Raw genomic sequence first — 55,764 nt, forward strand, 5'->3', positions numbered from 1 at the left:
CTTCCCAATCCAGGGTTTTCAGCCAGGTGCGCACGGTGGCTTCGTCCAGCCCCTGTTTTTTGAAGTCGTGGAAGGTGAAGTCGTGCTGCTGGCCAGCCAGCCATACGCGGGCTTTCTTGACGGTGTCGCAGTTGGGGATGCCGTAGAGGGTAATCATTCGGAAAAATATTGTTGTGCTGGGGCCGCGCCGCGGCCGGAGGACGACATTATATCGTGGCAGCGGGGGTGACAAGCCGTGTATGTTTTGCTAATGTTTCCGCACGCCATCAAAGAGCCAGCGAAATGACTACCACCAATCGGACCGAAGCTAAGATCGACATTTCGCTCGCCAATTACTTGGAGAAGCGCGCACTGGAGATCGCGTTGTCGCGCGCCGCGCCAGGGGCTGAACGCACGGCGATAGAACGGCTGGCAGCATTGCGCGCCGAGCTGATGACCCAAAGGGCGGCACACCACGAGCGAATAGTAGCCCGCCGCCACGCGCGCGGCGACTTTTACAGTGATGCCAAGGTCAAGTCCATCAATGCGCTGGGCCCCAGCCGAAATGAGTTGGACATGACGGTTGACGATCACTACGCGAAGCAGGACGGCGCCAAGGGCGTCCTGCAAGCGCATGGCTTGGCCAGCTTTGCATACAGGCTGGTGTCGGAGCGTAGCAATCTCGGACTGATGACCCCAGACATTGCCGACGACGCGGGGGGCATGCTGGCGCTCGAGGAAGCCTTCGCCAACGAGTGGGCCGCCACAATCGCCGACCCGGCATATAACGCCCAACTGGCGCAGCGCCGGCGCGAGGCTGCCAAGCTATTCCGTACTTCAAATTCGCCGATGTGGCTGGTGGCGCAGCCGGCTTGCCCATCGCAGAAAGGCATGGATGCGGAAGCCCTTGGCCGCGCCTGGAGCAAGCTCGAATCGATCAGCGGGGAGGTTGGGCTGGCGTCGCTTTCAAACTACGTCGGCATCGATGGCCAGGCGGCAGAAGATGGCGCGCCGGCGACAGAGGTGCTGGCGGCAGTAGAAGGGCTGTTGGCCGCAATCGACACTCCGGGCAAAAAGCTTCCCGCGAAAAAGGCGACGCTGGCTGTGTTGGAAGAAGTGCGCGCCATCCTGCAATGGGCGGTCCAGCACCAGGCGCGCGTTTATTTCGATGTTGAATTCTGAACTGTGATATCAGGCCGCGCTGAAGGCCGGGACGTACACTTCGCTGAATTCCGGCGGCAGCCGTTTCGGACGGCCGCTGGAAAGCTCGATGCAGACCAGGTCCCAGCGGGCGCGCAGTACCGTAGTGTTGTCGCGCTGGCGAACCAGCTGGAAGCAACGCTGCATCGAAAGCGGGCCGTCGCCAGGCAGCAGCCAGGTTGCAAGCAGCAGTGCTTCACCTTCGTTGGTGGCGAAGATGTAATCGAACTCGCTGCGACGGATCGCCATGCCGCGATCCAGGCGCTTGTAGTCGGCCAGCGTCAGGCCAAGGGCGTTGGAATGCGCCCAGCCGGCTTCCTCGCACCAACGCACGTAGACCGCGTTATTGGTGTGATCGAGGCCATCGATGTCGGCGGCTTGCGGCGTAACCGGGAGGATGAAGGGACTTGGCCGGTCCCAATCAACATGAGAGCGCAAGATCAACGCTTCTTCAGGATCGAGCCGAGCACGCCCCGGATGATTTCGCGGCCCACTTGCGAGCCGATGCTGCGGGCGGCAGACTTGACCATCGCTTGCACGGCGGTGTCGCGCTTGCTGCTGCCACCGAACAGGCCGCCCAGCACATCGCCGAAGATGGAGCCACCACCGCTATCGGCAGGGGCTTCGGCTGGTGCCTGTGCGTTGCCGCGGCCGGCCGGGGCCGGGGCTGTGGCGCTACCGGGATTTGCCACGCGTCCGGTGAGTTTTTCGTAAGCCGACTCGCGGTCGACAGTTTTCTCGTACACGCCGGCCACCACGGAGCTGGCGCGCGCGGCTTGGCGCTCGGCAGGCGTGATCGGGCCGAGTTGGGATGCCGGCGGCAGTACGAAAGCACGTTGTACGATCTGCGGCGTGCCTTTCTCGTCGAGGAAGGACACCAGCGCTTCGCCCACGCCAAGCTCAGTAATCACCTGCGCCACGTCGATCGCTGGATTCGGGCGGAAGGTTTCGGCAGCCGATTTGACGGCCTTCTGGTCGCGTGGAGTGTAGGCGCGCAGCGCATGCTGCACGCGATTGCCCAACTGGCCCAGCACGGTCTCCGGAATATCGAGTGGATTCTGCGTGATGAAGAACACGCCGACGCCTTTGGAGCGGATCAGGCGCACCACCTGTTCGATCTTTTGCAGCAGGGCTTTCGGCGCTTCGGCAAACAGCAGGTGGGCTTCATCGAAGAAGAACACCAGCTTCGGTTTATCGAGGTCGCCCACCTCCGGCAGGTTCTCGAACAGCTCCGACAGCATCCACAACAGAAACACGGCGTAAATGCGTGGCGCGTTCATCAGCTTGTCGGCAGCAAGAATGTTCACCACGCCCTTGCCGGCCGCATCGGTCTGGATCAGGTCGTCGATGTTCAGCATCGGCTCGCCGAAGAATTGCTCGCCGCCTTGCTCTTCAATCGTCAGCAGGCCGCGCTGGATGGCGCCGATGCTGGCTGCGCTGACATTGCCATAGCTGGTTTTGTAGTCGGCCGCATTGTCCCCCACGTGCTGCAGCATGGCGCGCAAGTCTTTGGTGTCGAGCAGCAGCATGCCGTTGTCGTCGGCGATCTTGAACACCAGTTGCAGCACGCCTTCCTGGGTATCGTTCAGGTTCAGCATGCGCGCCAGCAGGGTAGGGCCGAGGTCGGAAATGGTGGCGCGCACCGGGTGGCCCTGTTCGCCGAACACATCCCAGAAGGTGACGGGGCAGCCGGCCCACTGCGGGGTTTCCAGCTTGAGCGCTTCCAGGCGCTTGGCCATTTTCTCGCCCAGCACGCCGGGTTTCGCCATGCCGGACAGGTCGCCCTTGATGTCGGCCATGAAGACCGGCACGCCAATGTCGGACAGCGACTGCGCAATGCGCTGCAGCGTGACCGTTTTGCCGGTGCCGGTGGCGCCGGTAATGCAACCATGGCGGTTCACCAGGCTGGACAGCAAGTCGAGGGAAAGGGCGTCGGTTTTGGCGATCGGCAGGGCGGTGCTCATAGGGACAGAATTTCTTGTTGATATGAAATTCTGATCATACCATCAGGCATGCCGATATCGATTCCGTGTCGCGGACAGGGCCGCGAGGCCAAGCACCAGCAGCGCAAACGTCGCCGGTTCAGGGATCGCTACCGCCGTGGCCAGGTATTCCGCCCCTGCGCCGGACAGTATGGTGGTGCCTTCAGGGACCAGGAATTCCAGCGTTGCCGTATTGCCGAAATGGGCAAAGCCGCCGAACGTGCCGCTCACTTGCAACAGGGCTTCGAGTGAAATCGGAACCCCATAATCCAGCGTGAAGGTGGCGCTCAGTGCGGGACCGTCCGCGCTGGCCTGAAGCTCCGGAAGGTTGCCGAAAAAGTCGGCGATCAGGGCGGTATTGTGTCCGTCGACGGTCAGGGAAACCGTCATGCTGGCCGAAGTGCCTTGCGTTTCTTCTCCGGCCGCTCCCAGCGTGCCTTCGAAATGCAGGACAACAGTGATCTCGTGTGGGCCGCCAAGTCCGCCCAGAGTGACCGTATCGCTGAACTGGGCCAGCGACGAGCCGGTACTCATGCTGATAAAACCGCCACCAGGCGCACCGATAAATGAGCTGTCAACGCTGGCTTTCAGTACGCCGTAGCCGGCTTGCGCAAAGATGGACCCGTACTGGTCGCTGAAGCCTAACGCCGATGTGTCCTGGGCGCTGGAATTGACGACGGTGGGGCACGGCGTGCCGCAGGAGAAGTAGGAAATACTCGACAGTAACGAGGCCCGGACCGAGGATCCGCTCAACAGCAAGATGGCCAGCAGGAACAGGCGTGGTAAGGATTTCACGATCCCTCCGGTCATGCGACAAAGTCGGTTGCTGTCTGGAGGTGACGCAAGAAATGCACCCGAATAACTAAATTCCATGAATTCAGTTACTTATGGTTGCAGCTTTGCTGGAGCAGGGGGGTGGGTGTAAAGATTGGCGACACGGCGGGCAAACAATGCCCGCCGCATGCACCGGTCAAGCTCAGGAGCTCAGGAGTTCAGGGTGAACTCGGTGAACGAGGCGTCGGTCGGGGATTTCAGTTCTTCTTCCTCGACTGGTGGCGGCGCTTCCATGCCGTGGTTCAGCAGCCACAACAGGTTGGTGGCGGAATCGGCATTGGCCAGCGCCTCATCCTTGGTGATGGCGCCTTCCATCACCAGCTTGTACAGCGCCTGCTCGAACGATTGCGAACCCGGCGACAGGGATTTTTCCAGCGCTTCCTTGATCTGGCCGATCTCGCCTTTTTCGATCAGGTCGGAGATGTAGCGGGTGTTGACCATGATTTCGACCGCTGGCGTGCGGGTGCCGCCGCCGGCCGACCGGATCAGGCGCTGCGACACCACCGCCTTGATGGTCGAGGACAAGTCCTGCAGCAGGGCCGGGCGGTTCTCGATCGGATAGAAGGAAATGATACGGTTCAGCGCGTTGTACGAGTTGTTCGCGTGCAGGGTCGCCAGCACCAGGTGGCCCGACTGCGCGTACGCCATCGCCGACGCCATGGTCTCGCGGTCGCGGATCTCGCCGATCAGGATGCAGTCCGGCGCCTGGCGCATCGAATTGCGCAGCGCGGTGTAGAAGTCCTTGGCATCGCTGCCGATTTCGCGCTGGTTGACGATCGACTTCTTGTTGCGGAACAGGTACTCGATCGGGTCTTCCAAGGTCAGGATGTGGCCCGAACGCAGTTCATTGCGGTGGTCCAGCATGGAGGCGATGGTGGTCGACTTGCCGGAGCCGGTGGCGCCGACCAGCAGCACCAGGCCGCGTTTTTCCATGATCAGGTCGGCCAGGACCGGCGGCAGGCCCAGTTCGCCCAGCGGCGGAATGCTGGCCGGAACGAAGCGGAAGACGGCGGAAATGCTGCCGCGCTGGCGGAAAGCCGACAGGCGGAAGCGGCCCAGGTTGGGCACGGAGATACCCATGTTCAGCTCATTGGACGTGGCCAGTTCCTCAACCTGCTCGGGCGAACAGACTTCGGCCAGCAGGGCCTCCAGGTTCTCGGGCTCGAGCTTTTGCTGGTTGATCGGGATCAGAAGACCGTTGATCTTCAGATGCACCGGCGAGCCTACGGCAAAAAACATGTCCGAGGCGTTTTTTTCCTTCATTAGCTGGAACAGGCGGTCCATAGCCATTTTGGGGGTATCTCCTTGTTACGGTTAAACGCCGCGCAGCAATTCGTTAATGCCTGTTTTGGCGCGGGTTTGCGCATCGACGCGCTTGACGATCACGGCGCAGTACAGGCTGTACTTGCCGTCAGCCGACGGCAACGAGCCCGAAACTACCACGGAGCCGGCCGGCACACGGCCGTAGAATACCTCGCCAGTGGTGCGGTCGTAAATCTTGGTGGACTGGCCGATGTACACGCCCATCGAAATCACCGAGTTTTCTTCCACGATCACGCCTTCCACGATCTCGGAACGGGCGCCGATGAAGCAGTTGTCTTCGATGATGGTCGGATTGGCCTGCATTGGCTCCAGCACGCCGCCGATGCCCACGCCGCCGGACAGGTGCACGTTCTTGCCGATCTGCGCGCAGGAACCCACGGTGGCCCAGGTATCGACCATCGCGCCTTCGTCAACGTAGGCGCCGATGTTCACGTAGGAAGGCATCAGCACCACGTTCTTGCCGATGAAGGAGCCGCGGCGCGCCACGGCTGGCGGCACCACGCGGAAGCCGCCCTTGGCGAAATCTTCGGCCGAGTAGTTGGCGAACTTGGTAGGAACCTTGTCGTAGAACTGCATGGTGCCGTCGGAAGGCATGACCACGTTGTTCTCCAGGCGGAACGACAGCAGCACGGCTTTTTTGATCCACTGGTTGACCACCCAGGCGCCGTTTTCCTTCTGGGCCACGCGCAGCGAGCCATTGTCCAGGCCTGCCAGCACGTGATTGACGGCGTCGCGCACTTCGGCAGTGGCGTTGGACGGGTTGATTTCAGCGCGGTTGTCCCACGCGGTTTCAATAATTTGCTGGATGCTCATTTTTACTGGCTTTTCAGTTGATGACAGAATTGGACGATACGGCGCGCCGCTTCCAGGCCTTCCTCGGTCTCGGCAACCAGCGCCATGCGGATGCGGTTGCGGCCCGGGTTGCTGCCATGGGCGTCGCGCGCCAGGTAACTACCCGGCAGCACGGTGACATTGTACTCGGCGTGCAGGCGGCGGGCGAATTCGGTGTCGGACAGGCCGCTGCGGGTCACATCGGCCCACAGGTAGAAGCCGGCGTCCGGCATTTGCACGTCCAGCACCTCCTGGATAAGGGGCGTGATGGCGGCGAATTTGGCGCGGTATTGCGCGCGGTTTTCCTCGACATGGGTCTCGTCGGCCCAGGCGGCGACAGAAGCGGCCTGCACATGCGGGCCCATGGCGCTGCCGTGGTAGGTGCGGTACAGCAGGAATTTCTTCAGTACTTGCGCGTCGCCGGCCACGAAGCCGGAGCGCATGCCCGGTACGTTGGAGCGCTTGGACAGGCTGGAAAACACCACCAGGCGGGCATAAGGTTCGCCTTCCTTGGTCAGGCCGAGGAGATTGGCGGCCTGCATGGCGCCCAGCGGCGGCGCGTCGCCATGGTAGATCTCCGAATAGCACTCGTCGGCGGCGATGATGAAGTTATAACGTTCCGACAGCGCGAACAAGTGCTCCCAGTCGGTCAGCGTCAGCACGGCGCCGGTCGGATTGCCCGGCGAGCAGAGAAACAGCAGGCGCACGCGCTGCCAGACTGCTTCCGGCACGCTGTCGTAATCCGGGGAGAAGTTGCGGGCCGGGTCGGAATTGACGAAATACGGCTCGGCGCCGGCCAGGAAAGCCGCGCCTTCATAGATCTGGTAGAACGGGTTGGGGCACATCACCAGCGCGCCGGTATCGGGCGCGATCACCGTCTGGGCGAATGAGAACAGCGCCTCGCGCGAGCCGTTCACCGGCAGCACCTGGGTGGCGCGATCCAGCGTCGGCAGGCCGTAGCGGCGCTCCAGCCACGAAGCGATCGCATTGCGCAGCGCCTCGCTACCGGCGGTCACCGGGTAGTTGGCCAGGCCGTCCAGGTTGTCGATCAGCGCCTGGCGGATGAAGGCCGGGGTAGGGTGCTTCGGCTCGCCCATGCCCAGGCTGATCGGCTTGAAAGCGGGGTTGGGCGTGCTGCCGGCGAAGAGCTGGCGCAGTTTTTCGAACGGGTAGGACTGCAGCTTGTCGAGATGTGGATTCATGGCGCATACGGCTGGTTGAACCATTGATTATAGCCGTACTGGGCAACAGTGGCGTTGCTGCAAAATTGACAAGAGGATATGATCGATACATGGAAGCCACAACACAAGACACCGGGCTGTTCGCGCAGGAGCCCGTCCGCGATGCCGCCGTAACGCGGCGCGTGGGTCAACTGCGCCTGATCGCCGGCCTGCTGCAGGGTGGTCTGTTGTATTTCTTATATCGCTCGCAGCAATCGGGCGCTTGGCCGGCCAACCATCCCATGCTGTATGTACCGTTGCTGATGGCCGGGATCGTGCTGCCGGTCCTGCTGATTTCCAGCCTGGGCCATCTGGAACGGCGCCCATTGGCCTGGTGGCTGGGGGCGGCCGCCGCCGTGCTTGCCGCCGTGGGCATGCACGACGCGTGGCGCAACGCATTCGACCATGCGCCCGTGCTGCGCCCAAGCTTCCTGTTGTTCCCGTTTTGCATAGGCTTTTTCTTTGTCGCCCACAGCCTGGTGATGGCCGGCGCGCACGACAGGCGCTGGGTCGCTCAATACGCCACCTGCTTTGAAAGCGCCTGGAAGCTCGCCATCCAGCTCTTGTTTTCCGCCCTGTTTGTGCTTGGCATATGGCTGGTAATGTGGATGGGCGCCGCGCTGTTCGGTCTCTTGAAGCTGGATTTCCTTGAGCGGCTGCTGCTGAAGCCATGGTTCTCGGTGCCGCTGGTGTGCCTGGCCTTCTCGAGCGCCATGCATACGACCGACGTACGGCCGGCCATCGTGCGCGGCATCCGCAGCCTGCTGTTGGTGCTGATGGCCTGGATCTTGCCGATCGCGGTGCTGCTGGTCGGCGGCTTCCTGGCCTCGCTGACGTTCACCGGGCTGGAGGTGCTGTGGCAGACGCGCCACGCGACGGCGGTGCTGCTGGCAAGTTGCGCGGTGCTGGTCGTGCTGGTGAATGCAGCCTTCCAGGCTGGCGACGCGGCGGCAGGGCTGGCGCGCGTCGTGCGCTTCGCCGCACGCGTGGCCTGTTTCCTGCTGCCACCGCTGACAGTATTGGGCGTTTATGCACTTGGCCTGCGGGTGGCCGATTACGGTTGGACCGCGGACCGGGTGATCGCGGCGGCCTGCCTGGTGGTGGCTTTGTTTTATGCCGGCGGCTACCTGCTGGCGGCCGTGCGCCGCGGCGGCTCCTGGCTGGACGGCCTGCGCCAGGTGAATATTGCGGCAGCTTTCCTTGCACTTGCGGTGTCACTGGCCATGTTTACGCCATTCGCCGATCCGGCGCGCATTTCGGTGGCCGACCAGGTGGCGCGCCTGGCGCGCGGCACCACGCCGGCCGAGAAGTTCGATTACGGCTTCCTGCGTTACCACGGTGCGCGGTATGGCATGGATGCCCTGCAGGCACTGGCTGCGCACGGCACCGGTCCGCAGGCCGAGGCCGTGCGCACGCGCGCGGCGGATGCCCTGAACGAAGGGTATGAAGACCGGACGGCAAAGCGCGCGCCGGTTCCCGCCGCCGGCCCGCCCAACCTGGACGTGTGGCCGAAGGGCGCGCAATTGCCCGCTGGCTTCCTCAAGCAGGATTGGATGAGGACGTGGCAACCGTACCCGCCGCCAGCTTGCATGCGCGGCGCGGGAACCCGCTGCGATGCCATCGTGCTTGACGGTGATGGCGATGGCCGGCCGGACGTGCTGGTGCTTGGCGTGGAACGTGGCGACGGCGCCGCGCTGCTATCGGAAAGAAATGGCAGGTGGGAGGTTATCGGCCGCCCATCGCAAGGACTTGCCGGCTGCCCGCGCTTGCAGGAACGCCTGCGTGCCGGCCAGTTCAAGTTCAGCACCACGCCATTGCGCGACATCGAGGTGGGCGGCCAACGGATCGTCCTGGTACCGCCGGAGCCCGAGCTGCCGGATTGCGACGGGCGCTAGCCGGCGGCGACGCCCTGGCTCTCCAGCAGTGCTTTCATCCGGCGCCAGTGCGAGCCGCGCCAGAACACCCCCTGGCACACATCGCAAGTCAGGAATTCTTCATGCGATGCCCTGACAGCAGGCGGCAACTGCGGTGCCACCTCAGCCTTTGCCACCGTCCGCAATGGCGCATTGCAGGCCAGGCACAGCGTGAACGGCCGTGCACTGGCCGCCAGGTCCAGGCGCTGGAAGATCTCCGCAAACTGCGCCGCAGGCTTCAAGGCCCGTATATAACAGCCGTGCGTGATGCCGCGCCGCTTTAACAGGTCCCGGTCGCGGGTGAGGGCAACGCGGCCCTCGTCCTCCGACAGCGCAGCGACCGTTGGATCGTCAATCCGGTTGTCGTAGAGCGTATCGAAGCCTGCCATGCGTAGCAGTCGCGCCAGGCCACCCAGGTGGGCATCGGCCACGAATCGCATCACGCGCAAGGGCTCGGCGCGCACCCGCAACAGCGGCCGCACATCGAACGCCTCGAATTTGGGATAGACCGCCACCCGGTCGCCATCGCACAGCATGCGCTCGAAGCCGCAGGATTCGCCATTGACCAGGATCAGTTCGACCTCAGTATGCGGCACGCCGAGCGCCTCGATCATGTGCTTGGTGGTGGCGGCGCGCGCGCACGGCACAGTGAACTCAACTTTGCGACGCGCGCGCGGCAGGAAGTCGTTTAGTTCTTCGTAGAAACGGAAAGTGGCGCTGACCATACCGCAGTATAATTATTTGGCGCCGGCTGTCGAATTCCGGATGTGCTGGCACAACGGCTAAGCCGCTGCCGCGCCGGCGCGCAGCGGGCATTCCTCCATCTGCGCGCTGAGGCGGCGCGCCAGCTCGCCGCGCAGTTCCTGCAGGCCGCCGATACGGCGGTCGATCTCGGCCAGCTTGGCCTGCAGGGCCGTGCGCAGCGCCGCCATAGTGGCGGCACTGTCGCGGGCCGGCGCCGCCAGCAGCGGCAGGTCGGCCTCGATTTCCTGCAAGGTAAAGCCCAGCGCCTGGGCCATGCGGATATAGCGCAGCCAATCCGCCGCTTGCTCCGGATAGTCGCGGTAGCCGTTGCCGCTGCGGCGCGCCGCCAGCAAGCCGCGCTTCTCGTAATAACGCAAGGTATCGCGGCTGAGGCCCGTGGCCTCGGCCAGTTCGCCGATCTGCATCGCGTTGCTCCCAAAAAGTGCTTGACCATGGAGTGTACTCCAAGGTTTAAGCTGCGCAGCATGAATACTTCAAACATCCGCAAACTGGTGCGCGCCAGCGCCGCCTACGACCTGCTGCTCACCGCACCTTTCGCCACCCCTTGGACTTTCGCCGTCGCCCACGGCCACCTGTCCGCGCTCAACCAGGCACTCGGCGGCCCGCCGCTGCCGGCGTTCGGCACCCTGCATCTACTATTTGCCTGCCTGATGGGCAGCATCGTGCTGGTATGGTCCTGGTTGCGCCTGCGCGACCCGCAAGCGCAATTTGCCACCTATGACGGCGCCGCGCGCTTCATGTTCAGCACCTGGTTTGCGTGGACCTTGGCCGGCGGCGGCCTGCCGCTGGCCTGGCTGTTCATCGTGCCCGAATTCGCATGGGGCGTCGCCCAGTGGTATGCTGTTCCTCCGTTGAGCAAAAGGGGAGGGTGATATGCAAGCGCAACCTTTAATTGCTGTCAGTAACGTCGAGGCGACTAGCCGCTGGTACCAGAAAACCCTGGGCTTGCAGAGCGGCCATGGCGGCAACGAGTACGAGCAATTGCTGCATGACGGCCGCATGGTGCTGCAATTGCACCGTTGGGACGCCCACCACCATCCGCATATCGGCAACCCTGAACAGCGCCCCTACGGCAACGGTGCGCTGCTGTGGTTCTGGACCGACGATTTCGACGACGCGGTCGACCGCGCCAGCGCAGCCGGCGCAACGGTGCTGGAAGGGCCGAAAGAAAACAGCAACGCGCAGCACCGGGAATTATGGCTGCGCGATCCGGAAGGTTATGTGGTCGTGCTGGCGGGGCCGTATGGCGACGTCGGCATGTAGTTAATGCCAGGTATCCCGCGCCACGCGCAACATATTACGGCCCAGGACCTGTTCGATCTCGTTGGGCGCCATGCCCAGCTTGCGCAATTCCAGCGGCAGCGAGCGCCAGGCATAGATCGGCACGAAAGAAGGCGCACGGCCGGCGCGATAGCCGGCCGACTCAGGCCACCACCACGCCGGGTTGAAGCCGCCCGGCGGCGTATCGTCCAGGTCTTTCTCCTTGAAGCAGATATCCAGGCCGACGCCGGCGTGCGCCACGCCCACCAGGTCCGCCACGTACGCCACATGGCGCGCCACATCCGCCGCAGTCGGCTGCTCGGTACCCAGGAACCAGGACAGTCCCGATACGCACACCACGCCGCCGGTGGCAGCGCAGGCATGGATCTGTTCATCGGTTACATTGCGCCCATGCGGCACCAGCGTGAAAGGATTGGCATGGCTGAACACCACGGGCTTGCTGGAAGCTTCCATGATCTCCAGGCTGCACAGGCGGCCGGTGTGCGCGCAATCGACGATGATGCCGGCGTCGTTCACCGCCTTCAGTACCCGGTGGCCAAGGCGCGTCAGGCCGCGCGCGGTGTCGTGACAGCCGTCGGCGACGTTGTTGTTACGGTTGTAGGAGAACAGCATCTGCCGCACGCCCAGGCGGGCATACACTTCGGCCATTTCCGGCTGCTCCATCAGCGGCATCGCCCCTTCAAGATCGAAACCAATCGCCAGCACGCCATCGGCGGCGGCCCGGATCACTTCATCCACGCCCGATACCAGGCGATAGCGGTCCGGATTGGCGGCGATCGTGGCGCGATAGCCGGCGATCACCGACATCACCTGCGATACCGGATTCATGTCGGCGCCCACATTGACCGACACGTAGTTCAAGCCAGCGGAATGCAGCTGGCTAAGGGGTGAAAAGTCGGCCTGCGGATGCTGCGGCAGGCAGAGGTGGGCGTCCCAATTGATCATTCTTCTGTAAATGTTGGTAGTTTGATAGCAAACGTATAGTCGCATGAAATCCGGCGCAAGGTATACTGCCGGCTTATCCAAACCAAGCACACCATGACATTTACCCCCCTGGGCCTCGCGCCCGCACTGCTCAACGCCATCACCGAGACCGGCTACAGCACGCCCACCGCCATCCAGTCCGCCGCCATTCCGCCCGCCTTGCGCGGCGCCGACGTGCTGGGGCAGGCGCAAACCGGTTCCGGCAAGACGGCCGCTTTCGCGCTGCCGTTGCTGAACGCCTTGCTGGCGGCGGACCGCCAGGGCGTTGGGCCGCGCAAGCTGTACGCGCTGGTACTGGCGCCGACGCGGGAGCTGGCCGCGCAGGTTGGCGAGACATTGCGCGGGCTGGCGTCCCACCTGCCGTCGCCGGTCAAGGTCTCGGTAGCCTTTGGCGGGGTATCGATCAACCCGCAGATGATGGCGCTGCGCGGCGGCACCGACATCATGGTCGCCACGCCTGGCCGCCTGCTCGACTTGGCCGAACATAACGCCATCAAACTGGACGGCACCTCGGTGCTGGTGCTGGATGAAGCGGACAAGCTGCTGGACATGGGCTTCGCCGACGAAATCGCCCGCATCATGGCGCTGCTGCCGGCGCGCCGCCAGAACCTGTTCTTCTCCGCCACCTTCCCGCCGGCGGTGCAGGCGCTGGCCGACAAGCTGCTGCACGATCCGGTACGCGTCGCCACGCACGATGAAGCGGCAGACGCCCCCGACATTACCCAGCGCGCGATTGAAGTCGACCAGTCGCAGCGCACCTCGCTGCTGCGCATCCTGATGAAAGAACAGGGCTGGCGCCAGGTACTGGTGTTTGTCGCCACCAAATACGCCTCCGAGCACGTCGCCGACAAGCTGCGGCGAGGCGGCGTGGCGGCGGAAGCCTTCCACGGCGATTTCAGCCAGGGCGCCCGCACCTCGGTGCTGAACGACTTCCGCGAAGGCAAACTGAAGGTGCTGGTCGCAACCGACGTCGCCGCGCGCGGCATCGACATCGCCCAGTTGCCGGTCGTGGTCAACTACGACCTGCCGCGCTCACCGGCCGACTATACCCACCGCATCGGCCGTACCGGCCGCGCCGGCGCCAGCGGCCTGGCGGTCAGCTTCATCACCCCCGACGCCGAGCAGCACTTCCGCCTGATCGAAAAGCGCCAGGATGTCCGCGTCCCACGCGAACGCCTGGCCGGGTTCGAGCCCAGCGCGGAAGCCAAGCCGCTGCCCCCCGGCGCCGACGACGGCACCGGCGGCATCAAGGGCAAGCGCAAGAGCAAGAAAGACAAGCTGCGCGAAGCCGCCGCCAAAGCCGCCAGCTAACAACAGTCGCGCCCGTGTCCCACCATGGGGTCACACCCGAATCGAGACACGGCCTCGGCTGTTATGGGGTAGTGGCGAGCTTGATGCGGCGGCGCAGGCGCTCGGCTTCGGCGCTGTCGCCGGCTTGTTCGGCCCTCTGGAGCTGGACGTTCAGCCACGCCAGCACCGCCCGGCGCCAGCCTTGTGCCGAGGCAGTATTGATGGCCGTTGTCACCAGTTCCGGCGTGGCGCGGTTGGCGCGCATCAGGGCGCCGGCGGCAACCATGCGCGATAGCGGGTCGCCGATGGCCGCCGCGGCAGAAGCGGCAGCGGCGTCGCTTGCCGCTGCGGCAACCGCGCGTTGCGGCTCGGGCAACAGGGCGGCATCGGATGGCGCGGCGCGTCCGGCCAGGTAGCGCGCATAGGCCTGGTCGGCCGCCGAAGCGTCCGGCAGCAGCGGCGTAAAGCCGGAACATTCCTCGAACGCCAGCGCCGCCACCTGCACCGCGCAACGCAGCAACTCGATCCGGATCGCCAGCGCGGGCTGCGCGGTGCTGCCGACCTGGTTGCGCGCCAGCCCGAATTCGCGCTCGGCGACGGCTGTCTTGCCTTCCATGTAGGCCGAAGTGGCGCGCTCGCTCGCGACGGCGGCGTTCAACTGCCAGTCCGGTACGCGCGGCCCGCTGCTGCATGCGGTCACCAAAACGGCAGCCAGTGCCGCGGCGAATGTGCTCATTCTCATGGAAGCTTGATCTCCGGTTCGCTGCGCTTGAACGGCCATTTGCGGTTCAGCTCATTGATCATCTGTTCGACCTTGCGCAGGTTGGCGTCGACTTCTGCGCGCAGGGAGCTCAGATCCTGCGTTGCCTCGCGCGTGTTGGCGCCGACGGCCTGCGCTTCCACCAGCACCGCATCGAGCTTCTTCAGCGAATTGCGCGCATCTGCCAGCAGCGCATTCAACTGCTGCACCGCCGCCTGCGTATCGTTGGCCAGGCCTTTGTCGCCGAACACGCGCCTGTCGGCATTGCCCACCAGGCTATCGGCCTTGACCACCAGCGAATTGGCATTGCGCAGCAGCTCGCGCGCTTTCTGGTCTTCGCCTGCCAGCACGCCGAGTGCGCCGCCGGGGCCATTCAGTTTCTCGGTCACGCCTTGCACATTGCGCAGGCTGCTGCCGAGGGCGGATTCTTCCGCCGTCAACGCCGCCAGGTTGTTCAGCAAATCCTTGGCCGATTGCAGCAGGCGCGGAATTTCGGCCGCCATATCGCCCACCAGCAGCGCGCGTTCGGCGTTGGGGGGCAGGGGCGGATCGGCCGGGATACCGGTGAATGCGCGCAGCTTGGCGCCGCCCACCAGGCTCTTTTCCAGCGTGAAGATACTGGTGGTGCGCAGCCAGTGCGCGTCCTTGCTCGGCACGTCGACCAGGATGCGCGCCTTGCCGTCCTGCGCCAGTTCGATGCGCTGCACACGGCCGATCGGGAAGCCGGCGAAGGTGACGTCCATGCCGACCGTCACGCCTTCGGAATCGTCGGCGGTCAACACCAGCCTTTGCGTCGGCTCGAAAGCGCCGCGCGCGTACATCAGGTAAATGATCGCACCCAGCACCAGGCCAACCAGCAGCACCAGCAGGGCCACCGCCTTGGCTTCCGCGTTGTGGATCGGCGCCGTTTCGGGGCCGGAAACAGGGGGAGTCGTTTCGCTCATATCGTCAATAATAATTACCCATCAGGGATGCCGCTTCCACCAGCAGGATCACGGAGAACATGCGCACCATGTCGGCCAGTCCGTGCGCCACGCCGATGCGCCGCAGCGGGCTGGAAGCACCGGTGTAGTAGGAAGAAGCCAGCGGGATCACAGATACGGCAAGGCTGAAAAATACCACCTTCAGCACCAGGATCAGGCAAACGGCCGGATTGAAGATCTGCCCCACCACGCGCGTATAACCGGGCAAGGCCCATGGCGTGAAGCCATACATCACCAGGTAGGTCAGCACCAGGGTCACCAGGCAGCTGACGGCAGCCAGCATCCACACCGCAAACACGCCGGCGGCGGCGCGCGGATAGAACTGGGTGCGTAGTGCGGCGCGGGCATCCGGTGCCTGGCCGGTCAGCCTTTGCTGCGCGAATTCGACGCCGGCGGGAAGGGTGGTGCGCAGCGCCACAAACAGCGCCGCGGTCAACGGCACCAGTTCCAGCACCAGCACCCGCACCACCATTTCCAGCGCATAGCGCGACAGGCCGTAGCTGGCCGAGGTGACCACTACGATGCGGATGATGACAAGGCTGATCAGCGCGCAGAGCACGGAAAACCAGGCCAGGTTGACGGTGGTGGCGACGACGATCTGCTCGGACAGCATGCGCCGGTTATCGCGCCGGTAGCTGGAGGGCGCCATGGCGCGCGTCAGCAGCAGTGCGGCGAACTGCAGTAGCTGCCACCAACTGGTCAGCCATGCGATTGCAGAGCGGTGAGCGTTCATTTCGGCATACTAGCACTAAGGATGACCTATGGTGTATCGTACTATGTTATGAAACTACTAAAACTGCTGCTGGCAGCGACCCTGGTGTGCTGCACTTTTGTGACTTCCGCCGCGCCCGATCCCAATACGCCGCTGCCGCTTGATCCCCAGATCAAGACCGGCAAGCTGGCGAACGGCCTGACTTACTATATCCAGCAGAACCGGCGCCCGGAAAAGCGCGTGGAACTGCGCCTGGTGGTGAAGGCGGGTTCGGTGCTGGAAGACGAGGACCAGCTTGGCCTGGCCCACTTTACCGAGCACATGGCCTTCAACGGTTCCGCCCATTTCAAGCGCCACGAACTGATTTCCTGGCTGCAGTCGGTGGGCGTGAAATTCGGCGCCGACCTGAATGCCTACACCAGCTTTGACGAAACGGTGTATATGCTGCCGATTCCGGTCGAGAAAAAGGAAAACCTGGACAAGGGCCTGTTGGTACTGGAAGACTGGGCGCAGGGTGTGACGTTCAACGATGCCGACGTCGAAAGCGAGCGCGGCATCGTGCTGGAAGAACTGCGCCTGGGGAAAGGCGCGACCGACCGCATGAACAAGGTGCTGCTGCCGAATATCTTCAACGGTTCGCTGTATGCGCGCCGGCTGCCGATCGGCAAGGAGGAGGTACTGAAGTCCTTCAAGCCGGACGCGATCCGGCGCTTCTATAAGGACTGGTACCGCCCGGATCTCATGGCGGTGATCGTAGTGGGCGACGTCGATCCGAGCGAGGCGGAGCGCCTGGTTATCAGCCATTTCTCGAAGCTGGTCAATCCGGCCAAACCGCGCCAGCGCATTTATCCGCCAATCCCGGAGCGCAAGAAGTCGGAAGCCATCGTGGTGACCGACCGCGAAGCGCCGTCCAACCTGGTGACGATCCGCTACCCCTTCATGGAGCGCACGGAGTCGAAGACAGTCGGCGAATACCGCACCCGCATGGTGGAATTGCTGTCGGCCGCCATGCTGAGCCAGCGCATCGCCGAACTGTCGCAGCAATCCAATCCGCCTTTCCTGCAAGGCTATAGCAATATGTCCAAGGCGGTGCACGGCTACCAGGCGTTCGTATCGAGCGCCGTGGTGGGCAAGGCCGGCGCGTTGCCGGCCATCCGCGCCGTGGTGGAGGAGGGCGAACGCGCCCGCCAGCTTGGCTTCAGCGCGGCGGAGCTGGAGCGCGCCAAGAAGAACATGATGCGCTTCATGGAAAACCTGTACAACGAGCGTGACAAGTCCGATTCCTCGACCTATGTGAGCGAGTTCACCCGTCATTTCCTCGATGGCGAATCGATGCCGGGCATCGAGAACGAATACGGCTATTACAAGGACTTGCTGCCGGGCGTAACGCTGGAGGAGGTCAACGCCCAGGTGCGCAGCGCGATCCCGGTCGGCCAGAAGAAGCTTGTCATCTTCATGGGCAACGACAAGTCGGGCACCGTGGTGCCGCAGGCGGCGCAGATGCTGGCCACCGTGGAGGAAGCCGAAAAGGCCACCGTGTCGGCGCACCAGGAAAAGGCGCTGGCTGCCAGCCTGATGGCGCAGCCGCCCAAGGCCGGCCGCATCGTCAAGGAAACGGCCGACAAGCTGCTGGGCACCACCGAGCTGCTGCTGTCGAACGGCGTGAAGGTCGTGCTGAAGCCGACCGATTTCAAGAACGACCAGGTGCTGATGACGTCTACCCGTTTCGGCGGGCAGTCGCTGGCGGAAGAGGGCGACATCGTCAATGCACGCTATGCCACGGCCATCCTGGCCAGCATGGGCGTCAACGGTTATACGCCGCTGGAACTGCAGAAGATCCTGGCCGGCCGCAGTGTGCGTTCGGCCTTTGCCCTCGGCGGCGTGGCGGAAGGTTACGGCGGCGGCTCCAGCAGCGGCGACGTGGAAACCATGCTGCAGCTGGCCTATCTGCAAATGACGCAGCCGCGCCGCGACCAGGCGCTGTTCGACATCTTCATCGACAAGCAGCAGGAGCAGGCGCGCAACGCGCAGGCTCGCCCCGAGGCGGTGTTGACGGATACCGTGCGCACCACCATGTACGGCAACCATCCCCGTATCGGCCTGACGCCGCGACCGGAGGAACTGGACGGCATCCGCCTGGACCGTGTGATGGCGCTGCAGAAAGAGCGCATGTCCAGCGCCTATGGCATGACTTTCTTCCTGGTCGGCAGCTTTGAGCTGGCGAAAATCAAACCGCTGGTCGCGACCTACCTGGGCGGCCTGCCGGCGGCGAAAATCGCTACCGAGTACAAGGACCGCCATATGCGCCCCGTGCGCGGCGTGGTGAAGAAGGAAGTGCGCCGGGGCCGCGAGCAAAAGAGCCAGGTCAGCATCTCCTTCACAGGCGCAGCCAATTACAACGAAGTCGAGCAATTGCGCCTGCGCGCGCTGGTCGAGATCATGCAGATCAAGGCAACCGAAGCCTTGCGTGAACAGCGTGGCCTGGTCTATACCGCGAACATCTCGGGCGGCATGGCGCGCCACCCTTACGCCAGCTACTTCGTCAATGTCGGCTTGCCGACCGCGCCTGAAAACGTTGACAAGGCGATCGAAGCCACCTTTGCCGAAGTGCGCAAGCTGCAGGAGAAGGGGCCGGAGGAGGCCGACCTGGCCAAGGTCAAGGAGAACTGGACCAGCAACTACCGCAAGGCCCTGCGTGAAAACGGCTGGTGGATCGTCAACCTGCAGCAAGCGCTGGTCAACGGGATCGACCCCAAGCTGCTGCTGCGCCAGAACGAAATGATCGCCAGCCTGACGGTGGCGGACGTGCAGGCAGCGGCCAGGCGCTATTTCGACTTCAACAATTATGTGCAGGTGGTGATGCACCCGGCCGAAAACAAACCGGAAACCAAGGCGGACGCAAAGCCGGAGGCCTCCGCCGAAGCTGCTAAACTCGCGGATTGAGCGACATTCTTGAATTGTTTTAAATGCATGGTTTCCGTCCCGACCTGGCGCGCTGGCGCCAGCTCCCATCGCCTGCCTGGCTGGCGCGCCTGCTTGAAGGCGTGCCCGTACTCGCAGCGCCGGGCGGGGCGTGGCGCCTGTTTGAAGTAGGCTGCGACAGCCTCGCCTCCTACCAGTCCGGCCATATTCCGGGCGCCGGCTACATCGATACCAACCGCCTTGAGCGGCAGCCGCTATGGAACAAGGTGTCCGACGATGCCTTGCTGGCGCTGCTGCTGGAAAACGGTATCTGCCATGACACCACCGTGATCCTGTACGGCCGCAGCTCGCTGGCCGCCGCCCGCGCCGCCCACCTCATGCTGTACGCCGGCGTAGCCGACGTGCGCCTGCTCGATGGCGGCTTTGAAGGCTGGCAGCGTGCCGGTCATGCGCTGGAACGGGGCGCCGGCCCCTTGCCCCGGGCCGCGGCAAGCTTTGGGGCGCAATTCCCGGCGCGGCCCGACTTCCTGATCGACACCGCGCAGGCGCGCGAGCTGTTGCAACAGCCGGACGGCGCCCTGGTCAGCATCCGCACCTGGCAGGAGCACGTCGGCGCCACCTCCGGCTACAGTTATATCGATGCGCGCGGTGATATCCCCGGCGCGCTTTGGGGCCGGGCCGGCAAGGATGGCGATGTGCACAGCATGAGTGAATACCAGCACGCTGACGGAACGATGAGACATACGGCGGAAATCAGTGCCCTATGGCGCCAGGCGGGGATTGAGCCCGGCCAGCGTACCGCTTTCTACTGCGGTACCGGCTGGCGGGCTTCGCTGGCATTTTTCTATGCCTGGTTGATGGATTGGGAGCGCATCAGCGTCTACGACGGCGGCTGGTGCGAATGGAGCCGGATCAATCCGCCTGCATCATGTAGCGGATCGCGGCCCTGAGCTGTTCGGCGTTGAGCTCCGGCTTGCCGCCGCGGGCCGGCATCGCACCCACCCCTTGCACAGCATTGCGCACCAGGCCGTCCAGGCCTCCTGCGCGCGCCATGCGCTCACGCCACTCCTTCTGGTCGCCAAGTTTCGGCGAACTGACCATCACGTTTTCGCTGGCATGGCAGGCAATGCAGACGGACTCGTACACTGTGCGGCCTGTGGTTTGCGCAGCAGCCGTGGAAGCTGCCAGCAGCCCAAAAGCTGCCAGCAGGGCGCTTGCCAGGCGCATGCTTACTTCCTGCCTTCCTTGGCGTTGAACATTTCCTTGGCGTAGACGATGCCCAGGCCATAACCGCCGCCGTGTTCAGAGGCGATCTTCATGACGGGAGCGTAGGTCTCGCCGCGGGCCCAGTCGCGCTGCAGTTCCAATATGTACTGCAGCCAGGTCACGGGATGGGCGCCTGCTTGCACCATACGCTGTACGGCCATGTCATGGGCTTCCTTGCTGACGCCACCCGAAGCGTCGGTCACGATGTACACCTCGTAGCCCTGGTCGATGGCGGACAGCACCGGCTGCACCAGGCATACCTCGGTCCACAGCGCCGCCATCACCACCTTTTTGTGGCCGTTCTTCTGGACCTCATCGACCACGCGCTGGTCTTCCCAGGTGTTCATGCTGGTGCGGTCGATCGGCGCCTGCCCAGGAAACACCGCTTGCAGTTCAGGGAAGATCGGACCGCTGAAGGACTTGGCGGCGACGGTGGTAAGGATGGTTGGCACCTTGAAGGTCTTGGCTGCCTTGGCCAGGCCGGTCACGTTGTTGCGCAGTTCTGCGATGTCGATGGAACGCGTCGCGAAAGCCATTTGCGGCTGGTGGTCGATCAGTACCAGGGTGTGGTTCGTTGGCGTGAGCAGTTGTTTGGCTGGTGGCGCGGCGTGCGCACTGGCGCTGAATGCGAGGATGACTGGCAGTGCTGCTTTGATCAGGGATTTGAAGTTCACAGTGTGCTCCTTGTTGTGGGGGTTGCGATGGAGTGAACTTTAATAAATCCGGGTTGCGTAATAAACTGGTAAATGTGCAAATGATATTTACGCAAAATGGAACAATATGACCTGACCGACCTGCGCGCCTTCATCACCGTGGTGGAAAGCGGCAGTTTTGTGCGGGCGGCCGAACAGCTTGCAGTCAGCACTGCCGCCATCAGCCGCCGCATCGCCACGCTGGAGGCTGCACTTGGGAGCCAACTGATCACCCGCACCACGCGCCGCAACGACATCACCGATGCCGGTCGCGCCTTCCATGCCGATGCGCAGGCCGTGTTTCAGCTGCTGGACGAGGCGCATGACCGCGTGCGCCAGGGCCAGGACAGCGCCAGCGGCATGCTGCGCGTTGCCGCGCCGCTCAGCTTCGGTATCCAGAAAGTGGCGCCGGTGCTGCCGGCCTTCATGCAGCGCCATCCCGACCTGAAAGTGCAGTTGCTGCTGGAAGACCGTACCACCGACCTGCATGCGGAATCGATCGACCTCGCGCTGCGGATCGGCTTCCTGCGCGATTCCTCGCTGGTGGCCACGCGCATCGGTACAGTCGGCCGCGTGTTTGCCGCGTCGCCCGGCTACCTGCGGCGTGCCGGCAAGCCGCGGACCTTGGCGGGACTGCGTGGCCACTCGGTGTTAAATTACAGTCTGCTCAGCGTGCGTGAAGAATGGGGCCGCCTGATCGGCGAACCGGGCGGGCAGCTCGACCTGAACGTGCCGCTGGCGGCCAATAATGCGGAAGCGCTGGCCGAATGCGCGATCCAGGGCATGGGCCTTGTGCTTCTGCCGGAATTCGTGCTGGCGCCGGCGCTGGCCGACGGCCGCCTGGTGCAATTGCTGCCCGACGCCAGTCCGGAGCCTTTCGGCCTGTTTGCGGTGCGGCCTTCGCGCCATTTCACGCCGGCCAGGCTGCGGCTGTTCATCGACTATTTGCGGGAGTGTGGTTTCTAAAAGAGGTGCAGCATGGAACACCTGCCTGGCCCCGCCGGCTTGCCGCTGGTAGGGAATGTTGGAATCGATACGGCCCATTTCCACCAGAAGCTGGAACAGTGGGCGCGCGAGTACGGCCCGATTTACCGCATGCGGCTGATGGACCGTCGCTTCGTGGTCACCAGCCGGCATGCCGATATCGCGCAGATCCTGCACGACCGCCCCGACCAATGGCGGCGTTCGCGGCGCGTCGCCAGCATCCTCGAGGAAGCGGCGGCGGTGGGCGTGTTTGCGGCCGAGGGCGAGGAGTGGCGCCGCCAGCGCAAGCTGGTGATGCATGCCCTCACGCCGGAGGTCATCAACCGCTTCCATCCCAAGCTCTCGGCCATGTCCGAACGACTGCGCGCGCGCTGGCAGGCAGCGGCCGAAGCAGGGCAGCCGCAACGCCTGCTGCGCGACCTGAAGGCCTTCGCGCTCGACGTCGCGATCGGCATGGCGATGGGGCAGGACCAGGACATGCTGCAGCACGAGGATAATCCGCTGCAGCAGGATATCGAATTCGTGTTCACCCAGGTGGCGCGCCGCCTGGTGGCGCCGGTGCCATACTGGCGCACCATCAAGCTGCCGGCAGACCATGCCACGGAGGCGGCGGGATTGCGGATTCGCGCCGCGGTCGATGGCTTCGTTGCAGATGCGCGGGGGCGCATGGCTGCCAACCCGGTCCTGCACGACAAGCCGTCCAATTTGCTGGAAGCGATGCTGGCGGCGGCGGATATTCCCGGTTCCGGCATCAGCGACGAGATGGTGCGGGCCAACGCGATCATCATGGTGTTCGCCGGCGAAGACACGACGGCCAACACCATCGCCTGGCTGCTTCACCTGTTGTCGTGCAACCCGCAAGCCGCTGCGCGGCTGGCCGAAGAAGCCGATGCCTCGGCCAATCCCGCGCAGATGCCTTATCTCGACGCCTGCGTGCAGGAAGCCATGCGTCTCAAGCCCGTGGCGCCGATCCTGGGTGCCGAAGCCGTGCACGACGTGGCGCTGGACGGCGTGCAGGTACCGGCCGGCACCGTGGCCTTCATGCTGCTGCGCCATGCCTTCGAGCACGAAGTGCCGTTGCCGGATGGCGCCGAGTTCCGGCCCGAACGCTGGCTCGACCCCGCCATGAAGGAAAAATTCAACGACCCCGCGCGCAAGATGCTGCCGTTTGGCGGCGGGCCGCGTTTCTGCCCCGGTCGTTACCTGGCGATGAGCGAAATCCGCATGCTGGTGTCGATGGTGGCGCGTTGCTTCACTATCGAGACGGTGCCCGGCGCGCCTCCGGCCGAGGAGATATTCACCTTCACCATGACGCCAAGCGCCTTGCCGGTGCTATTGCGGCCGCGCACCCTGTGATAGGCTTGCAAGCCTACCAATATTGACAATGGAGGCTGCATGTTGAAAAAAATTTCGATGGGCTTGATCCTGGTGGTCGTTCTGATTCTCGGCCTGGCAATGATGCAGCCGGACAGCTTCAAGGTGCAGCGCAGCACCGTGGTCAAGGCGCCGCCGGCCAAAGTCATGGCCTACCTGAACGACTTCCATCAATGGACGGCCTGGTCGCCATGGGAGAAAAAAGACCCGGACATGCAGCGCACTTTCGAGGGGGCGGCAAGCGGCAAAGGCGCGGTGTATGCCTGGAGCGGGAATGGCGAAGTGGGACAGGGCCGCATGGAAATCGTCGACAACCAGGCGCCCACGCAGCTTGCCATCAAGCTCGATTTCATCAAGCCTTTTGCCTCCTCCAACCGCGCCGAATTCGCACTGCAGCCGCAAGGCGAAACCACTGTCGTGACCTGGACCATGACCGGCCCGAGCCCGTTCGTGACGAAGGTGATGGGCGTGTTCTTCAATATGGACAAGATGATCGGCAAGGACTTTGAACAGGGCCTGGCGCAGTTGAAGGAAGTGTCGGAAAAGTGAAGGCCGCGCGCGGTGCAGCAACAGGAAGGTACAAATAGTCCAACAGGGATATACTGATTCCAAACACTCCGCCCGGGGGCAGCCATGAAACCAATCCTGTTGTTCGCTGCAGCCTTGCTGGTTGCCCAGAATACGCTGGCTGGCCCCTTGCGCAACGATCACCCCATCGTCGGCACCTGGCGTTTCGAACTGCCCGATGGATCCTGCCATGAGATGTACCGTATCCGCGCCGACGGCTCGGCCCTGATCACCAGCGCTGCTGAGATTGCGGAATCGGAATTCGAGATCGACGACCAGCCCGACGGCGACGGTTTCTACCAGTCCAACGACAAGATCGTGAAAGACAACGGCAAGAAGGATTGCACCGGCGAGATCACCCTGGTCGGCCACGTCATCCAGTCCTTCATCGTATTCCACCCTTCGAACAATATGTTCCTGATGTGCCAGCGGCGCGATATGGCAAGCTGCATCGGCCCCTTCATCCGCGTGCGCGGCACGGAAATCTAGCGGCCCGCCGCGCGCCACGCCCCTGGATTCATGCCTGACCATTCGCGGAAGGCATGGGTGAACGCGCTTTGCTCCTGGTAGCCAAGCAGGAAAGCGATATCGACCAGCGACAGGCCGGGCTGGCGCAGGTAATCGCGCGCCAACGCAAAGCGTGCCTCGTCCAACACCTGCTGGAAACTGGAGCCGGCATCGGCCAGCTTGCGCTGCAGGGTGCGTGGCGCCAGTCCCAGGTCTTGTGCGACGCTGGCGACCCGTACCTGGCCTTGCGACAGCCGGCGCACGATGGCTTGATGCACCTGCGCCATGATCCCGGTGTTCGGCGATGCTGCGCGCTGTTTGAGAAGCTGCTCCGCATGTTGCTGCAACACCGGGTACAGGCTCACGTCAGCATTCGGCACCGGCCATGACAGCAGCGACGCCTCGAATTGCGCCACATTGGACATAGCATTGAAGCGGGGCAGGGCGCCGAACACCCGCATGTATTCGGCGTGGCCGGCCGGGGCGCCGCCATCGTGCATCAGCGACAGTTCGGCCGGCGGCAGCGTGGTGCCGGCCAGCCAGTTGCCGAACACGCGGATGCCGGCGAACACGCTGTCGGCCAGGTGGCGGTGCTGCGCCGGGTAGTTCGAGTGCCAGGTGTAGTCGGCCAGGCCGCCATGGATTTGCAGCGTGGAGCGCCCCAGGTCGTGCGCCAACTGCTCATAGCGCATGGTCTGCTCGAAGGCATGGCCGAAATCGCGGCAGCTTAGCAGGACCAGGCCATACACCGTGTACGTGCCCAGTTTGACACGCTCCCCCACGTGCAGGCCGAAATGCGGGTCACCGGCAAGTTCGGCGGCGATATCGAGCAGTTTCACATACATGTCGGCCGGCAGCGCCTCCGGCAGCGGCTCCAGGGTTCCGGCGGGCAGGCCGGCGGCCAGTTCCAGCGCTTGCGCCGTCACCCCGCGTACGGCCGCCGCTTCCAGCATGGGTTGCAGGTAGGAGCCCGCTACACGGGCAAGCTTGGCATGATCGAACAATTCGGCTGGCATGAAAAAGCAAGACTTGCGGGTGGCGATGGATTAAAGTTTATTGAGCAAAGTATAACAAGGGATTGCAAATGAAACGATGGAACGGTTGGGGCGAGGAGACAGTCGAGTATCCGCTGCATGATGACGCGCTGGCATTCCTGGCCAGCCGCATTGGCCCGGGCAAGCCGGTGCAGGATGCCAGCTTTGACGCGGCCTGCGCTGCGCTTGCCGAATCGCGCCTCGCGGCGCACCCCCTGGTCGACACGGCGCCGGCGACCCGCCTGCGCAATGCGCTAGGCCAAAGCCTGCCGGACTGGCTGAAGCTGCGCTACGGCCGCATCGGCAGCGCACCGGATGGCGTGGCGTATCCGGAAAGCTCGCAGCAGGTGCGCGAGCTGATCGACTATGCGCGGCAGAACGGTGTCTCGCTGATCCCGCAAGGGGGCGGCACCAGCGTGGCCGGCCACCTGACCGCGCCGGACGGCGACAGGCCGGTGCTGGCGGTGAACATGACGCGCATGGGGCGCCTGCACCACCTGGACAAGCAATCGCAGCTCGCCACCTTCGGCGCCGGCGTGCTGGGCCCGGACCTGGAGGCGCAACTGCGGGCGCACGGCTACATGCTGGGCCACTTCCCGCAATCGTTTGAGTATTCCACGCTGGGCGGCTGGGTTGTCACCCGCTCGTCAGGCCAGCAATCGCTGCGCTACGGCCGTATCGAGCAGATGTTCGCGGGCGGCGTGGTGGAGACGCCGCAAGGGCGCCTGGACATCCAGACTTTCCCTGCTTCCGCAGCCGGGACCGACCTGCGCGAAATGGTGCTCGGCTCCGAGGGCCGCATGGGCATCCTGACCGAGGCCACCGTGCGTATCAGCGCGGTGCCGGAGTACGAAGCCTTCCATGCGATCTTCTTCCCTGACTGGCAGCGTGCCGAAGCCGCCGTGCGCGCGCTGGCACAGGCGCGCGGCGGCCTGTCGATGTTGCGCCTGTCGAATCCGCTGGAAACCGTCACCATGCTGGCGCTGGCCGGCCACAAGCGCCTGATCGGCCTGCTGGAAGGCTGGTTGACACTGCGCGGCTGCAGCGACGGCAAGTGCATGCTGATGGTCGGCGCCAGCGGCCCGCGCGCGCAAGCCCGCGCAGCCTTGCGCAGCGCCATCGCCACCTGCCGCGGCTTCAGCGGCGTGCACGTCGGCCGCCGCATGGGCGACAAGTGGAAGGAAGGGCGCTTCCGCAATGTCTACCTGCGCAATGCGGCATGGAAGCAGGGTTATGTGATCGATACGGTGGAAACGGCGGTCGACTGGCCGCGCGTTTCACAGATGATGCACGCTGTTGAAGAGGCAGCGACCGGTGCGCTGGGCAGCCTGGGCGAAAAGGTCCACACCTATACCCACCTGTCCCACCTGTACGCGCAGGGTGCCAGCGTGTATACGACTTTTGTGTACCGCCTGGGCGGCGACTTCGAGACGGACATGGCGCGCTGGCGTGCGCTCAAGCACGCGGTCAGCATGGCCATTGTCGACAACGGCGGCACCATCAGCCACCAGCACGGCGTAGGCAGCGACCACGCGCCCTACCTGGCGGCGGAAAAGGGCGCGGCCGGCATCGCCGCCATGCAGGCGCTGTTCTCCCACTTTGATCCGCAGGGCATCATGAATCCCGGCAAGCTGCTGCCGGCGGGGCAGGCAGCATGAAGCCGGCCGCAAGCCACGCCGGTGCGCACGGCGCGCCGCACTGGATGCCCGGTGGCCGCGCGCAGGTGGCCGGCTTGCTGGCGCAGGAGTGGGACCTGCTGGTGATCGGCGGCGGCATTACCGGCGCCGGCATCCTGCTCGAAGCGTCGCGGCGCGGTTTGCGGGCCTTGCTGGTCGAGCAGCGCGACTTCGCCTGGGGCACGTCGAGCCGCTCGTCCAAGCTGGTTCACGGCGGCTTGCGCTACCTGAAGGAAGGGCAATTTGCGCTGACGCGCGAATCCGTGCATGAACGCGACGCGCTGTTGCGCGATGCGCCGGGACTGGTCGAGCCGCTGGGCTTCGCTTTCGGCGACTACGTTGGCCGCAAACCGGGGCGCCGCGCCTTCCTGCTTGGACTGGCCATCTATGACCGCATGGCCGGGCAGCGCGCCCGCCACTATTTCGGCGCGCAGGAATTCCTGGCGATGGCGCCGCATATCCGCAAGGAAGGCCTACAGGGCGGCATCTGTTACCAGGATGCCCGGACCGACGATGCGCGCCTGGTCATGCGCGTGCTGCAGGAGGCGCAGTCGCACGGCGGGGTTGCGCTCAACTACTGCGCGGTGCAATCGCTGGCGGGCGGAGCGCCCGGCCCGGTGCGCGGTGCACGGGTGCGCTGCGCGGTAAGCGGCGCTACGCATGAAGTGCGCGCGAATCTGGTCGTCAACGCCACCGGCGCCTGGGCCGACCGCCTCCATGACAAGCCCGCCGCACGCTTGCGGCCCCTGCGCGGCAGCCACCTGGTGCTTCCCGCCTGGCGCCTTCCGCTGGCGCAGGCGATCAGCCTGATGCACCCGCACGACGGCCGCCCCGTATTTGCCTTCCCGTGGGAAGGCGTCACGATTGTCGGCACCACCGACGTCGACCACCGCACCGACCTGCAACAGGAAGCGGCCATCACGCAGGCGGAAACGGACTACCTGATGGCAGCCCTGCACGACCAGTTCCCGACGCTGGCCATTACCGAAGCCGACGTGCTGGCCACATATGCCGGCGTGCGTCCGGTGATCGACACGGGCAAGGCCGATCCATCGAAAGAAGCGCGCGACCACGTGCTGTGGCAGCAGGACGGCCTGCTGACCGTCACCGGCGGCAAGCTCACCACCTTCCGCGCCATCGCGCTCGACGTGCTGCGCCACGCCGCGCCGCAACTGCCGCACTGGCAGGCGGACCTCGCGCCGCAGGCGATTTTCGCGGCGCCGCCCGGCGCCGCCAAGCTGCGGCAATGCTCCCCTGGCCAGGCCAGGCGCATGCAGGGCCGCTACGGCGCCCAAGCCGAAGCACTGGTCGCCGCCGCGCAGCAAGGCGAGCTCGAAGAAGTCCCCGGCACCGAAACGGCCTGGGCGCAATTGCGCTGGGCCGCTCGCCACGAAGCCGTGCAGCACCTGGAAGACCTGATGCTGCGCCGCAGCCGGCTCGGCATCCAGCTGGCCAACGGCGGGACGGCTGTGCTGGGCCGCGTGCGCGCCATCTGCCAGCCGGAACTGGGCTGGGACGACCAGCGCTGGGCTGCCGAAGAAGCGGCATATCTGGCATTATGCCGATCAAACTACAGCTTGCCGAAAGCACGCGAATGAGCCAATACCTTCTTTCCATCGACAACGGCACGCAAAGCGTGCGCGCGCTGCTGTTCGACCTGCAGGGCAACCTGGTCGCCAAGACGCAGGTGCACCTGCAGCCGGCCTACTACTCCGAGCAACCAGGCTGGGCCGAGCACAAGGCCGAAGGCTATTGGGACGCCGTGTGCGCCGCCTGCCAGCGCCTGTGGACCGTCACCGACATCCCGCGCAGCGCCATTGCCGGCGTCGCCGTCACCACCCAGCGCGGCACCGTGGTCGCCGTCGACAGCGACGGCAAGCCGCTGCGCGCCGCCATCACCTGGCTCGACCAGCGCCGCACCGAACAGGTGCCGCCGATTGGTCCTTTATGGAGCGCCGCCTTCAAGCTGGCCGGCGTGGACGGCACCATCGACTACTTCCGCCGCGAAGCGGAAGTCAACTGGATCAAGGCCCACCAGCCCGGCCTGTGGGAGCGCACGCACAAATTCCTGCTGCTGTCCGGCTACCTGAATCACTGCCTGAGCGGCCGCTTTGCCGACTCCATCGGCTCGCAGGTCGCCTACATGCCGTTCGATTACAAGCGCCACGCCTGGGCCGGAGCGCGCGACTGGAAATGGCAGGCGCTGGCCGTGCGTCCCGACCAGTTGCCCGAGCTGCTGCAGCCTGGCGAAGTGATTGGCGCGATCAACGCGTCCGCCGCAGCCGCCACCGGCATCCCGCAAGGCGTGCCGCTGGTGGCCGCGGCCGCTGACAAGGCTTGCGAAGTGATCGGCGCCGGCGGCCTGGAGCCGCACATCGGCTGCCTCAGTTACGGCACCACCGCCACCATCAACACCACCACCAGCAAGTACGTCGAAGTCACGCCCTTCATACCGCCATACCCGGCGGCCATACCCGGCGCGTACAGTACCGAAGTGCAGATCTTCCGCGGCTACTGGATGGTCAACTGGTTCAAGGAGCAGTTCGGCCACCTCGAGCAATCGGCCGCGGTGGAGCAGGGCATGCCGCCGGAAGCGCTGTTCGACCGCCTGGTGAACGAAGTGCCGCCCGGTTCGATGGGCCTGATGCTGCAGCCTTACTGGAGCCCGGGCATCAAGGTGCCGGGACCGGAAGCGAAAGGCGCCATGATCGGATTTGGCGACGTGCACACCCGAGCCCACATGTACCGCGCCATCCTCGAAGGCCTGGCCTACGCCTTGCGCGAAGGCCGCGAACGCATCGAAAAGCGCAGCGGCACCAGGATCACGGAATTACGGGTCGCCGGCGGCGGCTCGCAAAGCGACGCTGCCATGCAGCTCACAGCCGACATCTTCGGCCTGCCCGCAGCGCGCGCGCACGTGTACGAAACCAGCGGCCTGGGCGCCGCCATCGCCATCGCGGCCGGCCTCGGCTTGCACAAAGACTTCCACGCCGCGATCAACGCCATGACGCGCAAAGGCCGGGTATTCCAGCCCGACCCCGCGCACCGCAAGACTTACGACCAGCTCTACCACCGCGTCTACCTGAAGATGTACAAACGCCTGCAGCCGATGTACGCCGAAATCGCCGCAATCACCGGCTATCCAGAAAAGCTTTAAAAAAGAAAGTCGGGGTCAGCTCTGGCAATCGGACATTTGCCGCAGGCAAATGTCCGATTGCCAGAGCTGACCCCGACTTTCAAGTTAGCGTTTGGCGAGGGCGGCGCGGGCTGCTTCGATGGCGGTGGTGGGCGGGCGGGTGGCGCGTACCTGGTTGCGGCCGTCTTCCTTGGCTGCGTACATGGCGCGGTCGGCGGCGACGAACAGTGATTCGATATTGTCCGTCGGCGTCGGACACAGCGTCGCTGCGCCGATGCTGACGGTGATGTGGGGCGATGTCGCGGAACGCGGATGCGGGATGTGCAGCGATTCCACATGCGTTCGGATCGATTCGGCCATCTGGAAGGCTGCGTCGGCATCGGTCTCGGCAAACAACAGCACGAACTCTTCGCCGCCGTAGCGCGCGGCCAGGTCGGTCACGCGCAATGCATGCGCGCTGATCGCCTGCGCTACCTGCTGCAGGCAGACGTCGCCCTGCGCGTGGCCCAGCGTGTCGTTGTATAGCTTGAAGTGGTCGACGTCCAGCACCACCAGCGACAGCGGGGCGCCGGTGCGCATGGCGCGCTGCCATTCCTTCTCGAGGAAGGAGTCGAAGTGGCGGCGGTTGGCGATCTTCGTCAGCGGGTCGATCATGGCCGCGCGCTGCAAAGCGTCTTCCGACAGCTTGTGATGGGTGATGTCGTGCAGCAGGCCGATGAACAAGGGCTGGCGCAGGAACATAGGCGTCAGCGTCAGGTCCATGCACACCGACTTGCCGGTGCGGTGGCGGATGATCACTTCGCGCGTGCCGTGGCTGTGCGCCGCTTCCGGATTGGCGGCGTAGCGCGCAAAGTATTCGAGGTATTCGTCGGCCACCAGTGGATTGAGCAAGTCGGAAATCGACTTGCCCGCCAGCTCGTGCGACATATATCCCAGGTACTGGTCGCAGGCCGGGTTGGTGAACTGGATGCGGCCGTCGGCTTCGATGATCAGCAAGCCTTCCGCCATATTGTTCACGATGGTGCGCAGGCGTTCCGACTGCTCCTGCTGCGTCTCGGTGGCGAAGCGGATCTGCAGCTGCGTGCGCACGCGCGCGCACACTTCGGCCATGCGCAGCGGCTTGCCGATGTAGTCGACGGCGCCCAGCTCGAAGCCGGTGACCACGTCTTCCTGCTCGTTGCGGGCGCTCATGAACAGCACCGGGATGTCTTCCGTGGCCGGGTGGGATTTCAGGTGGCGGCAAGTCTCGAAGCCGTCCATGCCGGGCATGATGACGTCCAGCAGGATCAGGTGAGGGTGCACGCGGCGCGCAATTTCCAGCGCACGTTCGCCGGAGTTGGCGACGTAAGTTTGGTAACCCTGCTCGACCATCAACTTGCGCAGGACCGAGAGGTTGTCCGGCGCATCATCAACAATCAAAATCACGGCGTCACGCCGTGGCGAAAAACTGGTACCGCCTTGATTCATGCTGACTAGGGGTGAGTAGGATATGGGCTTGATAATACCGTGTTGCCAATTGGAATTGTGGAAATTCAAGGAGGGTTTTGCCTAAAAAAGACGTTGGCTTAGTGCTGTGGGGTGAAAGTTTCCTGGGCGCTAAGGAAAGTTGTGACATTGTGTGTACATCCGACCACGTTCACTAACAGTTTGGCAACGGTAATTTTAGTGCTCTTTGCATGATTTTTATCTGTCCGGAAAGCAATAGAATGACGCTTCCATTCACTCATTGAGATCGCCATGAAAAAAACAAAGCTCCTGCTGGTTCCTGTCCTGCTTGCCGTTGTCGCCCTGTCCGGCTGCAAGGTGATCGACACCGGCGAGGTGGGCTTGCGCGTCAACTTCGACAAGACGGTGGAGGCCGAAGAGCGCGTGGCGGGCAGTTTCAACCAGACCGTGGTCGGTTCCATCCTGACCTTCCCGATCAAGGATGTCAGCGTCGACGTGCGCGACCTGATGCCGCTGGCTGCGGACAACTCGACCATGAAGGACTTCGACCTGGCAGTGATCTACAACATCACGCCGTCGGCGGTGTCGGACCTGTGGGTCAACAAGAGCCGTTCCTTCCACACGCAGGACAATAGCGGCGACATCTACCTGATGCACGCCTATATTTACCAGACGGCGCGCAACGCGGTGTACAAGGTGGCGCGCAAATACGAAGCGCTGAACATGAACGACAACCGCTCCCAGATCGAGGAGGAGATCCAGGCCACCATGATCGCAACGCTGAACGATGAAAAACTGAACGGCATTACGATCTCGCAGGTGCGCGTGGGCGGCATGGTTCCCAGCGATGCGGTGAAGGCCAGCGCCGACAACCTGGTGCGCGCCAAGAACGAGGAGAAGACCAAGGAGGTCGAAGTGCAGATCGCGAAGAAGGAAGCCGAACGTATCGCGGCCCTGAACGCCAATGCAGGCGCCATCTCCTATATGCAGGCGCAGGCCCAGATGAAGATCGCGGAAGGTATTGCGGCCGGCAAAGTGCAGACTGTGGTGATTCCGTATGACTTCAAGGGCATGGTCAACGTCTCGAGCAAATAAGTAGGCTAGGCTGTTGTCGCGTGTCATAATCGGCAAGGCGAATAGCGACATCGGGAGGGCGGCATGCGTAACTTCTTGCGCGCGTTGGTGCTGGTGCTGGTGCTGGTGCTGGCGGGGCCTTGCCTGCCGGCGCATGCTGAAAAAATTGCGGCGCCAACGTGTCCTTCCCGGCCCATCGTGGTCGGCCTCTACGAATTCGGAAACTTCTATCGCGCCGGTACGGGCCTGGACAAGGACGTGGCGGAGCAACTGCGCAAGCGCAGCGGCTGCCGGTTCACCTACAAAGTTCTGCAGCGGCGCGCGATCTGGCCCGCCATGCAAAGCGGCGGCGTCGACATGACGCTGTCCGCTGCCGCCACGCCGGAGCGTACCGTATTCGCCTGGGCCGAGCCTTACATGTGGCTGAAAAATATGGTCATCTTGCGCGCGGATTCCGGCGTCAGCGTGCACTCCATGGCGGATTTCATTGCCGATCCCGGTATGCGGCTTGGCTTCGGGCGCGGCTACGCGGCCGGACCGGCATATGAAGACTTCGTGACGCAGCTGCGCAATATCGGCCGCGTTGAGGACGTGGACGATGGCGACCGCCTGTACGCCCTGTTCAAGGGAGGCCGCTTCCAGGCGCTGCTTGCACCGAAACTGGCATATGGCGGTTACCTGAAAGATGAAATCATCGCGGGCGCGGTGCGCGTGGAGGACTGGGCCGGCAGCAGGCCACGCGGTCCGGCCAATCTCTTGATGGCAAAGAAGCTGTTCAGTGTCGAGGATGCGCGGCGCTGGGCGGGGCTGATGAAGGAGATGCGCGCCGACGGAACTCTGCAGCGCCTGATTGCCCAATATGTCGGGCAAGATGAGGCGAGCATGATGTTGTCGGCGGCGCCGTAGGGCCTATTGCTTTAACGTCGGTGGCGCGTAGGCGGTGGCACGGGCTAGTTCTTCGCGCGTGAAGCTGGCACGTGCGTCGTCGCAGCCGATGTCGGCAGCACATGCTGCCTGCAGCGCTTCCAACCGTTGCTGCCAGCTCGCTTCGGCAGCTTCCATGCGGGCCAGCGCTTCAACCTGCTCCGCCGGCAGCTTCTCGCTGCGCAGGCGATGGACTTCCTGCTCGCCTTTACCATGGCGTCGCGCGTCGCGCACGGCGGCTTCAACGCTGGCGACAGCGGCGATGGCGCGGGTTTTGGGGGCAGCACTACCTGGCACCGCCGGCGCGGTCGGCGCAGTCCGGGCGGAAGCCGCCTTGCCGGTACTGCTGCCGGCCGCTGGCGCAGCGGCTGCCGGCGGCATATGCGAGTGCGCAGGCGGGGACGCGGGCGCGCCGGCCCGCCACAGCGCCGCCGCCATACCGACCGATGCGATAGCGATCGTGGCGCGCACGTTCATAGCCCGCCGATAATACTGAGCAGGTTATCGTAGATCGGGTACACCGCCCAGGTCGGCGAATCCCACCCGATCACGTCGAAGTGGTCGTACTGGTCGTAGTAGCCGATATAGTTCCAGCTCCCCTTGACCGGTGCGCCGTCGAAATTGCGCTGCGGCTGGCCGGAGGGGCCGCGCATCGACACGGTATTCACCACGCCGTCGTTCGGGTACCACTCCGGCGAGCGGTAAGAGCCCATGCCATGCTGCAGGATCGACGGCACCACCCATTCGCCTGCGGTGTTCTTCAGGAAGAAGATCATGTCGTTGCGGGCGTATTGGTAAGCGCTGCTCTGGAATGGCGCGATCACGCGGTCGGTGTTGTTGCAGCACCAGTGGCCTTGCTCCGTGGCGCGCGAGCCGATGGAGAAGTAGTAGACGTTGGGCGAAGTCTTCACCCAACCATTCAACTGGGCGGCACCGTCCGGCCCCAGGTCCCACTGCGCGGCATCATGGTTGGACAGCTGCCAGAACGGGGCGCCGCGCGTGCGGTCGATGAAGTCCCCGATCGATTCGGCAGGCCCCTGCGCCAAGCCGTATTGTTCGAGCCGGAACTTGTAGCCACTGCCGCCGGAACCGCCCAGGCCCGCCATTTCGACGATGCTGCCCGCCAGTTCGGAAACCTTGGGCACGAATTCAACCACCACGTCGCGCAGCGTGGTGCCGTTGTGCGGCGAAGAAATCGACGTCGCGCTCCTGACCCAGCCCACCTTGCCGCCTGAGTACAAGGCGCCGCCGCCTTCCGTGCCGGCACCATGCGGCGCGCCGTTTTCCAGCAACTGGATCAGGGTGCGGATGGTCTGGCCGCCCTGGCTGTGCGACACGAAATGCACCGGGTGCTGGGCATCCCATTGCGGGTACAGCGCAAGCGGGTATTTGTTGGGATTATTGGCCGGGTCGGCGGCCCAGCACTTGCCGGCCGGCTTCTGGATATGGCCAGCTGCGGCATTGTCCGCCGTGTGGCGCACGCCATAGTCGGCGCAACCGCCTTTGACCTGGTAATACAGTTCGACCGCGCGGTCCCAGTTGGAGCTGACCGGGCCAACGCCGGCAGTGAACACGGGCCGCTGCGTGCCGCGGATACGTGCTGCGATGTCGTTGAAGCCGCCCCAGTATTTGAAGCCGGTGGCGGCAAAGGTCTCCGGCCCGAAGCCGAGGAAGCCGTGCACCAGCACGACCGGGTCGCTATTGGCAGCCTGGGCGGAGGAGGCGGCCAGGCAGGCGGCAAGGGTGAGGCTGGATAGCACTTTCATGCGGTTGTCTCCCGTGGTTTCTTGTGTGATTCATTTCACCACGGGGAGATTGCGCACGGTTGGCGCATAACCGTGCCTGCGGAGCCAATCGCAATGCACGGCGAGCCAGCAGGCCCGCTTAATCGAGTCTGGACAGGATGGCCATCAGCGTGTCGTACATCTTCAGCGAGGCCGAAGGCTTGGCATCCCAGCCGATCACGTCGAAGTGATCCATGCCTTGCATGGTGCCGATGTGATTCCACACGCCTTTGAGCGGCTGGCCTGACAGGGCCTGGATCGTGCTGCCCTCGGGGCCGGCCATGCTGATGGTGTTGACCACGCCGTCGTTGACAAACCAGCGCTGGTCGGTCGGCACGCGCCCGGCTGCCGTCTGCTGGAACGAGCCCATGCCGCGATGTCCGAAGGACGGCACCACCCATTCGCCCGCCATGCCTTGCAGGAACAGGAACATGTCGGGGCGCGGGTACTGGAATTCCTTGCCGAACAGGCTGAGCGATTCGGTGGCCCGCGCGCTGAAGGAAAAATAGTACACGTGCGGCGATGTCTTCACCCAACGATTCAATTCGCTTGCGCCGTCCGGCGACAGCTCCCATTGCGCCGAATCGTGGTTCTTCAAATCCCAGAACGAGTGGCCGCGGGTGCGTTCGAAAAAGTCGTCGAACGATTCCGCCGCGCTGGCCTTCATATTGTACTGCTCGAGCCGGAACTTGAAACCGCTGCCGCCTGAACCGCCGGCACCGGTAGCCTGCACGGCCAGGCCGGCCAGCGTCGAAGCGTCGGGCAGCCAGCCGATCAGGATGTCGCGCAGCGTGGTGCCGTTATGCGGCGTTGCGATGGAGGTGGCGCTGGTCACCCAGCCGCGCCCGTTGTTGTTGCCCGCGCCGTTGTTGCCCACGCTGCCTTGCTGCATCAGCTGGACCAGGGTGCGGATGGTCTGCCCGCCCTGGCTGTGACCGACCAGGTGGATGGGGTGCGCGGCATCCCATTGCGGGTACAGTGCGAGCGGATACTGTTCGGGATTGTTGGCCGGATCGGCCGCCCAGCATTTGCCGGCAGGCTTCTGGATATGGCCGGCGGCGGCATGTTGTGCCGTGTGGCCTGCGCCATAGTCGGCGCAGCCGCCCTTGATCTGGTAATACAGTTCGACGGCGCGGTCCCAGTTCGAACTGACCGGCCCTACGCCGGCCGTAAATACTTCGCGGCCGGTGCCGGCCTTGATGTGCTGTGCGATATCATTGAAGCCGCCCCAGTAGCGGAAGGAACCGCCCAGCGTCGCGTGGTCGAAGCCGAAGAAACCGTGCACCAGCACGACCGGAGGCTTGCTGTCGGCGGCGTGTGCGCCGCCGACAGCAAGCCATGCTGCGAGGATGAACCCCGATATGAATTTCATCCTGCGCAGCAGGGCATTACATGCGGGCTTTGATCAGCTTGCCCAGCACTTCGATGCCGGCGTGGATGCGCTCCGGCGGCACGGTCACGAAGGACAGGCGCAGGGTGTTGGTGGCCGGCTCGTTGGCGTAGAACGGTGCGCCCGGCACGAAAGCGATCTTGTTCTTGATGGCTTCGTCCAGCAGTTCCATCGCGTTGATGTGCTTTGGCAGCTCGACCCAGATGAACATGCCGCCGTCCGGCTTGGTCCAGGTGGCTTCTTTCGGGAAGTGCTGGTCCATGGCGTCCAGCATGGCCTTGCACTGGTTGCCGTACAGTTCGCGGATGGTCGGGATGTGCTGGTCCAGGAAGCCGTCCTTCACCACTTCGTGCACCACCATCTGGGTCAGTTGCGCGGTGTGCAGGTCGGCGGCTTGCTTGGCCAGCTCCAGGCGGCGCACCATCGGCAGCGGAGCCACCACGTAGCCCAGGCGGATGCCAGGGGTCAGCACCTTGGAGAAGGAACCCATGTAGATCACGCCTTCCGGATTCATGGCGATCATTTTCGGGCTCGGCTGGCCGGTGTAGGACAGCGCACCGTATGGATCGTCTTCGATCAGCGGCAGGTTCAGGCGGGCGCAAGTTTCCACCAGTTCCTGGCGGCGCTCAACGGACAGCGAGCGGCCGGTCGGGTTCTGGAAGTTCGGCAGCGCGTACAGCAGGCGCGCGCCTTCCGCGATGGCGTCCAGCGACGATGGAATCAGGCCGTGTTCGTCGGATGGGACCGAGTGGAATTCAGGACGGTACACCGAGAATGCCTGCAGCGCGCCCAGGTAGGACGGGGTCTCCACCAGCACTTTGCTGCCTTCGTCGATCAGCACCTTGCCGATCAGGTCCAGCGCCTGCTGCGAGCCCGATACCATCAGCACCTGTTCCGGCGAGATCTTGGCGCCGTTCTGGGACAGCGAATCGGCGATCCATTGGCGCAGCGGCATGTAGCCGTCGGTCGGGCCGTATTGCAGGGCGACTTTGCCGTTGGTCGACAGCACCTTGTCGAAGGCTGCCTTCATGATGTCCACCGGGAAGGTGGCGGGCGATGGCAGGCCGCCGGCGAAGGAGGTGATCTCCGGCTGCTGGGTGACCTTCAGGATCTCACGGATGAAGGACGCCTGCATGCCCTTGGCACGCTCGGAGAAGTTCCATTGCAATGGGTTCTGGTTCTCGATTTTCATATTCAATCTCTAGCGGGGGTTAAGCGATTTCGGCGATCAGTTCGATTTCAACGCAGGAACCAAGCGGGATCTGCGCCACGCCGAAGGCGGAGCGGGCATGCTTGCCGGCGTCGCCGAACACTTCGCCCAGCAGCTCGGAGCAGCCGTTGGTGACCAGGTGCTGTTCGGTGTAGTCGGGGGTGGAATTGACCAGGCTCATGACCTTGACGATGCGCTTGACGCGGGTCAGGTCGCCGCCGCAGGCTTCCTGCAGGGTGCCCATCATGGCGATGGCGATCGAGCGTGCTGCCTGCTTGCCTTCTTCAGTCGAGATATTCTTGCCCAGTTGGCCGACCCATGGGGTGCCGTCGGCCTTCTTGGCGATGTGGCCGGACAAGAACACCTGGTTACCGCTTTGTACGTGCATGACGTAGGCGGCGACCGGGGCGGCTGGCGCGGCCAGGGTGATATCGAGCGACTTCAGTTTTTCGTAGACAGACATGTGATTTCCAAGAAAAATGGTTCCGTGAAGTCGCTATTGTACTCTGCACGTTGCCGAATTCGTCACGGTCAACGGGCCACTTTCATGCGTTTTCCTGCGCCGACGACGGCAATTACGGCAAAAGTGAACAGAATATGCTCAATATGCAAAGTTTCGTTCAGGACCACGGCGGCGCCCACCAAAGATAATCCAGGCTGGGCCAACTGCACCTGGCCGACCCTTGCCACGCCGCCCAGCGCCATGCCGCGGTACCAGAAAAAGAAGCCGATGAACATCGAGAAGACGGACACGTAGCTGAAGCCCAGCCAGGCGCTGGCCGGTGCGGCGACAATGCCGCTCCAGTCGCGCCACAGCAGCCAGAGGGTGGCCGGCGCGGCCAGCGGCAGCGACAGCACGAGCGCCCAGCCGATCACCTGTTCGCCGCCCATGGTTTGCGACAGGCGGCCGCCTTCGGCATACCCCATGGCGGCCAGCGCCACGGCGGCAAAGACTGCCAGGTCGGCGCCGTGCAGACCGCCGCCCGACTGGCGCAGTGCGAAGCCGGCCACCAGGGCGCTGCCTGCCGCCGCCATGCACCAGAATCCAGGCGAAGGACGCTCATGTCCGCGCAAGGCCGCAAACAGGGCCGTCGCCAGCGGCAGGATGCCGACCAATACCGCGCCGTGCGAGGCGGGCAGGGTGCGCATGGCGATGGAAGTCAGCAGGGGGAAGCCGATCACGCAACCGACGGACACCGCCAGCAGGGTGGGCAACTGGGCGCGCGTCGGCAGCGCGGCGCGCTTCCAGCCCAGCCAGCACAGGGCCAGTACAGCCGCCGCCACGGCGCGGCCCATCGCCACGAAGAGGGGATCGAGGCCGGCCACCGCCAGGCGGGTGAAGGGCAGCGTCAGGCTGAAAACGGCGACGCCGACGAAACCGAGCAGCATGCCCTGGTTCTCGGCGCCTGAAACCAGCCGGGTCATCGGCGACGGACCCAGTGGGCCGGACACCGGCTTGCCGGTCTGGCAGTCAAGCTCCCACCCCGGCCCATCATGCGAGTAGGGCGTCACGGCAGCACCTCCGACAACACGCGCATGATCTTCTCCGCATCCACATTGGCCCCGGTCAGCGGCAAGCCGACCTTGCGGCCCGCCACGCGCGGGTCATGCTTGAGGCGCAGGGCCGCCGCCAGCGCCGCCGCTCCCGCGCCTTCGGCCAGGTTATGGGTGGCCCGGTAATACAGGCGGATAGCGCGCGCCACTTCCTCATCGCTGACGGCGACCACGTCGTCGGCATAGCGGCGCACGATCTCCAGCGAACCCGCGTCCGGCGTGCGGCAAGCCATGCCATCGGCCAGTTCGGTGCTGGTCGGGGCCTCGCGCAACTCGCCGCTGCGGAACGATTCCATATAAGCCGGGGCATGGCTGGATACCACGCCGATGACGCGGGTACGCAGTCCCAGCGCCTCGCGCGCCGCCACCGCTGCGCAGAAGCCCGAGCCCTGGCCGATCGGCACGAACACGGTGTCCAGCTCCGGCTGTGCATGGAACAGCTCCATCCAGTAGCTTGCCACGCCGGCCACCAGATCGGTATGGCAGGACGGCACCATATGCAAACCCTGCTTGCGCGCCAGCCCCAGCGCGTACTCGCGGCTGGCCTGGAAATCATCCCCGTATTCGATCAATGCGGCGCCCAGGCCGCGCATGGCGGCATTTTTTTCCAGGCTGTTGCCGTGCGGGACCACGATGGTCGACTTGACGCCATGGCGGCGTGCAGCGAAGGCAATCGACTGGCCATGATTGCCGCGCGTGGCCGACACAATGCCCGCTACGCCGGGTTCGCGTTTCAGCAAGCCATCCAGATAGACCAGGCCACCGCGCACCTTGAAGGCGCCGGTCGGCGTATGGTTTTCATGCTTGACCCAGGTTTCCGTGCCCAGCACCTCGTTCAGCAGCGGCCAGGAAAATTGCGGCGTGGCCGGCATGGCACCGTACACGATGGTGGCGGCGGCGTCGAGTTCGGCACGGGTGGGCAACAGGTTCATGGCGTGGGCTCCTTTAATCACTGGAAGTTTGAAGGCGATGGGTGTATCGTAGAATAAGTAACCAGTACAGTACCAGTACACTTGCACGGATAATTTCACGCACTGTGATGGTGATATGACCAATACAATCTTGCTCAGCCGCGAAGGCGGAGAGTCGCTCGGCGACCAGATCGTGCGCAGCGTTGCCGCCCGCATCGATGACCGCGTGCTGCGCGCCGGCGCCCGCATGCCTTCAATCCGCCAGTTCGCCACCGCGCACGGCGTGTCGCCGTTCACCGTGGTCGGCGCCTACGACAAGTTGGTGGCGCGCGGCTACCTTGAATCGCGGCGCGGCGCCGGCTTTTTCATCCGCGACCGGGCACCGCTGCAGGCGCCGCAGCCGGCGGCGCACGCGCCGGGACTGGCGCAGCCGGAAGGCACGCACGGACTGGACGTGGTCTGGCTGGTACGGAATATGTTCCGTACCGTGCCGCACCAGCATATGCCGGGCACCGGCGTGCTGCCGGCCGACTGGCTCGACGGCGTGGCAATCGGTAATGCGCTGCGCGCCATCAGCCGCCAGCACAGCAGCATTTTGTTGAATTACGGCGTGCCCCAGGGTTACCTGCCGTTGCGCCAGCATTTGCAGCACAAGCTGGCGGAACTCGAGATCGGCGCCACGCCGGAACAGATCGTCACCACCGCCGGCGTGACCCAGGCGCTGGACATGGTGGCGCGCGAATTCACTCGCCCCGGCGATACGGTGTTTGTCGATGATCCGGCCTGGTTCCTGATGTTCGGCTCCTTTGCCGCGCTGGGCGCGCGGGTGGTCGGCATCCCGCGCCTGGCCGACGGCCCCGACATCGCGCAACTGGCCGAACTGGCGGCAATCCACAAGCCCAAGCTGTACGTGATCAACTCCGTGCTGCACAACCCCAGCTCAACCTCGCTGTCGGCCGCCAAGGCTTTCCAGATCCTGCGCATCGCCGAGGAACACGACATCACCATCGTGGAAGACGATATCTACTGCGACCTGCACCCCGGCAGCAGCGTACAGCCGGCCACCCGCATGGCGGCGCTCGACCAGTTGCAGCGCGTGATCTACCTGGGCGGCTTTTCCAAGACCATGGCCGCCAACCTGCGCGTCGGCTTCATTGCCACCTCGGAGGAAATGGCGCAGCGCCTGGCCGACCGCAAGATGCTGCAGACCCTGACCACCAGCGATATCGGCGAGCGGGTGGTGCACAAGGTGCTGTCGGAAGGCAGCTACCGCAAGCACACGGAGCGCATGCGCACGCGCCTGGACGGTCTGCGTGCGCGCACCGTGCGCCAGCTCGAGAAAACCGGGATGCGCATCGCCAGCGCGCCGCCGGCGGGCATGTTCGTGTGGGTCGATGCGGGACGCGATACCAATGCGCTGACTGAAAAGGCCATGGGGCAGGGCTTGTTGCTGGCGCCCGGCAGCCTGTTCTCGCCCAGCCAGCTGCCGTCGCAGTTCATGCGCCTGAACATAGCTGCGCTGCAGGCGCCGGAGATCTGGCGCTTCCTGCAGCGCGAGCTGGCAGCTTAGTCCTTCTGCTGCATGGCAACCATCGACATTGCAGCCGCTTCGGTGGCTGCGCTCAGGCTCACCCGGGCATCCTTGCCGAGCACCAGGCGCATGTCGCTGGCTGCCAGTTGCTGGCTGGAGAGCTGCACCTTGCCCTGCAGGGCTTTTTGCAGGCTGGCGGCCTGCTTCTCGAAGCCCGGGCGGTACTGGATGACGGTCACCACCTGCCGGTAGGGCTTGGCGTTGGTCAGGCGGTCGACGGGAATCCCGACCTGGCCAAGCACGCTGCGGAAGCGGCGCGCCATGCCGGTCACGCCGTTGCCGTTGGAGACTTCCAGGCGCGCCAGGCCAACCTTGTCGCCCGTTGCGACGGCTGGCTGCGCCGGCTGCGGTTCGACCGCCGCGATGATTGGTGCCGCGGGAATCGCCGGCGCGGCTGCCGGCTCGGGGGCAACACGGGCTTTCAGCTCGTAGACGTTGCCGGCGACTTTGATCAATTGCAACTGGTTGGCAAGTTCGCCCGTCACGGGCGAGGGCATGATGGCCAGCGGCTGCGGCTCCCGGCGTGCGGGGCTGCCGGCTGCCGGCGCAGCTTCAGTCTCGGCCAGCAGGGCCATATTCGGCTTGGCTGCCTCGGGGGCTGCCACGACAGCAGGCGCCACCACGGACGGTGCCACCACGGATGGCGCCACAACAGACGGCGCCACAACAGACGGCGCCACAACTGACGGCGCGGCGTCGGTGGCCGGTGCCGGTGCGCTTGGCGCTGCGGCCAGCTGCGGAGCATCGGCGGCAGGCACCTTGCCCATGGCCGCTTCCGCCAGTTGCAGGTTCTGGAACGCCTTGGGCCCGGCGCCCAGTGCCATGGCACGGCGCAGTGTTTCCGCCGCGCCCGCATGGTCGCCCATCAGGAACTGCACATAACCGAGGTTGGTATGCGGCTGCGCCTCGCCCGGATAGTCTTTGACCAGCGCCGCCAATGCCTTGCGCGCCAGTTCCAGGTCGCCGCGCTGGGCCTCGATCACGGCCACCGCATTGCGCGCATCGAGCTGGTTGGCATCGAGGGCCAGCGATTGCGCATACGCGCCCAGCGCAAGGGCCAGTTGGCCGCGTTCGTGATGGAAGCGTGCCAGCCGGTTCCAGCTTGCCGCCTGGTTGCCCGGCATGTCGCCGCGCACTACCGGTTGCAAGGCCAGCGGACGCTGTACTGGAGGCGCACTGCACGCCGTAAGTAGGCCGCAACCCATTGCGGCCAAGGCGATTGGCTTGAGCTTGATCATGGCAACTCCTTTCTAGCCGGCGTCGGCGCCGCCCATGGTTGGCAGCAAAACGCGGTAAATCGAGATAAAGGCAGGTCCCATCAACACCACCAGCAGCGAGGGGAAGATGAAGAAGATCAACGGGAACAGCAGTTTCAGGGCAATCTTTGCAGCCGCTTCCTCTGCGCGCTGGCGGCGGCGCGTGCGCAGCTGGTCGGACTGGACGCGCAGGGAGTCGGCGATGCTGGTGCCGAAGCGCTCGGCCTGGATCAGCATGGCCACCAGGGCATCGACGTCCTCCACGCCGGTGCGCAGCGCCAGGTTGCGCAGCGCGCGCTCTTTGGACAGGCCGGCGCGCAGTTCGAGCGTCACCAGATTCAGTTCGTCGGCCAGGATCGGGCTCTTGATGCCGATTTCGTCCGCTACGCGCAGCAAGGCGGCATCCATCGCCAGGCCGGCTTCCACGCACACAGTCATCAGGTCGAGGGCATCCGGGAAGGACTCGAAAATCTCCAGCTGGCGGCGGTTGACCGCCCAGCGCAGTACGAAGTTGGGCAAGTAGTAGCCCAGGCCTGCCGCCAGCAGCAGCCAGAACATCAGCCCGTTTCCGGACAGGCGCGAGTTCGACAGCACCAGGGCTGCGTACAGTGCCAGTGGCAGCATGATGGCCAGCGCCGTCTTGGCGGCGAAGTACAGAGGGCCCATGGACGCGTGGCGCAAGCCGGCGTTCATGAAGCGTACGCGCAAGGTCGACTTTTCCCATTCCTCGGTTTCGCCACCGGACAGCTTGGCGACCGGGGCCAGCCAGGCCGAGATGCGCGCCAGCAGGTTGGGACTGATACGGTCGCGCCGGCGTGCGCTGCTCGGCAGGTCAGTGACCTGCTGCAGCCGGCCTTGCACCGGATTGGCGCTGAAGCGCAGCATGACCACGTAGGCGGTGCCGAACACCAGCAGGAACACCAGGGCCAGGAAGGCCATTTGTATGACGCTCATGTCAGTCTCCCGCTAGACGCGAATCCGGATTATCTTGCGCATGGCCAGCACGCCCACGAACATCATGGTGAGCGCGGTGGCGACCATTTTCTGGCCGGCCGGGTCGGTGTACAGCACGGCCAGGAAGCCAGGGTTGGTCAGTTGGATCATCAGCCCGGCGCCGAAAGGCAGCAGGCCAAGCACCCAGGCCGACATGCGGCCCTCGGCCGACAACACGCGGATCTGCCCCAGCAGCTTGATGCGGTCGCGCACGATCTTGCTGATGTTGTCCAGCAGTTCGGCCAGGTTGCCGCCGGTCTCGCGCTGGATCATCACGGCAATCACGAAGTAGCGCAGGTCGGTACTGGGCACGCGTGTGGCCATGTTCATCAACGCGTCGTTCATGGAGATGCCGAAATTGACTTCGTCGAACGTGGTCTTGAACTCCGCGGCAATCGGATCGTTCATTTCATCGCCGACCATCTTCATGGCGGTAGGGAAGGCGTGGCCGGCGCGCAGCGCGCGGCCGATCAGGTCCAGCGCGTCGGGCAACTGCTGGTCCACCTTGGCCAGGCGTTTGCTCTTGGCCCGCAGTACCAGCAGCAAGGGAACGGCGATCGAGCATGCCATCAGCGGCAGGATCACCAGCAGCGGCAGGCGCAGGAAGAACGCCACGCCGCCCACCAGTACCGGGCATAGCAGGGACAGCACGATCAGGTCCGATACCGTCCAGGTCATGCCCGACTGTTCCAGCAGCCGGTCGAGCTGGCTGATGCGCGGCATCTGCAGCAGCAAGCGCTGGAACAGCGGCGACTCGCTGAGCAGGCGCTGCTTGATCATCGAGGCGCTCTCGCCGCTGGCGTGGCCGCCGGCGGACATCATGCGCAGGCGGCGCGCGATGCGTTCCGCCTCCGGTCCCTTGGCCGAATTCCAGGTCAGGTACATGCCTTCGATCAGCAGCACCACGGCCAGGAAGACCAGGATGCCGGTAGCGTAGTAGAGGTAGTCCATGGCTTACATCCTCTTTTGCACGGTAGGGTCGAAAATGTCGTCGGCCAGCGTGACGCCGAAAGTGCGCAGGCGCTCGCCGAAGCGCGGCCGTACGCCGGTGGCGCTGAAGAAGCCCTGCACCGAACCGTCGGTGCCGACGCTGGTCTGCTTGAAGCAGAAGATCTCCTGCATGGTGATCATCTCGCCTTCCATGCCGGTGATCTCCTGGATCGACATCAGCTTGCGCTTGCCGTCGGTCAGGCGCGCCACCTGCACCACCACGCCGATCGCAGAGGAAATCTGCTGGCGCATGGCCTTCACCGGCAGGCCGGCGGCGCCCATGCTGATCATGTTTTCCAGGCGGGTCAGCGCGTCGCGCGGCGTATTGGCGTGGATGGTGGCCATCGAGCCTTCGTGGCCGGTGTTCATGGCCTGCAGCATGTCCAGCGCTTCGGCGCCGCGCACCTCGCCCAGGATGATGCGGTCCGGACGCATGCGCAGGGCGTTGCGCACCAGCGAGCGTTGTGTCACCTCGCCCTTGCCCTCGATATTGGGCGGACGCGTTTCCAGGCGCACGATGTGCGGCTGCTGCAGTTGCAGCTCGGCGGCGTCTTCGATGGTGACGATGCGTTCGCTATGGCTGATGAAGCCGGAAATGGCATTCAGCATGGTGGTCTTGCCGGAACCGGTACCGCCGGAGATCAGGATGTTGACCTTGCTCTTGCCCAGCGCCTGCAGGATGGTGGCCATGGCTTCGGTCATCGAGTTGAAGCTGATCAGCTCCGCCAGGCCCAGCGGATCGGCCGAGAAGCGCCGGATCGACAGCACCGGCCCGTCGATGGCCAGCGGCGGAATGATGGCGTTGACGCGCGAACCGTCCGGCAGGCGGGCGTCGACCATCGGGCTCGACTCGTCGATGCGGCGGCCCACGCGCGACACGATCTTGTCGATGATCTTCATCAGGTGCGCGTCGTCATTGAAGGTGACCCCCGTCAGTTCCAGGCAGCCCTTGCGCTCGACATACACCTGGCGCGCCCCGTTCACCAGGATGTCCGACACATTGGGGTCGGCCAGCAGCGGCTCTAGCGGCCCGAAGCCCAGCACCTCGTACTGGATGTCGCGCGTCAGGTTGCGGCGCTCGCTGTCGTTGATCACCACCATGTTTTCTTCGAGCAGGCGTTCGACCAGCACTTTCAGCTCGTCGCGGATCTGGTCCTGGGTCAGGCGCTGCATGCTCTCCAGGTCGACCCGGTCGAGCAGCGTCTGGTGGATGCGGTGCTTGAGCTGCTGGTAGGCGCGGTTGTCGATCGCCTCGGATTGCCGCAGGGCGGAGACGTTGCCGTTTACTGGCGCGGCGGCGCCGAGGCGGTTGCGAAGGTTCTGGGCTGGGATCTGCATGATCGACTCCGTGGGCTAGGGCAAGGGGGCGCGGGCTTATGCGCGCTGGAGGATTCGGGACAACCAGCCGCGCGACTCGGTATTGCTGTCGCCAGCCAGGGTTCGCGCCAGGTCCTGCAATGCCTTGGAAATCGGGCTGGCGCGCTGCAGCTGCAAGATCGGCACACCCTGGTTGACCGAGGCGGCGGCTGCTTCATAATGGTTCGGGATGGTGCGGAACATCTCCATCCCGTAGGCTTGCTCGCAATCCCGCAGGCGGATGTCGCCGGTGTTGGAATGGCGGTTGACGATCAAATGGATTTTGTCCTTGCGATAGTCGAGCGAGCGGAACACCTGCAGCAGGCGTTTGCCGTCGCGGATATACGGCAGCGTCGCCTGCAGGATGGGGAAGATCATGTCGGCCTGGTCGAGGGCGCGTACCGAGACGGCATCCAGGCTGCGGCCGATATCGAGCAGCACGAAATCGTAATGCTGGCGTGCCAGGCGCAGCAGGGCGTCGACGTGTTCGGGGTGCACGTCGTTGGCCTGGGTCGGGTCGTCCGGTGCGGCCAGCACGTGGAAATTCGGCGTGACCTGCACCATGCTGGAGAACAGCAGCGAGGCATCCAGGCGGTGCATCTGGCCCGCCACGCTGGCCACGCTGGCAGCCGGGCGCTGGTCTGAGACGAACAGCGAAGCGTCGCCGAACTGCAGGTTGAAGTCGAACAGGGCCACTTTCTTGCCCTCGGCCGCCGCCAGCGCGTAGCCCAGGTTGGCGGCGATGAAGGTTGCGCCGCTGCCGCCCTTGCAGGAAATGAAGGCCAGCACTTTGCCCAGCGCACGGGTATTGAAATTGCGCTTTTCCTCGATGCGGCGCACCGCCGACTGCAACGCGGCGCCTTCAATCGGCAGCGGCATCACTTCGCGCACGCCGGCGCGCATGGCTTGCAGCAGGAAGTCGGGAGTCTGCTGGGTGCAGGACACGATTACCGCCATGTCGGGATGCTGGGCGCTGAGTGTTTCCAGCCGTTCCAGGTCGGCTGCATTCAGCAGCGGCTGCGCCACCAGCAACAGGTCCGGTGCGCCACTTTCGAAGCGCGGCAGCTTGTCCAGCAAGCCGGGCAGCACGTCGACCTGGTCGGACTGGCTGCGCTCGCGCAGGATGCGGGCGATTTCGAACAGTTGTTTGTCATTGCTGGAGATGGCGGTGATCTTCATGGCATCGCTCAGTTGGTGAAGCCGAGGCTTTCGGCATAGACGACGGTGGTGGCCTGTGGCATGGCATTAATCGGGCGCGAGGTCGTGACTGCGCCGGCCTTGAAAATCAGCGGCGCGAATTCGACGTTCTTGACCGAGACTTCAACGTAGGTAATGCATTCCGAGCTGCGCAGGACATCGTTGCATGCCGACATATTGTCGCCGGCATCGAGCGGCGTGGCACTCACTTCATCGACGCCATTTGCGCGCAGGTAGCGGATGAAGATATTCGAGGTAGTGATCTCGGGGCCGCCCGGCAGGGTCGACGCGCCGAACAGCGCGACGCTCTTGATGGTGGCGCTGTCGCTGACCCAGCGCACGGTCGCTTCGCGTGCGCCGCGGCGGCTGATTTCCTGCATGGTGTTGTAGACGAACAGCATGCGGCCGAATTCGAAGATGGCGTAGATAAAGGCCAGCAGCAGCCCGCCAATGATGGCAAATTCGACGATTGCGGCGCCTGTTTGGCGTGCCAGGCTGGGGCGGCGGGCCGGGTTTTTCATGGCATCCTCACAGCATATAGCGCATGGTGGTGCGCGGGGTCAGGTTGATAATTCGCACGGAGTTGCCGATCAACGGGACGGTCTCGCCGATGTTGACGGCGTAGCCGCTGATCTCGACCCGCACGCCGCCCGGCGCGGTGCCGTCGACGCAGGTGGTGTCGTTGTAGCTCGCATCCAGGCAGGTCACGACCACATTGCTGCGGGCGAAGCCGGGGACCTTGGCGGCGTTGGCAGCGGCCACCACAATGTCCTTGGCGGTGCTGACCGAGCTCGAGTTGATAGTGGCTTTCTTCGCCACGCTCATGTAGCGGGCGCCGTCCCGGGTCGCCTTGCTCAGGGCGTCGTAAAAGGCGAAGGCGCGGCCGAATTCGTAGGTCCCGGCCAGCAGCAGGAACAGGATTGATGCCACTAGGGCGAATTCGACCAGGGCGGCGCCGGATTGCTTGGATGTGGGGCGGTTGCGCATGGCGTTCACTTGTACAGTTTGACTTCGGACGAAGGCACCGGTTGCACCAGGCCCGTGAATTCCACATCCAGCTTCTTCGGCGAGCCGCTGAAATCGGCTTTTTTCTGCATGAAGAACTTGCCGATGCCCACCGCCGTCATGACGCCGCAGGAAGCGCTGCCCACCGGCGCTGAACGGCAGTCGATCAGCACGATGTTCAGGATGCGGCGGTCCTCGACCCCGGGACGCCCGGCCGGCGCCAGGAAGGTTGCGCCGCTGGCCTGGTTGTACGGTGCCGCATGATCCGAGGTAAAGCCGGCGCCGATGCTGGTCGGATACGTGGCGGCATTGATATAGTCGGCGGTGGTGCCGGTTTTGCGCCCGTACATCAGCTTGTCGGTGCCGATGGTATTGGTGCCGATGGTGCCGTTGGCTTGCGCGGGGGTGATGGCAGTCGTGCCGTCAGACTGCACCGCCGGCGTGTACGACCACATGGCGCCGTATTCCGGATAGGTGGTCGGGGTGGTCACACGCGTGGAGACCGTGCTGGGCCAGACCTTGGTCGGTGCGCTGGCGGTCGCTTCATGCGGCAGGGAATACTGCGGCAGTTTGGGTGTGCCACTGGTGCTGATCGATTGCTGGGTGGGCTGCGTCGTGGTGCCCGAGTCTTGCCAGTCGGCGGGAGCGTTGCCGCTGCCCGGCAGATATTCCTTGACGTTCTTGTCGGGCGGAGCGCTGGCCGGGTCGCATTGGGAGCCGCCCGAGTAGTCGTTGAAGCGCGAATTGAGCGCCTTGTCCAGCGAGGAGGTCATGCCGGTGTTGGTGTAGACCTGGCCGATGCCGGTCGGCAGCACCGCGCTGTTGCCGACGCACATGAACGGCGCGGTCACGTTGGCCGATGAGTTGGCGGAGGAGCAGGTATTCGGCGGCGAGTTGACCGGATTGATCTGGTACGGGTCGGAGCTGGCCCCGCCCAGCGAGCCCAGTTCAAAGATGTTGTACGACACGCCGCGGCGGAAGCCGAATTCCACCAGCTCGGTGAAAGTGCCGTAGTCGTAGCTGGCATTGCGCCGGGTCGGATCGATGGCGCAGACGCCGATCGGCGTTACCGTGTTGACGAAGCGGCCGGCCACCGCGGCGCCAAAGGTCGAGGTGCTGTTGTTGCCGGCAATGCGCATCAGCCAGGTATTGATCGACTGTGCGGTGCCGCTGCTGCCGCCGTCTTTGGTGTTGACTTCGACAAAGGTGCGGCCGTTGGCGTTGCCCAGGCTCTGCGCCAGCGTGTACCAGGGGCCGTCCGGACTGGCGGCGAAGCGGAAGTTGGCGTCCTGCAGCGTGAGTGTGCTGCCGAAATCGTAGCGGTTCTTCAGCGCCAGCGCCTTGCCGGAGGCTACCGCCTTGTTCAGGCCCGCATCGGAATTGTCCAGGTCCTTGGCGGCGGCCAGGGCCGCCGAGTCGGACATGTTCTGCAATTCGGTCTTGACGATGTACAGGTGACCCAGGTCCAGCACCAAGCCGCTGACCGGGATCAGTACCAGCATGAGCAACAGGCCAGACATCACGGCCACTGCGCCGCGCTGCTGGTAATGCTTGGGAATGCGCTGGGCCATGGCTGTCTCCTAGCGGCCGACGCCGATCAGGAAGCTGCTGGTGTTTTTCTCGGGTGCCTTGAACGACTTCACGTACTGGTCGTAGCCGGCCTTGGCGGCGGGCCCGTCCAGGCCCAGCGGCGGCGCCATATTGCGGTCGGCGCCCGGGTTCATGATTTGCGCATTGCGCAAGTCGGTGGCGGCCATGCCGAGGTTCTTGTCGACATAGGGCGTGCCCGACATGCAGGCTGCCAAGGTGAGCGGCAGCAGGGCGGCGCCGGCGCAGCGCAGGAACGATGATTTCATGGTGGCCTCCTAGTTCAGGTCGAAACCGCCGGCTGGCTTGCCGGGCTGCTTCTGGGTTTTGTCTTGCGGCGGCACGCCTTCCATCTGGCCGGTGAAGATGCGCTGGGCGCGGCTCGGGTCGGTCACATTCGAGGTGGGCAGGGCGTTGGCCAGGTCGGGCGGCAGCGGCTTGACCAGGCGCGGCGTGATCACGAACACCAGTTCGGTGCGGTCGGTCTGGAAGTCGTTGGAGCGGAACAGGGCGCCCAGCACCGGGATTTCGCCCAGGCCCGGCACCGCCTTGACATTGTTGGTCGAGCTGTTCTTGATCAAGCCGCCGATCGCAAAGCTCTGGCCATCGAACAGCTGCACCGTGGTGGCGGCGCGCCGCGTGGTGAACGAGGGCAGGATGGCGGTGCCGTTGACGCCGGCGGCCGAGATGCCCACGCCTTCCTTGTTCAGTTCCGACACTTCCGGCGCCACTTTCAGGTTGATGCGGCCGTCGCCCAGCACGGTCGGGGTGAAGCGCACCGCCACGCCGAATTCCTTCTCTTCCAGCGTGATGCGGGTGAAACCGCCGCCGTCCGGGGTGGACGCCACCGGGATGAAGATCTTGCCGCCGGCCAGGAAGCTGGCCTCCTGGCCGCTGATGGCCATCAGGTTCGGCTCGGCCAGCATCTTCACCAGGCCGTCGCGCTTTTGCGCGTCGATGCTGAAGGTCGTGCCGTTGCTCTTGCTGCCGTTGAACAGGGAAGGGTTGCCGCTCAACAGGTTCGACAGCAGGGTATAGGTCCAGCTGCCGGTGGCGTGGCTGATGCCAAAACTGGCGCCGAGCTGGTCGACCAGGGTTTTCGACACTTCGGCCACTTTCACCTCCAGCATCACCTGCTGCGGCGCGGCGACCGTCAACATATTGATGATCTTGATCGACAGGCCGCCATCGGCGGCCAGCGCGGGAGCGGGGCTGGCCCCGGCCGGCGCCGAGCCGCCGGTGCCGGGACCGCCGGTGGTCGGACGGGCGCGGGTGACGAAGGCATTGGCCATTTGCAGCACGCGCTCGGCCACCACCACGTCCGGCACGGTGCCGCTCAACATGATCGAGTCGGCCGCTGCGGCGACTTTCACCATGCCGGGCATGCCGGTCAGCTTGTCGATGCCGCTTTGCAGGGCGGCGGTGTCGGAGCTGACCGTCAGGTCGGCGATCACGGTGTCGCCGGTCTTCTGCCAGACCATCAGGTTGGTGGTGCCGACGGTGCGGCCCAGCATATACACTTCGCGCGGGTTGAGCAGGATCACGTCGGCGATGCGGGCATCGCCCACCGCCACCCGTGCCGCCGGATGCTGCAGGCGCACGATGCTGGATTTGCCTTCGGCCAGTTGCATGGCGGGCGCCAGCTCGGTGCGGCCTTCCGGCATCGCGGCCGGCAGCGCTGCCTCGGCCTTCCTGCCTGGCGCGCCGCCCTTGGCCTTCATTTTCGGCTGCTGGGCGACAACGGCTGCCTCGGCCCCTACCTGGGCGGCGGCGGGCAGGCCCAATGCCGGTAGGACCAGCAGGGCGCCCAGGAGGCTGGGTACGGCGGTGCTCAATCGTTTCATGGGAAGCTCCGTTCGGTCAGAATTGTTGGCTGCTGCGGTCCAGTCCTTTGATCATCTCCACCTTCACCCCCGGCGGCGGCAGGTTGGCAACCTTGCGTACCGGCGCAGGCTTCGGTGCCGGGGCCGCGGCGGCTACTTTGGGCGCCGCTGCCGGCGCGGCGGCACCCAGCAAGGTGGTCTTGGTGGCGCCGGTGGTCAGCGCCGGGTTGGGGTCGACCTGGTTGCGCAGGACCAGCGACAGGCTGCCCACGCTGCGCGCCAGGTCCAGCTTCTCCACCTGTTCCGGGGTCAGCTCCAGCGTCACCGCGTTGACCACCTTCGGCTTGGTCTCGTCGCGTGAGGATTCCTGCGCCACGGCCAGCACCAGGATGCGCTCCAGCACGATCTTGGAGATGGTCGGGTCCTTGGTCTGGCTGCGCTGGCCTTCTTCCTGGGTATTGACCAGGATGTCGACGTAGTTGCCGGGCAGGGCGAAGCCGGCCACGCCCACCACGTCGTTGACGCGGACGGTCATGGCGCGCTTGCCTTCGGCCACCACGGCCGACAGGCCGCCCTGGGTGCCAGGAGGCGCCAGCTTGCCTTCCAGGATCGGCTCGCCGCGCATGATGCTGGTGCGGCTGACGCGCGATTCCAGCGCCTTGTCGTCCTTGATGGCGCCTGGCGGCTGCACGGAAGCCGGCCAGTCGACCAGGCGCACCATGTCGGGCGTGATGCGCGCGCCCAGGCTGATGTCCACCTGGGCCACGGCGACCTTGGCGGTGTTGGTGGTGGCTTGCGCGGTGATCCAGCGCGCTGCCACCACGACGGCCACGAAGGCCAGGCCGATGGCTACCACCATCATGATCATTGCACGTGTATTCCTCATGATTTTTCCCCTTGGGTCCTAGGCGTCAAGCAACTGCGAAATAGTTATTCCAGGCCCACTCGAGCGATGCGATATCGAGTGTCGGCAGGCGTCCTTCGTAAGCGGCCAGGTCGCGCAACTGCGATACCAGGTCGCGTGGGTAGCAGGCCATCAGCGGCCGTTCCTGCAACTGGTGGTGGCGCATCAGCCAGGCGAACGATTCGGCTTCGAACGGCACCGAATAGCGCTGGCAGACCTGGCGGAACACGGTTTCGTACTGTTCCGGCTGCAGCGGGCCGACGTGGATCTTGTAGCCCAGGCGGCGCAGGAAAGAGCCGTCGGCCAGCGATTCGGGCGGCAGGTTGGAGGAGAAGATCACCACCACGTCGAACGGCACCGGGAACTTGTAGCCGTTTTGCAGCGACAGGTAGTCGACCTGGCGGTCCATCGGCACGATCCAGCGGTTCATCAGCTCCACCGGCGAGCAGCGCTGGCGTCCCAGGTCGTCGATGATGAAGATGCCGCCGTTGGCTTTCAGGTGCGGCGGTGCCTGGTACAGGCGGCTCGCCGGATCGAAGCGCAAGTCCAGCGCTTCCAGGGTCAGCTCGCCGCCGGTGATCACGGCGGGTCGCTGGCTGCGCACCCAACGCTGGTCGCGCGGGGTGCGGCGGTCGAACAGCATGCCCGGAGGCGCTGTGTCTTCGATGGCGGTGTGCACCACCGGGTCGAACACCGGAATGATGTCGCCGTCCACCAGCAGCGCATGCGGCACGGCGATCTGCCCTTGCAACAGCCCGTTCAGGCGCTCGGCCAGGTAGGTTTTGCCGCTGCCGGCCGGACCGTGGATAAAGATGGCGCGGCCACTATTCATGGCCGCGCCCAACTGGTCAAGCACTGCCGGGCTGGCAACGATGCCGTCGAACGTTTTGCGAATGTGTTCGCGTTTGACGTGCATATGCGCCACGCTGTGGGCGCGCACGCGTTCGGCATAGTCGCTAAAGGTTACCGGGGCGGCGCCTGCATACGCGTCGCGGCGCACGAATTCGGCGGCGCGGGCACGGCCCGTATCGGTCAGGTTGTAGACCAGGTCGGCGTCGGTGTTGCTGATGCCGCGCCGTGCCGCCTCCATCAGTTTTTCGGTGCGCATGAAGCTCAGCACCGGGTCCAGCACCGACGGCGGCAGCTTCAGGTGGCTGGCCAGTTCATTCAGCTTGATCTGGCCGCGCTGGTACAGCACCTTGCTGGCCAGTTCCACCAGCAGCAGGAACGGCAGCCCGGTTTCTTCCACCGTGCGCGGTGCGGGGACGCGCAGCGGGTCGTCGGCCCAGGCGCGTTTGCTTGGTTCTTCAAAATCGGCAGGCATGGCGGACCTCTCTTAAAACACCAGTGGCAGGACGCGGTATTTCACGCGGCGCATGTACAGCAGATACTCGCTGTCGCGCGACAGGAAGCGTTCTTCGCGCAGCAGCCGGGCCAGCAGCAGCATGGAGGCAAGCAGGCAGGTGGCGGCGTTGCCGAGGCTGGAATTGGACAGCACATAGCCCACATAGCTGAGCAGGTAGCTGGCGTACAGCGGATGGCGGATCCAGCGATACAGGCCGCTGGTCTTGATCTGGCGCCGCGCCGCCACCAGGCCGAAGCTGCGGTTCAGCGACAGCAGCCCGCCGATCTGCAGCAGCACGCCGGCCACGATCAGCAAACGTGCCGCCGGCAACATCCCTTCGCCGCTGGGCGCAAAGAAGAAGGGTGCTCCGGTGGACGCGATGGCCAGCGCCCAGTCGAGCGGCGAATGGGACACGGCGGCCGGTTCCGAGCGCAGCATGAACAGCGCCGCCACCAGGGTTTCCGAGGCCACGAACAGCAGATAGGTCCAGTCGCCTGTCGCATTGAAGGCGCGCGCATGGGCCACCGAGAACAGCAGCCAGACGCCGGCCAGTGCGGCGGTGGCCAGCAGGTTGACGGCACGGGTGCCAAGGATATGTTGGGCGTTCATAACAGGCTCCAGCCGAAGTAACGGGTCAGTAACAGGTAGCACAGCGTGCCGCTGGCAATGGCCACGGCGTAGGGCAGTTGGCCGGTGACCGTGGCAGGGCTGTCGACGCGGGCACTGCCGCCGGCCATGCCGCGCAACACGCTGCCCAGCACCATCACCTTGACGTTGCCGCTGACCTTGCGCAGGCTGCCCGTGCACAGGGCCACCAGCAGCGACAGCAGGCCGCCGGCCAGCACGCTGGACAAGCCCGCGCCCAGGGTGTCGAGCGGACCGAGGAAGGTGCCGATCATGGCCATCAACTTGACGTCGCCGGCGCCCATGGCGCCCAGGCCATACATCGGCAGCAGCAACAGCAGGCCCAGTCCCATGCCGGCCGCCCCCTTCAGCAGGCCCAGTGCGCCGAACGGCTCGCTGAACAGGCCGGCGCCGGGCGTCACGGTGGCTTGCAGCGCCAGGCCGGCCACGATGCCGGCCAGCACCAGCGGGTTCGGGATGCGGCGGCTGCGTACGTCGCACAGCACGGCGCCGGCCAGCAGCGCGGCCAGCAGCACGATCGGCAGCAGGTGGCGGCTCTCGAAGTTCATGCGGCGCTCCGCTGCG

General features: G+C 64.7%; 56 protein-coding genes (2 of these 56 cut by a window edge). 17 read left to right on the top strand and 39 right to left on the bottom strand.

Annotation, left to right across the window (positions count from 1 at the left end):
- Positions 1-157, bottom strand: the 5' portion of a protein-coding gene (locus BM269_RS10655; protein WP_090437011.1) for an ArsC family reductase. It extends 197 nt beyond the left edge of the window; only the first 157 of its 354 coding nucleotides appear in the window; its start codon is at positions 155-157; its stop codon lies off the left edge, out of view.
- Between the two features lie 125 nt (positions 158-282).
- Between BM269_RS10655 and BM269_RS10660 the strand changes: the two genes are divergently transcribed.
- Entirely contained in the window at positions 283-1,161 is an 879-nt protein-coding gene (locus BM269_RS10660) for a hypothetical protein (protein ID WP_090437012.1), read from the top strand.
- Positions 1,162-1,170: 9 nt separating this feature from the next.
- Here BM269_RS10660 and BM269_RS10665 read toward each other — a convergent pair whose 3' ends face one another.
- The 6 genes from BM269_RS10665 to dapC form a co-directional block, all read right to left on the bottom strand.
- A complete protein-coding gene (locus BM269_RS10665; RefSeq protein ID WP_211482682.1) occupies positions 1,171-1,617 on the bottom strand; it encodes an acyl-CoA thioesterase in 447 nt (148 codons plus the stop codon).
- Between the two features lie 2 nt (positions 1,618-1,619).
- On the bottom strand, positions 1,620-3,143 hold the full coding sequence (locus tag BM269_RS10670) for a helicase HerA-like C-terminal domain-containing protein (RefSeq protein WP_090437014.1): 1,524 nt from the start codon (positions 3,141-3,143) through the stop codon (positions 1,620-1,622).
- Between the two features lie 42 nt (positions 3,144-3,185).
- Complete coding sequence (locus BM269_RS10675) at positions 3,186-3,956, bottom strand: PEP-CTERM sorting domain-containing protein (protein ID WP_170860341.1); 771 nt, start codon at positions 3,954-3,956, stop codon at positions 3,186-3,188.
- Between the two features lie 189 nt (positions 3,957-4,145).
- A complete protein-coding gene (locus BM269_RS10680; RefSeq protein WP_090437016.1) occupies positions 4,146-5,285 on the bottom strand; it encodes a PilT/PilU family type 4a pilus ATPase in 1,140 nt (379 codons plus the stop codon).
- A 24-nt stretch (positions 5,286-5,309) separates the two neighbouring features.
- Complete coding sequence (gene dapD, locus BM269_RS10685) at positions 5,310-6,131, bottom strand: 2,3,4,5-tetrahydropyridine-2,6-dicarboxylate N-succinyltransferase (RefSeq protein ID WP_090437017.1); 822 nt, start codon at positions 6,129-6,131, stop codon at positions 5,310-5,312.
- Positions 6,132-6,133: 2 nt separating this feature from the next.
- Positions 6,134-7,351 carry a succinyldiaminopimelate transaminase gene (dapC, locus tag BM269_RS10690; RefSeq protein ID WP_090437018.1) on the bottom strand — a complete coding sequence of 406 codons (1,218 nt, stop codon included), beginning with the start codon at positions 7,349-7,351 and terminating at the stop codon, positions 6,134-6,136.
- 89 nt (positions 7,352-7,440) lie between these two features.
- Between dapC and BM269_RS10695 the strand changes: the two genes are divergently transcribed.
- Positions 7,441-9,264 carry a DUF4153 domain-containing protein gene (locus tag BM269_RS10695; RefSeq protein WP_090437019.1) on the top strand — a complete coding sequence of 608 codons (1,824 nt, stop codon included), beginning with the start codon at positions 7,441-7,443 and terminating at the stop codon, positions 9,262-9,264.
- On the opposite strand, the gene BM269_RS10700 is transcribed toward BM269_RS10695, so the two are convergent.
- Together BM269_RS10700 and BM269_RS10705 are read right to left on the bottom strand one after the other, a co-directional pair.
- Complete coding sequence (locus BM269_RS10700; protein WP_090437020.1) at positions 9,261-10,007, bottom strand: Mut7-C RNAse domain-containing protein; 747 nt, start codon at positions 10,005-10,007, stop codon at positions 9,261-9,263. The genes BM269_RS10695 and BM269_RS10700 overlap by 4 nt on opposite strands.
- A 57-nt stretch (positions 10,008-10,064) precedes the next feature.
- Positions 10,065-10,451 carry a MerR family transcriptional regulator gene (locus BM269_RS10705; protein WP_090437021.1) on the bottom strand — a complete coding sequence of 129 codons (387 nt, stop codon included), beginning with the start codon at positions 10,449-10,451 and terminating at the stop codon, positions 10,065-10,067.
- Positions 10,452-10,511: 60 nt separating this feature from the next.
- Here BM269_RS10705 and BM269_RS10710 point away from each other — a divergent pair, with 60 nt between their 5' ends.
- Positions 10,512-10,919 (top strand): hypothetical protein, encoded by a 408-nt coding sequence (locus BM269_RS10710; RefSeq protein WP_090437022.1) that lies wholly within the window; start codon positions 10,512-10,514, stop codon positions 10,917-10,919.
- A 1-nt stretch (position 10,920) separates the two neighbouring features.
- Positions 10,921-11,310 (top strand): VOC family protein, encoded by a 390-nt coding sequence (locus BM269_RS10715; protein ID WP_090437023.1) that lies wholly within the window; start codon positions 10,921-10,923, stop codon positions 11,308-11,310.
- Here BM269_RS10715 and BM269_RS10720 read toward each other — a convergent pair whose 3' ends face one another.
- Positions 11,311-12,273, bottom strand: coding sequence for a dipeptidase (locus BM269_RS10720; protein WP_090437024.1), 963 nt, complete (start codon positions 12,271-12,273; stop codon positions 11,311-11,313).
- Positions 12,274-12,366: 93 nt separating this feature from the next.
- Here BM269_RS10720 and BM269_RS10725 point away from each other — a divergent pair, with 93 nt between their 5' ends.
- Positions 12,367-13,623: a DEAD/DEAH box helicase gene (locus tag BM269_RS10725; protein ID WP_090437025.1), complete on the top strand. Its 1,257-nt coding sequence runs from the start codon at positions 12,367-12,369 to the stop codon at positions 13,621-13,623.
- 61 nt (positions 13,624-13,684) lie between these two features.
- Here BM269_RS10725 and BM269_RS10730 read toward each other — a convergent pair whose 3' ends face one another.
- From BM269_RS10730 to BM269_RS10740, 3 genes are read right to left on the bottom strand one after another with little or no spacing between them, the layout of a single operon-like run.
- Positions 13,685-14,338, bottom strand: a complete 654-nt coding sequence (locus BM269_RS10730) for a hypothetical protein (RefSeq protein WP_229204590.1) — start codon at positions 14,336-14,338, stop codon at positions 13,685-13,687.
- 2 nt (positions 14,339-14,340) lie between these two features.
- A complete protein-coding gene (locus BM269_RS10735) occupies positions 14,341-15,306 on the bottom strand; it encodes an MlaD family protein (protein WP_090437027.1) in 966 nt (321 codons plus the stop codon).
- Positions 15,307-15,310: 4 nt separating this feature from the next.
- Positions 15,311-16,078 carry an ABC transporter permease gene (locus tag BM269_RS10740; protein WP_090437028.1) on the bottom strand — a complete coding sequence of 256 codons (768 nt, stop codon included), beginning with the start codon at positions 16,076-16,078 and terminating at the stop codon, positions 15,311-15,313.
- A 48-nt stretch (positions 16,079-16,126) separates the two neighbouring features.
- Between BM269_RS10740 and BM269_RS10745 the strand changes: the two genes are divergently transcribed.
- Positions 16,127-19,000: a M16 family metallopeptidase gene (locus BM269_RS10745; RefSeq protein ID WP_090437029.1), complete on the top strand. Its 2,874-nt coding sequence runs from the start codon at positions 16,127-16,129 to the stop codon at positions 18,998-19,000.
- Between the two features lie 23 nt (positions 19,001-19,023).
- Positions 19,024-19,929: a sulfurtransferase gene (locus BM269_RS10750; protein WP_090437030.1), complete on the top strand. Its 906-nt coding sequence runs from the start codon at positions 19,024-19,026 to the stop codon at positions 19,927-19,929.
- On the opposite strand, the gene BM269_RS10755 is transcribed toward BM269_RS10750, so the two are convergent.
- A complete protein-coding gene (locus BM269_RS10755) occupies positions 19,892-20,206 on the bottom strand; it encodes a c-type cytochrome (RefSeq protein WP_090437031.1) in 315 nt (104 codons plus the stop codon). The genes BM269_RS10750 and BM269_RS10755 overlap by 38 nt on opposite strands.
- A gap of 2 nt (positions 20,207-20,208) precedes the next feature.
- Entirely contained in the window at positions 20,209-20,880 is a 672-nt protein-coding gene (locus BM269_RS10760; RefSeq protein WP_229204612.1) for a hydrolase, read from the bottom strand.
- A gap of 135 nt (positions 20,881-21,015) precedes the next feature.
- On the opposite strand from BM269_RS10760, the gene BM269_RS10765 reads away from it, so the two are divergent.
- From BM269_RS10765 to BM269_RS10780, 4 genes are all read left to right on the top strand, one after another.
- Positions 21,016-21,903, top strand: a complete 888-nt coding sequence (locus BM269_RS10765; protein WP_090437032.1) for a LysR family transcriptional regulator — start codon at positions 21,016-21,018, stop codon at positions 21,901-21,903.
- A 12-nt stretch (positions 21,904-21,915) separates the two neighbouring features.
- Positions 21,916-23,277, top strand: a complete 1,362-nt coding sequence (locus tag BM269_RS10770) for a cytochrome P450 (protein ID WP_090437033.1) — start codon at positions 21,916-21,918, stop codon at positions 23,275-23,277.
- A gap of 39 nt (positions 23,278-23,316) precedes the next feature.
- Positions 23,317-23,844 (top strand): SRPBCC family protein, encoded by a 528-nt coding sequence (locus tag BM269_RS10775; protein ID WP_090437034.1) that lies wholly within the window; start codon positions 23,317-23,319, stop codon positions 23,842-23,844.
- Positions 23,845-23,928: 84 nt separating this feature from the next.
- Positions 23,929-24,351: a hypothetical protein gene (locus BM269_RS10780; RefSeq protein WP_229204591.1), complete on the top strand. Its 423-nt coding sequence runs from the start codon at positions 23,929-23,931 to the stop codon at positions 24,349-24,351.
- Here the strand turns inward: BM269_RS10780 and BM269_RS10785 are convergent.
- On the bottom strand, positions 24,348-25,385 hold the full coding sequence (locus BM269_RS10785; protein WP_090437035.1) for an AraC family transcriptional regulator: 1,038 nt from the start codon (positions 25,383-25,385) through the stop codon (positions 24,348-24,350). The two genes, BM269_RS10780 and BM269_RS10785, sit on opposite strands and share 4 nt — an antisense overlap.
- 68 nt (positions 25,386-25,453) lie before the next feature.
- Here BM269_RS10785 and BM269_RS10790 point away from each other — a divergent pair, with 68 nt between their 5' ends.
- From BM269_RS10790 to BM269_RS10800, 3 genes are read left to right on the top strand one after another with little or no spacing between them, the layout of a single operon-like run.
- Positions 25,454-27,061: an FAD-binding oxidoreductase gene (locus BM269_RS10790; protein WP_090437036.1), complete on the top strand. Its 1,608-nt coding sequence runs from the start codon at positions 25,454-25,456 to the stop codon at positions 27,059-27,061.
- The gene (locus tag BM269_RS10795) at positions 27,058-28,677 is read left to right on the top strand and encodes a glycerol-3-phosphate dehydrogenase/oxidase (RefSeq protein ID WP_373994387.1); all 1,620 of its coding nucleotides are present in this window, start codon (positions 27,058-27,060) and stop codon (positions 28,675-28,677) included. Before BM269_RS10790 ends, BM269_RS10795 begins: the two co-directional genes overlap by 4 nt.
- Entirely contained in the window at positions 28,674-30,236 is a 1,563-nt protein-coding gene (locus tag BM269_RS10800; protein ID WP_090437037.1) for an FGGY-family carbohydrate kinase, read from the top strand. The genes BM269_RS10795 and BM269_RS10800 overlap by 4 nt, the downstream gene beginning before the upstream one ends.
- Positions 30,237-30,320: 84 nt before the next feature.
- Here BM269_RS10800 and BM269_RS10805 read toward each other — a convergent pair whose 3' ends face one another.
- Positions 30,321-31,682: a diguanylate cyclase domain-containing protein gene (locus BM269_RS10805; RefSeq protein WP_090437038.1), complete on the bottom strand. Its 1,362-nt coding sequence runs from the start codon at positions 31,680-31,682 to the stop codon at positions 30,321-30,323.
- A 270-nt stretch (positions 31,683-31,952) separates the two neighbouring features.
- On the opposite strand from BM269_RS10805, the gene BM269_RS10810 reads away from it, so the two are divergent.
- Together BM269_RS10810 and BM269_RS10815 are read left to right on the top strand one after the other, a co-directional pair.
- The gene (locus BM269_RS10810; protein WP_090437039.1) at positions 31,953-32,756 is read left to right on the top strand and encodes an SPFH domain-containing protein; all 804 of its coding nucleotides are present in this window, start codon (positions 31,953-31,955) and stop codon (positions 32,754-32,756) included.
- A 63-nt stretch (positions 32,757-32,819) separates the two neighbouring features.
- The gene (locus BM269_RS10815) at positions 32,820-33,641 is read left to right on the top strand and encodes a substrate-binding periplasmic protein (RefSeq protein WP_090437040.1); all 822 of its coding nucleotides are present in this window, start codon (positions 32,820-32,822) and stop codon (positions 33,639-33,641) included.
- A 3-nt stretch (positions 33,642-33,644) separates the two neighbouring features.
- Here BM269_RS10815 and BM269_RS10820 read toward each other — a convergent pair whose 3' ends face one another.
- From BM269_RS10820 to BM269_RS10850, 7 genes are all read right to left on the bottom strand, one after another.
- The gene (locus tag BM269_RS10820; protein ID WP_090437041.1) at positions 33,645-34,136 is read right to left on the bottom strand and encodes a lipase secretion chaperone; all 492 of its coding nucleotides are present in this window, start codon (positions 34,134-34,136) and stop codon (positions 33,645-33,647) included.
- Positions 34,133-35,425: an esterase/lipase family protein gene (locus BM269_RS10825; RefSeq protein ID WP_090437042.1), complete on the bottom strand. Its 1,293-nt coding sequence runs from the start codon at positions 35,423-35,425 to the stop codon at positions 34,133-34,135. The genes BM269_RS10820 and BM269_RS10825 overlap by 4 nt, the downstream gene beginning before the upstream one ends.
- 118 nt (positions 35,426-35,543) lie before the next feature.
- The gene (locus BM269_RS10830; RefSeq protein WP_090437043.1) at positions 35,544-36,815 is read right to left on the bottom strand and encodes an esterase/lipase family protein; all 1,272 of its coding nucleotides are present in this window, start codon (positions 36,813-36,815) and stop codon (positions 35,544-35,546) included.
- 16 nt (positions 36,816-36,831) lie between these two features.
- Positions 36,832-38,025 (bottom strand): aminotransferase-like domain-containing protein, encoded by a 1,194-nt coding sequence (locus tag BM269_RS10835; protein WP_090437044.1) that lies wholly within the window; start codon positions 38,023-38,025, stop codon positions 36,832-36,834.
- Between the two features lie 19 nt (positions 38,026-38,044).
- Entirely contained in the window at positions 38,045-38,506 is a 462-nt protein-coding gene (locus tag BM269_RS10840) for a RidA family protein (protein WP_055935973.1), read from the bottom strand.
- Positions 38,507-38,574: 68 nt separating this feature from the next.
- A complete protein-coding gene (locus BM269_RS10845) occupies positions 38,575-39,468 on the bottom strand; it encodes a DMT family transporter (protein WP_229204613.1) in 894 nt (297 codons plus the stop codon).
- An 83-nt stretch (positions 39,469-39,551) separates the two neighbouring features.
- Positions 39,552-40,529 (bottom strand): threonine dehydratase, encoded by a 978-nt coding sequence (locus BM269_RS10850; protein WP_090437045.1) that lies wholly within the window; start codon positions 40,527-40,529, stop codon positions 39,552-39,554.
- Positions 40,530-40,644: 115 nt separating this feature from the next.
- On the opposite strand from BM269_RS10850, the gene BM269_RS10855 reads away from it, so the two are divergent.
- Positions 40,645-42,078 (top strand): aminotransferase-like domain-containing protein, encoded by a 1,434-nt coding sequence (locus tag BM269_RS10855; protein ID WP_090437046.1) that lies wholly within the window; start codon positions 40,645-40,647, stop codon positions 42,076-42,078.
- Here the strand turns inward: BM269_RS10855 and BM269_RS29415 are convergent.
- The 15 genes in view from BM269_RS29415 to BM269_RS10940 are tightly spaced (at most 36 nt apart) and all read right to left on the bottom strand, a layout consistent with a single transcriptional unit that may run on beyond the window.
- Positions 42,075-43,337, bottom strand: a complete 1,263-nt coding sequence (locus BM269_RS29415; protein ID WP_170860343.1) for a LytR C-terminal domain-containing protein — start codon at positions 43,335-43,337, stop codon at positions 42,075-42,077. The genes BM269_RS10855 and BM269_RS29415 overlap by 4 nt on opposite strands.
- Positions 43,338-43,349: 12 nt before the next feature.
- Positions 43,350-44,309 (bottom strand): type II secretion system F family protein, encoded by a 960-nt coding sequence (locus tag BM269_RS10875; protein ID WP_090437050.1) that lies wholly within the window; start codon positions 44,307-44,309, stop codon positions 43,350-43,352.
- Between the two features lie 12 nt (positions 44,310-44,321).
- A complete protein-coding gene (locus BM269_RS10880; RefSeq protein WP_090437051.1) occupies positions 44,322-45,299 on the bottom strand; it encodes a type II secretion system F family protein in 978 nt (325 codons plus the stop codon).
- A gap of 3 nt (positions 45,300-45,302) precedes the next feature.
- Positions 45,303-46,676, bottom strand: coding sequence for a TadA family conjugal transfer-associated ATPase (locus BM269_RS10885; protein WP_090437052.1), 1,374 nt, complete (start codon positions 46,674-46,676; stop codon positions 45,303-45,305).
- 36 nt (positions 46,677-46,712) lie between these two features.
- On the bottom strand, positions 46,713-47,873 hold the full coding sequence (locus tag BM269_RS10890) for a CpaE/TadZ family protein (protein ID WP_090437053.1): 1,161 nt from the start codon (positions 47,871-47,873) through the stop codon (positions 46,713-46,715).
- A gap of 8 nt (positions 47,874-47,881) precedes the next feature.
- Positions 47,882-48,412, bottom strand: a complete 531-nt coding sequence (locus BM269_RS10895) for a TadE/TadG family type IV pilus assembly protein (protein ID WP_090437054.1) — start codon at positions 48,410-48,412, stop codon at positions 47,882-47,884.
- A gap of 7 nt (positions 48,413-48,419) precedes the next feature.
- Positions 48,420-48,878 carry a TadE/TadG family type IV pilus assembly protein gene (locus BM269_RS10900; RefSeq protein ID WP_090437245.1) on the bottom strand — a complete coding sequence of 153 codons (459 nt, stop codon included), beginning with the start codon at positions 48,876-48,878 and terminating at the stop codon, positions 48,420-48,422.
- A 5-nt stretch (positions 48,879-48,883) separates the two neighbouring features.
- On the bottom strand, positions 48,884-50,467 hold the full coding sequence (locus tag BM269_RS10905) for a pilus assembly protein TadG-related protein (RefSeq protein WP_090437055.1): 1,584 nt from the start codon (positions 50,465-50,467) through the stop codon (positions 48,884-48,886).
- Between the two features lie 9 nt (positions 50,468-50,476).
- Positions 50,477-50,752 (bottom strand): hypothetical protein, encoded by a 276-nt coding sequence (locus tag BM269_RS10910; RefSeq protein ID WP_090437056.1) that lies wholly within the window; start codon positions 50,750-50,752, stop codon positions 50,477-50,479.
- 9 nt (positions 50,753-50,761) lie between these two features.
- A complete protein-coding gene (locus BM269_RS10915) occupies positions 50,762-52,327 on the bottom strand; it encodes a type II and III secretion system protein family protein (protein ID WP_090437057.1) in 1,566 nt (521 codons plus the stop codon).
- A gap of 16 nt (positions 52,328-52,343) precedes the next feature.
- Positions 52,344-53,192 (bottom strand): Flp pilus assembly protein CpaB, encoded by an 849-nt coding sequence (gene cpaB, locus BM269_RS10920; RefSeq protein WP_090437058.1) that lies wholly within the window; start codon positions 53,190-53,192, stop codon positions 52,344-52,346.
- Positions 53,193-53,217: 25 nt separating this feature from the next.
- On the bottom strand, positions 53,218-54,534 hold the full coding sequence (locus BM269_RS10925; RefSeq protein WP_090437059.1) for an ATP-binding protein: 1,317 nt from the start codon (positions 54,532-54,534) through the stop codon (positions 53,218-53,220).
- Positions 54,535-54,546: 12 nt separating this feature from the next.
- A complete protein-coding gene (locus BM269_RS10930) occupies positions 54,547-55,164 on the bottom strand; it encodes a methyltransferase family protein (RefSeq protein ID WP_090437060.1) in 618 nt (205 codons plus the stop codon).
- A complete protein-coding gene (locus tag BM269_RS10935) occupies positions 55,161-55,748 on the bottom strand; it encodes an A24 family peptidase (protein WP_090437061.1) in 588 nt (195 codons plus the stop codon). The genes BM269_RS10930 and BM269_RS10935 overlap by 4 nt, the downstream gene beginning before the upstream one ends.
- A protein-coding gene (locus tag BM269_RS10940; RefSeq protein ID WP_090437062.1) for a phosphatase PAP2 family protein crosses the window boundary here: on the bottom strand, positions 55,745-55,764 show its end. Its footprint extends 1,033 nt past the window's final position; the window shows 20 of its 1,053 coding nt (coding positions 1,034-1,053); its start codon lies beyond the right edge, outside the window — the gene reads right to left on this strand; it ends in the stop codon at positions 55,745-55,747. The genes BM269_RS10935 and BM269_RS10940 overlap by 4 nt, the downstream gene beginning before the upstream one ends.

The sequence above is a fragment of the Duganella sp. CF458 genome (genome assembly GCF_900113115.1).
Taxonomy (GTDB): domain Bacteria; phylum Pseudomonadota; class Gammaproteobacteria; order Burkholderiales; family Burkholderiaceae_D; genus Rugamonas.

Coding starts and splice junctions, on each gene's coding strand:
- BM269_RS10660 (WP_090437012.1), top strand. CDS start 283: ATGACTACCACCAATCGGACCGAAGCTAAGATCGACATTTCGCTCGCC.
- BM269_RS10670 (WP_090437014.1), bottom strand. CDS start 3,143: ATGAGCACCGCCCTGCCGATCGCCAAAACCGACGCCCTTTCCCTCGAC.
- BM269_RS10680 (WP_090437016.1), bottom strand. CDS start 5,285: ATGGCTATGGACCGCCTGTTCCAGCTAATGAAGGAAAAAAACGCCTCG.
- dapD (WP_090437017.1), bottom strand. CDS start 6,131: ATGAGCATCCAGCAAATTATTGAAACCGCGTGGGACAACCGCGCTGAA.
- dapC (WP_090437018.1), bottom strand. CDS start 7,351: ATGAATCCACATCTCGACAAGCTGCAGTCCTACCCGTTCGAAAAACTG.
- BM269_RS10695 (WP_090437019.1), top strand. CDS start 7,441: ATGGAAGCCACAACACAAGACACCGGGCTGTTCGCGCAGGAGCCCGTC.
- BM269_RS10700 (WP_090437020.1), bottom strand. CDS start 10,007: ATGGTCAGCGCCACTTTCCGTTTCTACGAAGAACTAAACGACTTCCTG.
- BM269_RS10705 (WP_090437021.1), bottom strand. CDS start 10,451: ATGCAGATCGGCGAACTGGCCGAGGCCACGGGCCTCAGCCGCGATACC.
- BM269_RS10710 (WP_090437022.1), top strand. CDS start 10,512: ATGAATACTTCAAACATCCGCAAACTGGTGCGCGCCAGCGCCGCCTAC.
- BM269_RS10715 (WP_090437023.1), top strand. CDS start 10,921: ATGCAAGCGCAACCTTTAATTGCTGTCAGTAACGTCGAGGCGACTAGC.
- BM269_RS10720 (WP_090437024.1), bottom strand. CDS start 12,273: ATGATCAATTGGGACGCCCACCTCTGCCTGCCGCAGCATCCGCAGGCC.
- BM269_RS10725 (WP_090437025.1), top strand. CDS start 12,367: ATGACATTTACCCCCCTGGGCCTCGCGCCCGCACTGCTCAACGCCATC.
- BM269_RS10730 (WP_229204590.1), bottom strand. CDS start 14,338: ATGAGCACATTCGCCGCGGCACTGGCTGCCGTTTTGGTGACCGCATGC.
- BM269_RS10735 (WP_090437027.1), bottom strand. CDS start 15,306: ATGAGCGAAACGACTCCCCCTGTTTCCGGCCCCGAAACGGCGCCGATC.
- BM269_RS10740 (WP_090437028.1), bottom strand. CDS start 16,078: ATGAACGCTCACCGCTCTGCAATCGCATGGCTGACCAGTTGGTGGCAG.
- BM269_RS10745 (WP_090437029.1), top strand. CDS start 16,127: ATGAAACTACTAAAACTGCTGCTGGCAGCGACCCTGGTGTGCTGCACT.
- BM269_RS10750 (WP_090437030.1), top strand. CDS start 19,024: ATGCATGGTTTCCGTCCCGACCTGGCGCGCTGGCGCCAGCTCCCATCG.
- BM269_RS10755 (WP_090437031.1), bottom strand. CDS start 20,206: ATGCGCCTGGCAAGCGCCCTGCTGGCAGCTTTTGGGCTGCTGGCAGCT.
- BM269_RS10765 (WP_090437032.1), top strand. CDS start 21,016: ATGGAACAATATGACCTGACCGACCTGCGCGCCTTCATCACCGTGGTG.
- BM269_RS10770 (WP_090437033.1), top strand. CDS start 21,916: ATGGAACACCTGCCTGGCCCCGCCGGCTTGCCGCTGGTAGGGAATGTT.
- BM269_RS10775 (WP_090437034.1), top strand. CDS start 23,317: ATGTTGAAAAAAATTTCGATGGGCTTGATCCTGGTGGTCGTTCTGATT.
- BM269_RS10780 (WP_229204591.1), top strand. CDS start 23,929: ATGAAACCAATCCTGTTGTTCGCTGCAGCCTTGCTGGTTGCCCAGAAT.
- BM269_RS10785 (WP_090437035.1), bottom strand. CDS start 25,385: ATGCCAGCCGAATTGTTCGATCATGCCAAGCTTGCCCGTGTAGCGGGC.
- BM269_RS10790 (WP_090437036.1), top strand. CDS start 25,454: ATGAAACGATGGAACGGTTGGGGCGAGGAGACAGTCGAGTATCCGCTG.
- BM269_RS10795 (WP_373994387.1), top strand. CDS start 27,058: ATGAAGCCGGCCGCAAGCCACGCCGGTGCGCACGGCGCGCCGCACTGG.
- BM269_RS10800 (WP_090437037.1), top strand. CDS start 28,674: ATGAGCCAATACCTTCTTTCCATCGACAACGGCACGCAAAGCGTGCGC.
- BM269_RS10805 (WP_090437038.1), bottom strand. CDS start 31,682: ATGAATCAAGGCGGTACCAGTTTTTCGCCACGGCGTGACGCCGTGATT.
- BM269_RS10810 (WP_090437039.1), top strand. CDS start 31,953: ATGAAAAAAACAAAGCTCCTGCTGGTTCCTGTCCTGCTTGCCGTTGTC.
- BM269_RS10815 (WP_090437040.1), top strand. CDS start 32,820: ATGCGTAACTTCTTGCGCGCGTTGGTGCTGGTGCTGGTGCTGGTGCTG.
- BM269_RS10820 (WP_090437041.1), bottom strand. CDS start 34,136: ATGAACGTGCGCGCCACGATCGCTATCGCATCGGTCGGTATGGCGGCG.
- BM269_RS10825 (WP_090437042.1), bottom strand. CDS start 35,425: ATGAAAGTGCTATCCAGCCTCACCCTTGCCGCCTGCCTGGCCGCCTCC.
- BM269_RS10830 (WP_090437043.1), bottom strand. CDS start 36,815: ATGAAATTCATATCGGGGTTCATCCTCGCAGCATGGCTTGCTGTCGGC.
- BM269_RS10835 (WP_090437044.1), bottom strand. CDS start 38,025: ATGAAAATCGAGAACCAGAACCCATTGCAATGGAACTTCTCCGAGCGT.
- BM269_RS10840 (WP_055935973.1), bottom strand. CDS start 38,506: ATGTCTGTCTACGAAAAACTGAAGTCGCTCGATATCACCCTGGCCGCG.
- BM269_RS10845 (WP_229204613.1), bottom strand. CDS start 39,468: ATGACCCGGCTGGTTTCAGGCGCCGAGAACCAGGGCATGCTGCTCGGT.
- BM269_RS10850 (WP_090437045.1), bottom strand. CDS start 40,529: ATGAACCTGTTGCCCACCCGTGCCGAACTCGACGCCGCCGCCACCATC.
- BM269_RS10855 (WP_090437046.1), top strand. CDS start 40,645: ATGACCAATACAATCTTGCTCAGCCGCGAAGGCGGAGAGTCGCTCGGC.
- BM269_RS29415 (WP_170860343.1), bottom strand. CDS start 43,337: ATGATCAAGCTCAAGCCAATCGCCTTGGCCGCAATGGGTTGCGGCCTA.
- BM269_RS10875 (WP_090437050.1), bottom strand. CDS start 44,309: ATGAGCGTCATACAAATGGCCTTCCTGGCCCTGGTGTTCCTGCTGGTG.
- BM269_RS10880 (WP_090437051.1), bottom strand. CDS start 45,299: ATGGACTACCTCTACTACGCTACCGGCATCCTGGTCTTCCTGGCCGTG.
- BM269_RS10885 (WP_090437052.1), bottom strand. CDS start 46,676: ATGCAGATCCCAGCCCAGAACCTTCGCAACCGCCTCGGCGCCGCCGCG.
- BM269_RS10890 (WP_090437053.1), bottom strand. CDS start 47,873: ATGAAGATCACCGCCATCTCCAGCAATGACAAACAACTGTTCGAAATC.
- BM269_RS10895 (WP_090437054.1), bottom strand. CDS start 48,412: ATGAAAAACCCGGCCCGCCGCCCCAGCCTGGCACGCCAAACAGGCGCC.
- BM269_RS10900 (WP_090437245.1), bottom strand. CDS start 48,878: ATGCGCAACCGCCCCACATCCAAGCAATCCGGCGCCGCCCTGGTCGAA.
- BM269_RS10905 (WP_090437055.1), bottom strand. CDS start 50,467: ATGGCCCAGCGCATTCCCAAGCATTACCAGCAGCGCGGCGCAGTGGCC.
- BM269_RS10910 (WP_090437056.1), bottom strand. CDS start 50,752: ATGAAATCATCGTTCCTGCGCTGCGCCGGCGCCGCCCTGCTGCCGCTC.
- BM269_RS10915 (WP_090437057.1), bottom strand. CDS start 52,327: ATGAAACGATTGAGCACCGCCGTACCCAGCCTCCTGGGCGCCCTGCTG.
- cpaB (WP_090437058.1), bottom strand. CDS start 53,192: ATGAGGAATACACGTGCAATGATCATGATGGTGGTAGCCATCGGCCTG.
- BM269_RS10925 (WP_090437059.1), bottom strand. CDS start 54,534: ATGCCTGCCGATTTTGAAGAACCAAGCAAACGCGCCTGGGCCGACGAC.
- BM269_RS10930 (WP_090437060.1), bottom strand. CDS start 55,164: ATGAACGCCCAACATATCCTTGGCACCCGTGCCGTCAACCTGCTGGCC.
- BM269_RS10935 (WP_090437061.1), bottom strand. CDS start 55,748: ATGAACTTCGAGAGCCGCCACCTGCTGCCGATCGTGCTGCTGGCCGCG.